Consider the following 54,609-nt stretch of genomic DNA (forward strand, 5'->3'; position numbering starts at 1 on the left):
CTGGTGGCCAGGGCTTCGGCGCCGCGCCGTACAGCGTCGGCGACGCCTTCTCCTGGGCCTGGAACAAGTTCACCAAGCATCCGGTCGAGCTGCTCGTGCCAACGCTGGCGTATGGGCTCATCTACGTTGTGCTGCAGTTCATCTTCCAGATGATCCAGGCACCGTTCACCGAGGTGGACAGCTCGGATCCCGACAGCATCAGCTTCTCGATGGGCGCTGGCGGCATCCTCGTCTCGTTGTTGGTCGCTCTCGTGGGCGTGGTGATCAGTGCGGTGATCCAGTCGGCCTACATCGGCGGCATGCTCGACATCGCCAACGGTGCCCCGGTGACCATCGGATCGTTCTTCCGCCCCCGCCTGGTCGGCAACGTCATCATCGCGTCGGTGGTGTCGTCGATCATCATCGGTATCGGGGTGCTCCTGTGCATCATCCCGGGCATCATCGCAGCGATCATGTTGATGTTCACCACGGTTGCCGTGCTCGACCGCAACCTGTCGGGCATCGACGGCGTCAAGACCAGCTTCGAACTGTCCAAGGGCAACTTCGGCCCGGTCGCGCTGACCTGGCTGGTCACCGTCGCCCTGGCGTTCGTGGGCGCCCTGTTGTGTGGCGTCGGCCTGCTGGTGGCCTACCCGCTGCTCTCGCTGATCACGGTCTACGCGTGGCGTCGGCTCAGCGGCGCCCCGGTGGCACCGCTGTCGCAGTAACAGAACCGAACTCAACGCCCGCGGCGTCAGGCAGAAATGCCTGTGCCGCGGGCGTTGTGGTCCGTGCCATCATTTGCGAATGACATTTCAGCCGCCGCCCGGCCCCGGATACATTGCCGGTCCCGGCGCTCCCGGGATGAATCCGCACCCCAGCCCTTATCCCACTGTCGGGCAGGGCAGTCCGTACGGCCCCGGGCCCAACGGTTACCCGGCGGCCGGTCCGTCGCCCTACCCGGCCGCGGGGCCGTCTCCGCAGTGGAACTACGGCCCTCCACCGCCGAACCCGCACGCCTACACCCCATGGGTGAACCGGGTGCTGGCCTCGGTGATCGATCAGATTCCGATGTTGGTGATCTTCTTCGTCGGCTACGGCATCATCGCGGGCATCATGATTGCTGCCACCTCGGGAAGTTCAACCACCGGTGAGCCGTCCGGTGCCGCAGTCGTGGTGGTGATGGTGGCGTTTTTGGCGCTCTTCGGGGTGACGCTTGCCTTCGCGGTATGGAACTGGGGATACCGCCAGGGCACGACCGGGCAGAGCATCGGCAAGCAGGTCATGAAATTCAAGGTGATCAGCGAGAAGACCGGGCGGCCAATCGGTTTCGGCCTGTCGCTGGTACGCCAGTTCGCACATGTCGTCGACGGCTTCTTCTACATCGGGTATCTGATGCCGCTGTGGGACGGAAAGCGTCAAACGATCGCCGACAAGTTGATGACCACGGTCTGTGTTCCCGTGCCCGCCGCAGCACCCGCACCGCCCGTCCACCCCGGTTATCCGGGCCCGCAGGGCGGTCCCAACCCGTACGTGGGCCCGCACCGATAGGCTCGACCCGTTATGAGTGAACAGCGCAGGTGGCACGGTCTGGCCACAAAAGCCATCCACGCCGGTTACCGGCCCGATCCGGGCACCGGAGCCGTCAATACCCCGATCTACGCCAGTTCGACCTTCGCCCAGGACGGCGTCGGCGGGCTGCGCGGCGGGTTCGAGTACGCCCGCACCGGCAACCCGACCCGGCAGGCCCTGGAAGCGGCGCTGGCCGCCGTCGAGGAAGCCACCTACGGGCGGGCTTTCGCGTCGGGCATGGCCGCGACCGACTGTGCCCTGCGCGCTGTGTTGCGGCCCGGCGATCATGTGGTGATCCCCGATGATGCCTACGGCGGCACCTTCCGGCTGATCGACAAGGTGTTCTCGCAGTGGAACATCACCCACACCCCGGTTCCGCTGAGCGACCTCGACGCGGTGCGGTCGGCGCTGACCCCGCGCACTCGGATGATCTGGGTGGAGACTCCGACCAACCCGCTGCTGAGCGTGGCGGACATCGCCGCGATCGTGCAGATCGCGTCGTCATCGGGCGTCAAGGTGTTGGTGGACAACACGTTTGCGTCCCCGGCGCTGCAGCAGCCGCTGCTGCTGGGCGCCGACATCGTGTTGCATTCGACCACCAAGTACATCGGCGGGCACTCGGATGTGGTGGGCGGTGCACTGCTGACCAACGACGAGGAACTCGACGCGGCATTCGCATTTCTGCAGAACGGCGCCGGCGCGGTGCCGGGTCCGTTCGACGCGTATCTGACGATGCGTGGTCTCAAGACCCTGGTGTTGCGGATGCGTCAGCACAGCGAGAATGCCGCGCTGATCGCCGAATTCCTCGACGGGCACCCCGCGGTGGAGACCGTGCTGTATCCCGGTCTGGCCGGCCACCCCAACCACGATGTCGCTGCCCGCCAGATGTCCGGCTTCGGCGGCATGGTGAGCCTGCGGCTGCGCGGTGGCCCCCGCGCGGCCCGTGAATTGTGCTCGCGTACCGAGCTTTTCATTCTCGCCGAGTCGCTCGGTGGGGTGGAGTCGTTGATCGAGTACCCGGGGGCCATGACACATGCGTCGACCGCGGGTTCGCAGTTGGAGGTGCCCGACAACCTGGTGCGCCTGTCGGTGGGCATCGAGCACGCTGCCGATCTGCTGGCCGACCTGGAGCAGGCCCTGGGCAAGTAACGCCGGGGACGCTAGCCCATGAGGGCCGGGCGCAGTGCCGACGTCGTCACGGCCAGATTCATATCCGGCAGTGCCGATGCGGACTCGTCCACCCAGATGCCCGTGGCGATTTCGGTGGACCGGGCATGCACCCAGCGCCAGCCGCGGTCATTGAGGCTCAGGACCGCGCCCAGGCCGTCAACCGCGTGCAGCAGGCAGATGATCGCCGCGACGGCCGGTGCGGGATTGTGGCCGTCGAACAACGTGGCCAGCAGGGCCGCCCGCGCTTGGCTGACCCGATCGCGGCTGGTCAGCGGCCAGCAGTAGACCGTCTTGCCTGGAAAGCCTTTGCCGGGCATACGGACTCGGCGGATCTCTCCGAGGCGTTCGAGGTGGGTTTCCAAGGTGGGTTGCACGTGCTTGCCCAGCTTGGCCACTGCGGTGCCGGCCCGAAGCGGGCGGCGTTGGAGTAGCTCGAATGCGGGGTCGCCGACCGGATCGGCGGGCCAATCGCCGGCCAGCGCGATCAACCGGCCGGCCTCGATCGGTTCGCCCGCCATCGCGGGGCGGATCCGGCAGGCGTAGGCCAGATCCAGCAATACCGCGGCGCTGAGTACCTTCTCCCTGCGATGACGGTCGAGCCCGGGCTGTGCCGCCGCATTGTCCAGCAACAGCAAGAACAGGTCTTCGGCGATTTGCGCCATTTCCCCGACTGTAGTGCTTAGCCCCTGGTCAGCGCGTCAGGCGTGGTACGGCTCGGCGCTGACCAGCGTGACCTTCACGGTGTTTCCGTTGGGCACGGTGTAGGTGCGGGACTCGCCGACCTTGGCGTCGATGAGGGCGCTGCCCAGCGGTGAGTTGGGGGAGTACACCTCGAGCTTGCCGTCGCTGATGCCCTCCTGGCGGGTGGCGATCAGGAACGTCTCGGTGTCCTTCTTGTCGTCGTCGTAGTACACCTTGACGACCGAGCCGGGCAGCGCGACACCGGACTGCTTGGGTGCCTCACCGACCTTGGCGTTGTTGAGCAGTTCCTGCAGCTGGCGGATGCGGGCTTCCTGCTGGCCCTGCTCCTCGCGGGCGGCGTGATAGCCACCGTTCTCGCGCAGATCGCCCTCTTCGCGGCGATCGTTGATCTCGGCGGCGATCACCGGCCGGTTGGCGATCAGCTGATCCAGCTCCGCCTTCAACCGGTCGAATGCTTCCTGAGTGAGCCAGGTGACCTGTGTGTCGGTCATGTTCTCGCGCTCCTGTCTGTCTAGCTTGCGGCGCTCTGTTGCGCCTTCCTCGCGTGCGAAGTCCGTTGGTCCGCCGGGGACGGCGCGTGTATTGCCGCGAGCGTCAGCACTTAACCGCGTGCTAATGCAGCAATACACGGCCCCAGCGCGGAACCGTGTATCGCACAATCGTACCACCGAGCGGACGACGAATCTTCATTTAATCGCTGGCCGATACCGGTTGCGGGCTTCAGAATCAGGGTGCTACCAGGTACGACGGAACATCGGTCCCACAACCGTAGACATCGCCGATCACGGGGGGTCGGCTGGATTTCACCTCGGCAGTCACCTGCACCACGTTCTGATCGGACGGCGCGACCAGGATTTCTCGCCGGCCGGTTTCGCTGCCGTCGATCGAGCGGGCCCGAACGATGCACACCACGGGCTTCGACGGATCCGGGCGAGTCACCCCGATCGTCACCGACACGGTCTGACTGTCGATCAGTTCATATGCCGACAGTTCGCCTTTCACCTCGCCGGTGCCCAACCGCTGGAAGGCCACGACCGCGAGGGCCACCCCCGCCGCCACCACCAGGCCCACCAGCGAAAACGTGATCCACCGCCGGGTGCGGCGGGACATTTGGCGGGATCCGTAGCGGGCGGAGGGGCGTTCGATCATCAGAACTGGAACTATAGGGCCAGACAGATATGTCACGGCAGCCCAGGCAGGGAGCTGTTGGGTTGGGTATAGGGATTAGGTAAGAGGACGCCGTAGTTAGATGAAAGCGAAATGAGTGAACTGCGGTTGATGGCGGTGCATGCCCACCCGGACGACGAGTCCAGCAAGGGTGCGGCCACCACTGCGCGCTATGCGGCTGAAGGTGTCCGCGTCATGGTCGTGACGCTCACCGGAGGCGAGCGCGGCGACATTCTCAATCCGGCGATGGATCTCCCCGAGGTCCACGGCCGGATCCACGAGGTGCGCCGCGACGAGATGGCCAAGGCGGCCGAAATCCTCGGCGTCGAGCATCACTGGCTGGGATTCGTCGACTCGGGTCTGCCCGAGGGCGATCCGCTGCCCCCGCTGCCCGACGGCTGTTTCGCGCTGGTGCCGCTCGCCGAGCCGGTCAGCCGGCTGGTCCGGGTCATCCGGGAATTCCAGCCGCACGTGCTGACCACTTACGACGAGAACGGCGGCTACCCGCACCCCGACCACATCCGCTGCCACGAGGTGTCGGTGGCGGCCTACGAGGCGGCCGCCGACTACCGGCTGTACCCGGAGGCGGGAACGCCGTGGGCAGTATCGAAGCTGTACTACAACCACGGTTTCCTGCGCCAGCGGATGCAGCTGCTGCAGGACGAATTCGCGAAGAACGGCCAACAGGGCCCCTTCGGCAAATGGCTGGAGCACTGGGACCCCGATCACGACTTATTCGCCAAGCGGGTGACCACCCGTGTTGAATGCTCGGAGTACTTCAGTCAGCGCGACGATGCGCTGCGCGCACATGCGACACAGATCGATCCGAAGGGCGATTTCTTCCATGCGCCGATCGAGTGGCAGCAGCGGTTGTGGCCGACTGAGGAGTTCGAGTTGGCGCGGTCGCGCGTGCCGGTGAATCTGCCGGAAGACGACCTGTTCACCGGGATAGAGAGATGATCGACACTTTGACCGCAGTGGTCACACTGCTCGCCGACGAGCCACGCAACACCGGGCCGGAGTTCGGTAAGGCGACGCCACTGGGTTTGCTCGTCACGGTGGCACTGCTGGTCGGAACCTTCGCGCTGGTCTGGTCGATGAACCGGCACCTGCGCAAGCTGCCCGAGTCCTTCGACCGGGAGCACCCCGAGCCCGATCAGGCGGCCGACGAGGGCACCGCCGACGGTGACGCCGACGCGGTGAACAGCACTCCCGATGACCACCAGGGTCAGTCTCGTGAGCCGGGTGGCGGGTAACACGCTCGGCGGGTCCACCAGCCCGTACCTCCGCCAGCACGCCGACAATCCGGTGCACTGGCGAGAATGGGCGCCCGAAGCGCTCGCAGAGGCCGCATCACGGGACGTCCCCATCCTGCTGTCCATCGGCTACGCAGCGTGTCACTGGTGCCACGTGATGGCGCACGAGTCGTTCGAGGACGCCGACGTCGCAGCCGTGCTCAACGACGGATTCGTCTGCATCAAGGTCGATCGCGAGGAACGTCCGGACCTGGACGCGGTGTACATGAACGCCACCGTGGCGTTGACCGGGCAGGGCGGCTGGCCCATGACCTGTTTCCTGACTCCCGACGGCCGGCCGTTCTTCTGCGGGACGTACTACCCGAAGCTGGGTTTCCTGCAACTGCTCGACGCGGTAGCCGAAACCTGGCGGGACCGGCGCGACGAGGTTGAGCGGGCCTCGGATCAGATCGCCACCGAACTGCGGTCGATGTCGGCCGGACTGCCCGGCGGCGGGGCGCCGGTGGGGCCCGAACTGTGCGACCACGCCGTGGCCGCCGTACTGCACGACGAGGACGAGACATACGGCGGTTTTGGCGGTGCGCCCAAGTTCCCGCCCTCGGCGTTGTTGGAAGGGCTGTTGCGTCACCACGAACGCACCGGGTCGGTGACGGCGTTGACGGCGGTACAGCGCACGTGTGCGGCGATGGCCCGGGGCGGCATTTACGACCAGCTGGCCGGCGGATTCGCCCGCTACAGTGTGGACCCGCACTGGGTGGTGCCGCATTTCGAGAAGATGCTCTACGACAACGCATTGTTGCTCAGGGCCTACGCGCACCTGGCGCGTCGTACCGGGGATCCGTTGGCCCGCAGGGTGGCCGGCGAAACGGCGGCGTTCATCGTGTCCGACCTGGGCGCCGGCGGGATGTTCACCTCGTCGCTGGACGCCGACGCCGCCGGCCACGAAGGCCTGACGTACGTGTGGACCCCGGCTCAACTGCGCTCCGTTCTGGGCGACGACGACGGGGCTTGGGCGGCTTCGCTTTTCGGGGTGACCGCCGGCGGGACGTTCGAGCACGGTGCGTCGGTGCTGCAATTGCACCGCGATCCCGACGACGGTGCCCGCTTCGAGTCGGTGCGGGCGGCGCTGATGGCGGCCCGCGCTTCGCGTCCCCAACCGGCCCGCGACGACAAGGTGGTGACCGCATGGAACGGGCTGGCCGTGACCGCGCTCGCCGAGGCTTCGGTGGCGCTCGATCGCCCCGAATTGCTTTCCGCAGCAGCCGATTGTGCGCGCCGGCTGCTCGATCTGCACATGGTGGACGGCCGCTTGCGGCGAGCCAGTCTCGGTGGCCGGGTGGGGGAAAGTGCGGCGATCCTGGAGGATCATGCGGCGCTGGCCACCGGGTTGCTGACGCTGTACCAGCTCACCGGGTTCGGGCTGGACGAGGCGGTTGGCTTGTTGGATGTCGCGCTCGAACATTTTGCCGATCCCGATCAGCCGGGCCGCTGGTTCGACACCGCTGACGATGCCGAGCAGCTCATGGTGCGTCCGGCCGATCCGATCGACGGCGCGACGCCCTCGGGTGCCTCATTGATCGCCGAGGCCCTGCAGGCCGCCGGATATCTGACGGGCTCTCAGCGGTATGTGGATGCGGCGCAGGCAACTTTGTCGTCGGCCACCCCGATCCTGGCCCGTGCGGCCCGCTCGGGCGGGCATTGGCTGGCGGTGGCCGAAGCTCAGGTGCGCGGGCCCATCCAAGTTGCGGTGGCCGGACACCCGTCGTCGCAGCTGCTGGCGGCCGCGCGCGAGCTGGCGCCCGGTGGGGCGCTGGTGATCGGCGGTGCCCCAGGGACCGCAGACTCGCCGCCGTTGCTTCGAGGACGCGATCGGGTGGACGGCTCGGACGCCGCGTATGTGTGCCGCGGCACGGTCTGCGATCTGCCTGTCACCGCGGTCGAGGACCTCGCTGTCTCGCTGGGCGGTCAACCGTCGGACGGCGGAAGTGGGGCCGTGTAGCCTCGCGGCCATGAGCCACGATGCCGCAGCCCTGGAGTCCTTCGTCAAGCGCTACCTCGACACCGTGGCGGGGGGTTCGGCCGCCGAAGTCGCAGCGCTGTACGCCGATGACGCGACGCTGGAGGATCCGGTGGGCAGCGGCGAAGTGCACATCGGACGTCAGGCGATCGAGGGCTTCTACAAAAACCTGACCGCCGCGGGCGCCGAGATCACAACCGAGCTGCTCAAGTTCCGCCCCGGTGGCCACGAGGCGGCGTTCCTGTTCGCCATCGTCGTGGGTGGGGCGATGCGCATCGAGCCGATAGAGATCATGACCTTCGACGCCGAAGGCAAGATCACCTCGATGAAGGCCTACTGGACCGCGGCCGACATCACACAGCTGTAGCAGGTGCTCGCTGGGCCCCGCATCGCTTCGGCGATGTGGGGCCTTTGGCGTCAGAACACCGCGAACCACATGGCGATGTAGTGGCAGATCGCCGCGACCGCCGTGCACGCGTGGAAGAACTCGTGATGACCGAACGTAGTCGGCCACGGGTTGGGCCATTTGAGCGCGTACAGCACACCACCGATGCTGTAGAGCGCGCCGCCGACGATCAGCAGCACCACCGCGGCCACCCCGGCCCCGTGCATGATCGGCCCGATGAACCATGCCGCCACCCAGCCCAGCAGGATGTAGAGCGGCACACCCAGCCAGCGCGGTGCCGACGGCCAGAACATCTTGAGCAGCACGCCCGCGATCGCCCCGCCCCAGACGATCCAGAACAGCACCATGCCTTTGGATTCGGGCAGGGCCAGCAGTGCGAACGGCGTGTAACTGCCGGCGATGAAGACGAAGATCATCGAGTGATCGAGGCGCTTCATCCATTTGCGGGCGCCGGCCGATTTCCAATTCACCCGATGGTAGGTGCCGCTCACGGCGAACATCGCCACGATGGTGAGGGTGTACAGCAGGGTGGCCAGCCCGGCCCGGGTGGATTCCAGCGACCATGACACCGACACCAAGGCTGCCCCGGCGATGAAGGCGACGACGGCCGAGTACACGTGGATCCAGCCTCGTGCCCGTGGCTTGCCGAGGAACTGGGCAACGCCGTCGGCGACAGCTTCTGGCAAGTCCTCCGCGGGCCGGCCGAGCGCGGCCGCTGAACGATAGGGCTTGGTGCTACCGGTCGGCGCAGTCATGTCACCTCCATTGAGAACCATGGTGTACCCCGACGCTCACAGTAGTCTGGACTCTCGTGGACATCATTCCCCCGCGGCTCAAGGAACCGGCCTATCGGCTCTACGAGATGCGGTTGCGTCACGAGCTGGCGCAGTCCAAATCCGAGCTACCCCGCCATATCGCGGTGTTGTGCGACGGCAACCGCCGCTGGGCGCGTGACGCAGGTTACGACGATGTCAGCATCGGCTATCGCATGGGCGCGGCCAAGATCGCCGAGATGCTGCGCTGGTGCCAGGCCGCCGGCATCGAGATGACGACGGTCTACCTGCTCTCTACCGAGAACTTGCAACGCGATCCCGACGAGCTGTCGGCCCTGCTCGAGATCATCACCGACGTGGTCGAGGAGATCTGCGCGCCGACCAACACCTGGACCGTGCGTACCGTCGGTGACCTGGAGTTGTTGGGGGAGGAGCCGGCCCGGCGGCTGCGCGAGGCCGTAGAGAGCACAGCATCGAATCCGCCCGGTTCGTTCCACGTCAACGTGGCCGTCGCGTACGGCGGCCGCCAGGAAATCGTCGACGCCGTGCGCTCGCTGTTGTCGAAGGAAGTGGCCAACGGTGCCACCGCCGAGCAACTCGTCGAGGCCGTCACCGTCGACGGGATCTCGGAGAACCTCTACACCTCAGGGCAACCCGACCCGGACCTCGTCATCCGCACGTCGGGTGAGCAACGCCTGTCCGGATTCCTGTTGTGGCAGAGCGCATATTCGGAGATGTGGTTCACCGAGGCGTACTGGCCCGCCTTCCGCCGCGTCGACTTCCTGCGCGCGCTGCGCGATTACACCGCCCGGCACCGCAGATTCGGCAAGTAGTGCCAAACTGAACCCATGGCTGCGCTGTCGGCAGTGGTCTTCACCCTCAGCTGGTGGCTGGGTCTCTACCTGCTGGCCCGCGACCCGCGTAAGCCCGTCCTCGTCCTCGCGGCGATCGGGCTGACCAGTTTCGCGGTCGTCGTCGCACTCGACGCGGTCCGGGTGGTCACCGGCTCAGACGTGCTCAGCCGCATCGAGATCTACCTGGTGGCGCTTCCGGGCATCGCCTGGTTCGCCGTCATGGTCGAACTTGCTCGGCCGGCCGACACCTTCCGGTCTCGCGCCGGGGAGGTCGCCGCGATCTTCGCCGTCGCGGTTCTGGCCTTGGCCGGAGCGGGGCTCGCGGGCAGTGTCGACGGCCCGCTGCGGACCGGTCACTGGGTGATGTTCGCGGTGATATCGCTGTCCTCGCTCGGCGCCATGATCAAAGCCGTTCTCGGCGGCGCCAAACCCGGGTCGGTGGTGGGCTTCATCATCGTCGCCACGCTGTTCTTCGCGCTGGGCAACGCGATCCTGGTGATCCCGCTCGGGCTGGTACCCAGCTGGTTGGCCTTGGCGTCCACCGGATTCGATGTGGCACTGCTCGGTGTGGCGGTCGCGATCTGGGACGCCTTCGACGAGGGCCAGGCGTTGCGCGCGGACATGCGCCGCTCGATCATCGGCACGCTGGTGATCGCGGTTCCCTTCGCCGCGCAGGCGCTGATCGGCATGGCCGTGCTCGACGCCGGGACCGGCCACACCGTCATGACGATCCTGCTGTTCACCAGCCTCGCGGTCGCGGTCGCGGTGGAGGTGTTGGCCGATCCGCTGGCCGGCGTCTTCGACCGGCTGGCCTTCTCCAGGTCCCCGGACCTGCGCGCCGACCGTGAGGCCCTGCGCCAGACCGAGGCCGCACTGCCGCTGCGATCGGATCATCCGTTGGGCGGCATCGACGACGACGCGTTCGCCCGGCTCACGCGCCGCGCCCTCGGCCACTACGGGGATCTGTCCAAATTGGTGGCCAGCCCGCTGACCGCGCTGCCCGCCATCGATGCCCGGCTGGCTCAGCGCGGGGCGCCCGATCAGCCGCTGGAACGCGCGAACGAACTCAAAGCTCTGCTGGCCGACCGCATCGCCGCACTCAAGCCCCGCGACAGCGGCGACTTCGGCACCACCGAACAATGGCGCCACTACAACTCGCTGTACTTCCCCTACGTCGTCGGGGTCCGCGCCTACGCACAGAACGCCACCGCCGCCGGGCTCGACCCGGTCGCCCGGCAGGCCTGGCAGTGGCTCGTCACGGAGGTGCCGCAGCGCTCACTGCACAACTGGCAGAACGCCGCGGCGCGGGTGATCGCCGCGGATCTGCGCGGCACCCTCGTCACTGCCGACGACTGACATCTGCACCGCGCTGACCTGGGCGTGGCAGTGCTTGGCAGTGTTTGGCGTCGACCTGGCAGCGCCCGATGAGCAATGTCGGAGGTGTTGCACCGATCGACACCCTCATCGCCGAGGAGCCCGACATGACCGCCACCTTGCACCAACCACTCACCGACTCCACAACCGCAGCGCCCACCCAGGATTCTCTGCTGCGATTCGCCCTGCGTGCCGATGCCACCGTATGTGCCGGAGTCGGCTTGCTGGTGGCCATGGCCGCCGATCAGCTGGCGCGCATCGCGGGGCTGTCGGCCACCGCGGGGTGGATTGCCGGCGCCGCCCTGGTCGGCTATGGCGTCCTGCTGTACGGCCTGGCCGCGGTGCCGCGGGTACGGCGCGTCGGCATCGGCGTCCTCGCCGGCAACCTGGCCTTCGCGATCGTCACCGTCGTTGCGATCGGGGCCGGCTGGTTGGCGCTGACCGGGACCGGAAACGAGTTGGTACTCGGATTCGTCAGTGCCACTGCAGTACTGGCCTGGCTGCAATACCGCGGAGTGCGCCGTCTGGCGTGACTCCTTTCTGAGCCGGTGCGGGGTGCCGCCGGAAGAGGTTGCGGCTGTATCCCCGCACCGTGCTCCATCGCTCGAAGTGAACGCACGACAGGTAATCACCATCGCCAGAGAAGGAGAATCATGACCGCCATCACCGCCACCGCAGGCACCAGGAAGAGCACCGATGCGCTGTTGCGCCTGGCCATGCGGCTCGACGCAGTCCTCGTCGGCATCAGCGGGATCGCACTGCTGGCCGCCGCCGGGTATTTCGCCGATCTCACGGGGCTGCCGAAATCCGTCGAGTACGGCGTCGGCATCTTCTCGGTCGTCTACGGCATCGCGGTGTTCGCCCTGGCCGGCATCGAGCGGGTGCGTCCCGCGGGCATCGGCACCGTGATCGCCAACGCGGCCTGCACGGTGATCGCCCTGGTCGCCGTCTTCACCATGGCGCTGACCACCGCGGGAGTGGTGGTCGTCATCGGGGCCGGCATCTACACCCTGGCGATGGCCGAACTGCAGTACGTCGGGGTCAAGCGCATCGCAGCCTGATCGTTGGCATGGTGCCCAGAACCCCAAGGGTTCTGGGCACTCGGCCGTGTGTGGCCGATAATCGTCGAGTGGAATTGCGCTGGGCACCAGAGCACACCGAGCGACTTCGGGCCGTGCGGGTCGGCTGGGACGGGACCGAAGTAGGCGCACCGTGTTTCCCGCCGGACTGGGCTACCGAAGCTCGCGACATCGATCTGCTGCGCGTCGCCGCCAGGTTCGGAGCCTGTGCCGCAGGCGAATATCCCTACCAGCGGCCGCCGGCCGACCATGAATATTCGTTCTTCGTCGAGACCGTGCCGGAGTCGGGTCCATTCGTCTTCACCGATCAGCACCGCACCCTGCTGGCCAACATGAGCTGGGAATTGTCCGATCCGTATTTCGACGATGAGGTGCCCGGCTGCGATCCGAAGCGGCCATATGGCGACTTCGCCTTCTACCAGCTGGAGATGGCGCTGCACCTGGGTCTGATCCCCCCGAAGAAACCCGAGGGGGAGGATCCGATGACTGCCGAACTGGTCACTGCGATGACCGACCTGCATCAACGCATGCAGCCGGCGCTGCAGGTGTTCCTGCACCATTTCGAGATCGCCGCTGGGCAGCAGTTCACCGGCAACGAGTGGAGTGGCTGGGAACGCGCCTGAGCGGCTACAGCTTGCGCAGACGCAGCCGGTTGATCGAATGGTCGGCGTCCTTGCGGAGCACCAGGGTGGCCCGCGGCCGGGTCGGCAGAATGTTCTCGATCAGGTTGGGCCGGTTGATCGAATGCCAGATGTCACGCGCGGCGAACACGGCCTGCTCATCGGTCAGCGTCGAGTAGTGGTGGAAGTGTGAGGCCGGATCGGCGAACGCCGTCGAGCGCATCGTCAGGAAGCGCGAGATGTACCACTGCTCGATGTCCTCGATGCGCGCGTCGACGTAGACCGAGAAGTCGAACAGGTCCGAGACCATCAGCGCCGGCCCGGTCTGCAGGACGTTGAGCCCTTCCAGGATCAGGATGTCCGGGTGCCGCACCACCTGCTGCTCACCCGGCACGATGTCGTAGAGCAAGTGTGAATACACCGGCGCGCAGACTTCGTCGGCACCGGATTTCACCGCGGTGACGAACCGCATCAACCCCCGGCGGTCGTAGCTCTCCGGGAACCCCTTGCGATGCATGAGGTTCCGGCGGTGAAGCTCCTTGTTGGGGTAGAGGAATCCGTCGGTGGTCACCAGATCGACCCGGGGGTGATGACCCCAGCGCGCCAACAGGGCCTGCAGCACACGGGCGGTGGTCGACTTCCCGACCGCGACGCTGCCCGCGACGCCGATGACGAACGGCACCGGCCGGTCCGGATTCTGCTGCGGCTCACCGAGGAACTCGGCCGTCGCGGCGAACAGCCGCTGCCGTGCGGCAACCTGCAGGTGGATCAACCGGGCCAGCGGCAGGTAGACCTCTTCGACCTCGAGGATGTCGAGCTTCTCGCCCATACCCCGCAGGCGCAGTAGTTCGTCCTCGGTGAGTTTCAGCGGTGTCGACATGCGCAGTGCACGCCATTGACTTCGGTCGAACTCCACATAGGGGCTCGGCTCGCTGGGCCGCGGCATTCGGTCAGTCTTGCACTTACGGTTGTGGGCATGACTGACGGGATGGACATACGGGCCGACTCCGGGACCGGTTCCGACGCCTTCGTCCGCGAGTACCTGCTCCTCGGGCTGCGCTTCGACCGCGTCGAGGACGGCTACGTCGACTCTTTCACCGGCGACCCGCAACTGCGCCGCGCCGTCGAGAACGAGCCCGCCCCCGATCCGGCCGAGCTGGCCCGGCAGGCCGACCGGTTGCTCGCCCAGATTCCCGACGATCTCGACCCCGACCGCGCCGAATACATCGCCGCGCATCTGCGCGCGCTCAACTGTGCGGGCCGCAAGTTCGCCGGTGAGCAGGTCGGCTTCGTCGACGAGGTGCAGGCCTATTTCGACGTGCGGATCAGCAAGGGCGACCCGGAGAAGTATCGCCAGGCGCATGCCAAGCTCGACGAGGCGCTCGGCGGCACCGGCCCGCTGGCCGACCGAATCCAGGCGCACCGCAGCGGAGACGAGATCCCGCCGGCCCGCCTGGAGGAGTGCATCCACGCGTTCTCGTCGGCTCTTCGGGACAGGGTGCGCGCGGAGTATCCGCTGCCGGAGACCGAGACCATCAGCTATGAGGTGGTCACCGACAAACCGTGGTCGGGGTTCAACTACTACCTGGGCGACTACAAGTCCACGGTCGCGGTCAACGCCGATCTCAAGCAACAGATGGCCAATCTGCCCCGGCTGGTGGCCCACGAGTCCTACCCGGGCCATCACACCGAGCACTGCCGGAAAGAAGCCGGCCTGGTGGCCCGCGACGGCGAACTGGAACAGACGATCTTCCTCGTCAACACCCCGCAATGCCTGATGGCCGAGGGCCTGGCCGACCTGGCGTTGCATGCCATCATCGGGCCCGGCTGGGGCACGTGGGCCGCCGGTATCTACGCCGATCTGGGGTTGCGGTTCGACGGGGAGCGCGCCGAAGCGATTTCCGAGGCGATGGCCGGGTTGGCCGACGTGCGCCAGGACGCGGCGCTGATGCTGCACGATGAGCATCGCGACGTCGACGAGGTCGTGGAGTTCCTCAAACGCTGGCTGCTGGTCAGCGATGATCGGGCCCGCCAGACGCTACGGTTCCTGTCTTCGCCGTTGTGGCGGGCCTACACCAGCACCTACATCGAGGGTTACCGGTTGCTGCGGGCGTGGTTGGACGACCGGCCCGAGGGCGTGACGCTGATCCAGCGGTTCGGCCGGCTGCTCGATGAGCCGCTGATCCCTTCGACGCTGCGGGCATAGCCACGCTTGCGGCTGAAGGCAAACTCTCTGGCCTGAATTCAACGGCAAGATCGAACGCATGGCCGGCGGGTGGGGTTCCACCCCGCTCAGTGGTTTGCTGACGGCTGCACTTGGCATTCGTTGCTGCTGGCTGAGTGCGTGTCCCGGGCGTCGACTTCTTCCCGGGCCTCCCTGGATATGGCAGTTGACAGCGCAACTACTGACCTTGATCGGTGCTGAGGATTCAGGGTCGGCGCTACTCGAAATGCTTGTTCAACGCCTTTGCTGGAGCGTAGAGTATTTGCTGAACGTCACGGCTGATGGAACCGGGTGGCAGCGAGGAGCCGACATGGCTACAGCGGGGACGAAATCAAACCGAGCAAAGGTGATGGCCGGTGTGGTCGTTGCGGCGGGCTCCCTGGGGCTGGCCGGACTCATCGGACTCGCGGCGATGGCCAGTGCCGATCCCGTCGTCATTTTGAATGGCGAAGAGCTCGACCCGCCAAGCCTCGTCAGCCCGTGGCCCGGTGGGGCGTGGGCGGGCCATGACTGGAGTGAAGGGTGGCCGGGTGGTGCCTGGGCCGGCCATGACTGGAGCAAGGGGTGGCCCGGGGGCGGCTATGCCAACGGCAAGGCCGGCGGCGCTTGGAACCACACCGCCGACTGATCAGCGCTGATCCCGTCGACCCAGGTCGCCTGCGACGCTGTCCAGGGCCGGGCCCGATCAGCGGCCCCAACCGGCCCGACTAGGCTAAAAGCCATGGCAGCAGACTCGTCATCCACTTTGCCCGCGGCTTCCGGCGCTGATTACGCCGAGACCTCAAGCGCCGCCTATCAGGCCGCATTGCAGGTCATCGAATCCGTGGAGCCCCGGGTCGCGGCAGCCACCCGCAAAGAGCTTGCCGATCAACGTGATTCGCTCAAGCTGATCGCCAGCGAGAACTACGCCTCCCCGGCCGTGCTGCTCACCATGGGCACCTGGTTCTCCGACAAGTACGCCGAAGGCACCGTCGGGCACCGTTTCTACGCAGGCTGCCAGAACGTCGACACTGTCGAGGCGCTGGCCGCCGAGCACGCCCGCGAACTGTTCGACGCCCCCTACGCCTACGTCCAGCCGCACTCGGGCATCGACGCCAATCTCGTTGCCTACTGGGCCATCCTGGCCACCAAGGTGGAGGCCCCCGGCCTGGCCGAGCTCGGCGCCAAGCACGTCAACGACCTGTCCGAAGCGGATTGGGAGACCCTGCGCAACAAGCTGGGCAACCAGCGTCTGCTCGGCATGTCCCTGGATGCCGGCGGGCACCTGACCCACGGCTTCCGGCCCAACATCTCGGGCAAGATGTTCCACCAGCACAGCTACGGCACCAACCCCGAGACGGGCTTTTTGGACTATGACGCGGTGGCCGCGGCTGCCCGCGAGTTCAAGCCGTTGGTGCTGGTCGCCGGCTACTCCGCCTACCCGCGCCGGGTCAACTTCGCCAAGATGCGCGAGATCGCCGACGAGGTCGGCGCCACCCTGATGGTCGACATGGCGCACTTCGCCGGCCTGGTCGCGGGCAAGGTGTTCACCGGTGACGAGAACCCGGTGCCGTTCGCACACGTCACCACGACCACCACACACAAGTCGCTGCGCGGTCCGCGTGGCGGCATGGTGCTGGCCACCGAGGAATTCGCGCCGGCCGTGGACAAGGGTTGCCCGATGGTGCTCGGCGGGCCGCTGAGCCACGTGATGGCGGCCAAGGCGGTCGCCCTGGCCGAGGCCCGTCAGCCCGCGTTCCAGTCCTACGCCCAGCAGGTCGCCGACAACGCGCAGGCGCTGGCGGACGGCTTCGTCAAGCGCGATGCGGGTCTGGTCACCGGCGGCACCGACAACCACTTGGTGCTGCTCGACGTGCGCTCCTTCGGGCTGACCGGCCGTCAGGCCGAGTCCGCACTGTTGGACGCGGGCGTCGTCACCAACCGCAACGCCATCCCGGCCGATCCCAACGGTGCCTGGTACACCAGCGGCATCCGGCTGGGCACCCCGGCGCTGACGAGCCGCGGATTCGGCGCCGACGACTTCGACCGCGTGGCCGAGCTCATCGTCGAAGTGCTGTCCAACACAACTCCGGCGGAGGGCCCGGCAGGGTCTTCCTCTAAAGCCAAGTACAAGCTGGCCGACGGCACGGCCGAGCGCGTACACGCGGCCTCGGCTGAGTTGCTCGACGCCAACCCGCTGTACCCCGGACTCACCCTCTGAAAGTCTCTGAGTCGGGCCGCCGTGACACACGGCGGCCCGACTTTTAGAAACATGTAAACCCGGGTTACAGTTACCTCATGGCACAGAAACCTGTCGCTAACGCGCTGACCTTGGAGCTCGAGCCCGTCGTCGATGCCGAGCTGCGTCGCCACCTGGATACCGAGGTTCTCTGGTATGCGCACGATTACGTGCCGTTCGACCAGGGCGAGAACTTCGCCTTCCTCGGTGGCCGGGACTGGGATCCCTCGCAGGTAACCCTGCCCAAGACCATCACCGACGCCTTGGAGATCCTGCTGATCACCAAGGACAACCTGTCCGGCTATCACCGCGAGCTCGTCGAGCACTTCATCCTCGAGGACAAGTGGGGCCGCTTCCTGGGCCGCTGGACCGCCGAGGAACACCTGCACGCCGTCGCGTTGCGCAACTACCTCGTCGTCACCCGTGAGATCGACCCGACGGCCAACGAGGACGTCCGCGTCGAGCACGTGATGAAGGGTTACCGCGCCGACAGCTACAGCCAGATCGAGACGCTGGTGTTCATGGCGTTCTTCGAGCGGGCGCACGCGGTGTACACGCGCAACCTGCGGGCACAGATCACCGAGCCGGTGCTGGGCTCGATGGTGGACCGCATCGTCACCGACGAGGAGCGCCACGAGCTGTTCTTCGCCAACCTGGTGTCGCACCTGCTGGGCACCCATCGTGACGAGACCGTGGCCGCCATCGCGGCCAGGGCTCGCGAACTTGACGTGATCGGCGCCGACATCGACGCCTACCAGGACAAGGTCGCCCTGGTGGCCGAGGCAAGCATCTTCGACAAGGCCGCATTGGCGCAGGTCATCTCCGACCGGATCACCGCCTGGGGGCTGGCTGACGAACCCCAGCTCCAGGAGTTCATCAACACGTAACGCGCCGGGCGTCATTCACGCGGCGTGCCATCCAGCAACCCTGCGACCGCGGGAGTAGCGTCGGATCCGATGGCTAGCGACATGCTCTGCTGTCCGGACGGTACCGATCGGGTTTTCGACGAAAGGACCGGCTCCGGTCCTGGTGCCGCAGTGTCCACCGAGCAACTCGTGTGGGGCCGCGCGGGTTCTAGGAGCGCCACGTGACTGATACTCCTGTCCGTACCTATGTGCTCGACACATCCGTGTTGCTGTCCGATCCATGGGCATGCTCCCGGTTCGCCGAGCATGAAGTGGTGGTCCCGCTGGTCGTGATCAGCGAGCTGGAGGCCAAACGGCATCACCACGAGCTCGGCTGGTTCGCCCGCCAGGCGCTACGGATGTTCGACGATCTGCGTCTTGAGCACGGTCGGCTGGATCAGCCGATTCCTGTTGGCGCAGAAGGCGGTACGTTGCAGGTCGAGTTGAATCACATCGACCAGTCGGTGTTGCCCACAGGGTTCCGCACCGAGACCAACGACACCCGGATCCTCGCGTGTGCGGCCAACCTCGCCGCAGAGGGTAAGCACGTCACGCTGGTGAGCAAGGACATCCCGCTGCGCGTCAAAGCCGGCGCGGTGGGCCTGGCCGCCGACGAGTATCACGCGCAGGATGTCGTGGTGTCCGGTTGGACGGGCATGACCGAGTTCGACGTGGCGGCAGAAGATATCGACAAGCTGTTCGCCGACGGCGAGGTTGATCTGGCCGAAGCTCGGGATCTGCCCTGTCACACCGGAATTCGGTTGCTGGGCGGTAGTTCGTCGGCGCTCGGGCGGGTCAATGCCGAGAAGCGGGTGCAGTTGGTGCGCGGTGATCGCGAAGTGTTCGGCCTCCGGGGAAGGTCAGCCGAACAACGCGTCGCCCTCGACCTACTGCTCGACGAATCCGTCGGCATCGTGTCGCTCGGCGGCAAGGCCGGGACCGGCAAATCCGCGCTGGCGCTGTGCGCCGGCCTGGAAGCGGTGCTGGAGCGCCGAACTCAGCGCAAGGTCGTGGTGTTCCGCCCGCTGTACGCGGTCGGTGGACAGGATCTCGGCTACCTGCCGGGCAGTGAGAGCGAGAAGATGGGTCCGTGGGCCCAGGCCGTGTTCGACACCCTCGAAGGGTTGGCCAGCCCGGCGGTACTGGAGGAGGTGCTGTCCCGCGGAATGCTGGAAGTGCTTCCGCTGACCCACATTCGGGGTCGGTCATTGCACGACTCGTTCGTGATCGTCGACGAAGCACAGTCACTGGAACGCAACGTGCTGCTGACCGTGTTGTCGCGGCTCGGTGCGGGCTCACGGGTGGTGCTGACCCACGACGTGGCCCAGCGCGACAATTTGCGGGTGGGCCGCCACGACGGCGTCGCGGCGGTGATCGAGAAGCTCAAAGGCCACCCCTTGTTCGCCCACATCACGCTGCAGCGCAGCGAGCGCTCGCCGATCGCCGCGCTGGTCACCGAGATGCTGGAGGAGATCAGCCCCGGCGCCCTGCCCTGAGTGACTTGTGGAGTCTCAGCCGTGCCAACCACGGCTGAGACTCCACAAATCGCCGGCCGGTAGGCTGCCGGGGTGGCGTGGCTCCCGAACAACCAGGCGTGGCGATGGACGTTGGTCGGCGTGACCGCCGCGGTCGTGGTCGTGGTGGTGGGGGCGCTGACCGGCCACATCTATCGCGACGGCCCCGATGACGTGGATTGCTCGAAGGAAAAGTGCATCGCCCTGACCTTCGACGACGGGCCCGGCCCGTACACCGACCGGCTCCTGCAGATCCTCAAGGACAACGACGCCAAGGCCACGTTCTTCGAGATCGGCAACAAGGTCGCCGCCAATCCCGAGGGTGCCAAACGGGTGGTCGAGGCAGGCATGGAACTGGGCAGCCACACCTGGGAACACCCCAACATGACGACCATCCCACCCGAGGAGATCCCGGCGCAGTTCAGCAAGGCCAGTGACGCCATCGAGGCCGCGACGGGCCAGCGGCCGAAGCTGGTGCGCACCGCCGGCGGGCTGATCAACGATCAGGTGCTGGCCGAGGCCCGCAAGCAGGGACTGGCCGACATCAACTGGGACGTCATCCCGTTCGACTGGGCCAACGACGCCAACACCGCCGCGACGCGCTACATGCTGATGACGCAGATCAGACCGGGTGCTGTCGTACTTTTTCATGACACCTACTCGTCGACCGTGGATCTGGTGTACCAGTTCATCCCGGTGCTCAAGGCCAACGGCTACCACCTGGTCACCGTGAGCCACATGCTCGGCGAGCGCGAGCCGGGCACCAGTTACGGCAGTCGGGAGAACGGCCCGCCGGTACCCCCGGCCGAGGCGCTCAAGGACATCCCACCGGAGCAGATCCCCTCGCTGCCTGCCACACCGTCGCCCGCGCCGATGCCGAACTTCCCGATCACCGACATCCCGGGGGCGAATTCGGGCGGGCCGAACAACGGGCCGTGAGAGCGGCATGAGACGCACATCGCGGCAGGTTGAGGACCAAAGACCCTAACCGACGGGCTCGAGCACGACGAGGCTTGAAGCATGCCCGACACGATGTTCGATACAGCGACCCTCACCCGCGCGGTGCAGCTGGCATCGCGCGCGCCCTCTCTGCACAACACCCAACCGTGGCGGCTGGTGGCTGAACGCGGCTGTGTGCACCTGCATCTGGACCCCCACCGGGTGGTGACCGCGACCGACCGGTCCTCACGTGAAGCGGTCATCAGCTGCGGTGTGCTGCTGGACCACCTGCGCGTCGCGATGGCCGCGGCCGGCTGGGCCACCGCCGTCGACCGCTTCCCCAACCCCAACGACTTGGATCATCTGGCGACGCTTCAGTTCTCACCGATGGACTTCGTCACGGACGCCCACCGCCGGCGCGCGGACGCAATTCTGGCGCGGCGTACCGATCGCCTGCCGATGACCCGGTATGCGGATTGGGATGCCTTCGAGGGCCTGCTGCGGGCGCGGTTGGACGACGGCCCGGTACATCTGGATGTGCTCACCGACGACATGCGCTCAATCGTGGCCGAGGCCGCTGCGCTGACCGAGTCACTGCGGCTCTACGACACGGCTTACCACGCCGAGCTAGCTTGGTGGACAACGCCGTTCGCGACCGAAGACGGTATCCCGCAGAGCGCCCTGGTGTCGGCCGCCGAGAATGAGCGGGTACCGGTGGCACGCACGTTCCCGGTGACCGCGCATGATTACCGCCGGCCGGCGGTTCGCGAGGATTCGGCCACGCTGGTGGTGCTGTCCACCGACGGCTACAGCCGCGCGGACGCACTCGACGCAGGTGAGGCCCTTTCGGCGCTGCTGCTGGAGTGCACACTCTCTGGCCTGAGCACCTGCCCGGTGAGCCACCTGACCGAACTGCACGCCAGCCGCGACATCATCGGCAGCCTGATCGACCGTGATGCCTGCCCGCAACTCCTGGTCCGCATCGGTATCGCCCCGACGATCACCGATGCTCCGCCGCCCACCCCGCGGCGCGCCGTCGACACCTTCTTGACCTTCGAATCCTGACCTTCGAAAAAGGAGATGACCATGACCGACACCCTGCTCGACCCTGCCGTCACAGCTACCGGCGCCGGTGCGGCCGTCGTTGTCGAAGCCGACGGCCGCACCGCCAGCAACGATGCACTGCACACCGCGATCGACGAGGCTGTCCGGCGGGGGGCGCCGCTGCGGGTGCTGACCACCTGGGGAACCCGGCACCGCGAGATGTATGACGCGACCGCCGTCGCCGAGCGTGACCGGTTGTCCGCGGCGCAGCTCGAGCGGCGCCTGGCCCGCGCGCTGAAGCGCTGCCCGAACCTCGACGTGCAGAGCATCGACGGCTACGACGGCGTGGCGGAATACCTGACGGCACATCCGGATTCGTCCCAGGTGTTGGTGTTGGGGGCAGATCATCCCGATGCGGCCGGGTTGCAGACGGTGCTGGCGGGCACGGGTTGCGCGGTGCTCACTTGCGATCGGCGCCATCGGTTGTGAGACTCGGAGGATGATCAGAGTTTTTCTGGTCGACGACCATGAGGTGGTTCGGCGCGGGCTGATCGATCTGCTCAGCGCCGACCCGGAGCTGGACGTCGTCGGCGAGGCAGACTCGGTGGCCCAGGCGCTGGCCCGGGTACCGGCCCTCGTGCCTGACGTCGCGGTGCTCGATGTCCGGTTGCCCGACGGCAACGGCATCGAGCTGTGCCGGGAACTGTTGTCGCGCATGCCCGATCTGCGTTGCCTGATGCTGACGTCGTTCACCTCTGACGAAGCCATGCTGGACGCCATCCTGGCCGGTGCCAGCGGATATGTGGTCAAGGACATCAAGGGCATGGAACTGGCCCAGGCGATCAAGGATGTCGGGGCCGGGAAGTCGCTGTTGGACAACCGTGCCGCCACCGCACTGATGGCCAAACTGCGCGGCGACGCCGAGCGGTCCGATCCGCTGGCCGGGCTGACCCAGCAGGAGCGGGTGCTGCTGGACCTGTTGGGGGAGGGGCTGACCAACCGGCAGATCGCGGCCCGGATGTTCCTCGCCGAGAAGACGGTGAAGAACTATGTGTCGCGATTGCTGGCCAAGCTGGGCATGGAACGCCGCACGCAGGCCGCGGTGTTCGCCTCCAATCTCGACCGTCGCAATCAGCCGTAATCATCAGTGATGCCAGGGTCTTTGGTCCCTGATGGGCAAGACTTTCGCCCATGGTGCGATCACCTGCGCGGCAATAGCGTCGTCATTATGGGAATCGGAATGTCAACGCGCAGTGAGCCGGTCGAGCTTCTCTCGGAGCGTGAGTGCTGGGATTTGCTGGGTGGCATGTCGCTGGGCCGCCTCGTCACCGCGGTGGATGACGAGGCGCACATCTTCCCGGTCAACTTCGTGGTGCAGAACCGCACCATCCTGTTTCGGACCGCGGCCGGGACGAAGCTCATCAGCGCAGCCATCAACAACCAGGTGTTGTTCGAAGCCGACGATCACAATGCGGCCGAGGGCTGGAGCGTGATCGTGCGAGGCATCGCACGGACCCTGCGCGACGATGAGGAACTGGAACACGCCGGCCGGGCACAGTTGCTGCCCTGGACGGCGATGTCGAAGACTCACTACGTGCGGGTGTCACCGGTCCGGGTCACCGGCCGTCGGTTCCGATTCGGACCCGAACCGGATGCGCGGTGACGACGAGCTTGGTGCGCTGCATCCGGTAGTGCCAGCATGGTGGACGTGACTGGTCACGGTGCGCGGCCCGACGACGAACAGCGGACTCCGCCGTTGCGCGACACTCTGTCGCAGCTGCGGTTGCGGGAACTGCTCACCGAGGTCCAGGACCGGGTCGAGGAGATCATCACCGGTCGCGACCGAATCGACGGACTGGTCGAGGCCATGCTCGCCGTCACTTCGGGCCTGGATCTCGAGGTCACGCTGAGCACCATCGTGCGCACCGCGATCGAACTCGTCGACGCCCGTTACGGCGCGCTGGGTGTCCGCGGCGACGACCATGAGCTGACCGAGTTCGTATACCAGGGCATCGATGACGCAACCCGGGCTGTGATCGGACATCTGCCCGAAGGCCGGGGCGTGCTCGGCGTCCTGATCGACGATCCGAAACCTATCCGTCTCGACGACATCCACCAACATCCCGCTTCGGTCGGGTTCCCGCCCAACCATCCGCCCATGCGGACCTTTCTCGGTGTGCCCGTGCGCATCCGGGGCGAGGTGTTCGGGAACCTCTACCTCACCGACAAGACCAATGGGCAGCCGTTCAGCGAGGACGACGAGGTGCTGGTGGAGGCCCTGGCCGCGGCCGCGGGGGTGGCGGTGGAGAATGCCCGGCTCTATCAGCTGTCCCGCGATCGTCAGGCTTGGATCGCGGCCACCCGCGACATCGGTACCGAATTGCTCGGCGGCACCGATCCGGCCACGGTGTTCCGGATGGTGGCTGACGAGGCGCTCAAACTGACCGGCGCCGACCGCATCGTGGTCGCCGTGCCGGGCAGCGAGGTCCCCGCCGGTGGGGCTGATGCGTTGGTTGTGGCCGCCACCGCGGGCAGCCCGACCACGATCGACTCGATTCCGGTGGGCCGGACGGCCACCGAGGATGCGGTGAGCGTCGCGTTCCGCGATGGCACACCGCACCGGCTGGACCGCCTCGAGCTGGACGGTTCGGGTGGGCCGGCGCTGGTTTTGCCGCTGCGCACCGTCGACACCGTCGCCGGCGTCCTGGTGGCGGTACGCGCGGATGGTGCCCGTGCTTTCACCGCCGAGCAGCTCGACATGGCCGCGGCCTTTACCGATCAGGCCGCGCTGGCCTGGCAGCTGGCCAGCTCACAGCGCAGTGTGCGGGAGCTGGAGATCCTGGCCGACCGCGACCGCATCGCCCGCGATCTGCACGATCACGTGATCCAGCGGCTGTTCGCGGTGGGCCTGTCGCTGCAGGGCACGATCCCGCGCACGCAGTCACCGGAGGTCCAGCAACGGCTTTCCGCCACCGTCGATGACCTGCAGGCGGTGATCCAGGAGATTCGGACGGCGATCTTCGACCTGCACGGTGCACAGGCGGGTACGACGCGGCTGCGGCAGCGGCTCGATGAGGTGATCGCTCAGTTCGCCGACGCGCCGATCCACACCAGCACGCGGTTCGTCGGCCCGTTGTCGGTGGTCGACGCGACCTTGGCCGATCATGCCGAGGCGGTGCTGCGGGAGGCGATCAGCAATGCAGTACGGCATTCGGGCGCAACTGAACTCAGCGTTCTCGTCGACGTTGCCGACGACTTGTCGGTCGAGGTGTCCGACAACGGTTGCGGGATCGCTGCCGAGGTCACCGAGAGCGGCTTGGGTAACCTACGGGCTCGCGCGTTGGACGCGGGGGGTCGGTTCACCATCACCGACCGCCCCGGCGGAGGCACCGTGCTGCATTGGGCCGCACCGCTTCCCGAGTAGCGTTATCTGGCGAGCAGACGTAAATGTCCCCGACACGCCGGGCGTGCGGGGACATTTACGTCTGCTCGCGCAGAGAAATTACTCGCCGTCCTTCACCTTCGCCATGGCGAGCACGTCGAGGCGCTTGTCGAGCTCGGCCTCACTCAGCTTGTCGCCGATCAGGCCGCGGTCGATGACCGTCTGGCGGATGGTCTTCTTCTCGGCCAATGCCTGCTTGGCGACCTTGGCGGCCTCCTCATAGCCGATGGCCGAGTTCAGCGGCGTCACGATCGACGGCGACGACTCGGCCAGGGTGCGCAGGTGCTCCTCGTTGGCCACCAGGCCGTCGATGCACTTCTCGGCGAACAACCGAGACACATTGCTCAGCAGGGTGAACGACTCGAGCAGGTTGCGCGCCATCATCGGGATGTACACGTTGAGCTCGAATGCACCCGAGAGACCGCCGACGGTGACGGCGGCATCGTTGCCGATGACCTGCGCGGCCACCTGGGTAACCGCCTCGGGCAGAACCGGATTGACCTTGCCCGGCATGATCGAGCTGCCCGGCTGCAGGTCCGGCAGCTGGAGCTCGCCCAGACCGGTCAGCGGGCCCGAACCCATCCAGCGCACGTCGTTGGCGATCTTGGTCAGCGAAGCCGCGATGGTCTTGAGCGCACCGGACGCCTCGACCAGCCCGTCGCGGGCCGCCTGGGCCTCGAAAGAGTCTGACGCGGTGCGCAATTCGGCCAGGCCGGTCTGGTTGACCAGCACCTCGACCACCTTGGCGCCGAAGCCGTCGGGTGCGTTGAGCCCGGTGCCCACCGCGGTGCCGCCGATGGCCAGCTCACCGAGCCGGGGAAGCGTCGCGCGCACCCGTTCGATACCGGCCTCGATCTGGCGGGCGTAGCCACCGAACTCCTGGCCCAGCGTCACCGGCACCGCGTCCATCAGGTGGGTACGACCGGACTTGACCACGGTCTTCCACTGCTTGGCCTTGGCGGCCAGTGACTCGTGCAGCACCTCGAGTGCCGGAATCAGGTGGCGCACAGCGGCTTCGGTGGCGGCGATGTGGGTGGCCGTCGGGAACGTGTCGTTGGAGCTCTGCGACATGTTCACGTCGTCATTCGGGTGCACGGTCACGCCGTTGCGGGCGGCGATCGAGGCGATCACCTCGTTGGCGTTCATGTTGGAGCTGGTGCCCGAGCCGGTCTGGAACACGTCGATCGGGAACTGATCGTCGTGCTGGCCGTCGGCGATCTCGCCGGCGGCGGCGATGATGGCGTCGGCCTTCTCGGGGGCCAGGCGGCCCAGGTCCTTGTTGACCTGCGCGCAGGCCGCCTTCAGCAGGCCCAGCGCCCGGATCTGGGTGCGCTCCAGGCCGCGGAACGAGATCGGGAAATTCTCCACAGCCCGCTGGGTCTGTGCCCGCCACAGGGCATTGACCGGCACCCGGACCTCACCCATGGTGTCGTGCTCGATGCGGTATTCGACAGCGTTGTCGGTGCTCATGCGTGCCTTTCTAGCGAGTTACGGGAGCGGGTAGGCGGCGGTCTTGTCGCCGGTGAAGTCGATGGCGGAGTACTCGTTGAGCTTGGCCAGGCGGTGGTAGGCCTCGATCATCCGGACGGTGCCGGACTTGGACCGCATCACGATCGACTGGGTGGTGCAGCCGCCGGGGTAGTACTGCACGCCCTTGAGAAGGTCGCCGTCGGTGACGCCCGTCGCGCAGAAGAAGACGTTCTCACCCGAGACCAGGTCCTCGGTGGACAGCACCTGGTCCAGGTCGTAGCCGGCGTCGATGGCCTTCTGGCGTTCGGCGTCGTCGGTGGGGGCCAGCTGGGCCTGGATCGCGCCGCCCATGCAGCGGATGGCCGCCGCGGCGATGATGCCCTCGGGCGTACCGCCGATACCGGCCAGGATGTCGGTGCCCGAGTTGGGGCGGCAGGCCGAGATCGCACCGGCGACGTCGCCGTCGGTGATCAGTCGGATGCGCGCGCCTGCGGCGCGGGTGTCCTCGATCAGCTGGGCGTGCCGCGGCCGGTCCAGGATGCACACCGTCAGGTCACTCACCGAGGCGCCGCGCACCTTGGCCACCCGGCGGATGTTCTCGCCGATCGGGGCGGTGATGTCGATGGCGTCGGCGCTGTCGGGGCCGACGGCGATCTTGTTCATGTAGAACACGGCCGACGGGTCGAACATCGCGCCGCGTTCGGAGACGGCCAGGACCGAGATGGCGTTGGGCATGCCCTTGCTCATCAGGGTGGTGCCGTCGATCGGGTCGACGGCGAAGTCGCATTCCGGCCCGTCGCCGTTGCCCACCTCTTCACCGTTGTAGAGCATCGGGGCTTCGTCTTTCTCGCCCTCACCGATCACCACGACGCCGCGCATCGACACCGAGTTGACCAGCTCGCGCATGGCGTCGACGGCTGCCCCGTCGCCGCCCTCTTTGTCGCCGCGGCCGACCCAGCGGCCTGCAGCCATGGCGCCGGCCTCGGTCACCCGGACGAGTTCGAGGGCAAGGTTGCGATCCGGGGCTTCTCCCCGCGTGGGACTCATGGCCCAGATTGTCCCAGAACGTGGTCAGCGTTTGGGAGCTGGGATACTGACGAGCATGTCCTCCGAGCCGACGCCTCAGCCAACCCCGGTCCCGAAGCCGGAGAAGTCGCGGTTGCTGCAGGACGGCCGGGATATGTTCTGGTCGATGGCCCCGCTGGTCCTGGCCTGCATCGTATTGGCCGGCCTGTTGGGCATGTGCTCGTTCCAGGCAGGTGGGCCCGGGGCGGGTCCGCCGCCGGAATTCGATGCACCGGCCGCCTTGCAGGCCGATGCCGACGCTCTGAAGATTCCCATCCGGCTGCCGCAGCTGCCCGAGGGCTGGCAGCCCAACTCCGGCAGCCGGCACGGTATCGACGGCGGGCTCACCCTGCCCGACGGTCAGCACGGCCGTGCGGTGTCCTCGCGCATCGGTTACCTGGCGCCCAGCGGCAAGTACCTCAGCCTGACGCAGAGCAACGCCGACGAGGCGGCCCTGGTGGGCTCGGTCAAACCGGATTCGTATCCGTCCGGCACCCAGGATGTCGACGGGGTGACTTGGGTGGTTTACGAGAGCAGTGACCCGGAGCCGGTGTGGACGACGAAGCTGAGCGGACCGGCACAGGTTGCGATCACCGGCGCCGGTGGTACTGATGAGTACCGTACGCTGGCCAGTGCGACGCAGAAGCAGTCGCCGCTGCCGATCAAGAGGCCGTGACGCACTAACGGATGGAGCCCGTGTTGACGTCGCCAGTTGCAGATCTCTCCGGGTGGACCGCCGCCCCGTTCACCGCCGCTGATCAGACCTACGACGTGTACCGCAAGGGCGAAGGGCCTGGCGTGGTCCTGATCCCCGAGATTCCCGGCCTGCATCCCGGTGTGCTCGCACTGGGTAATCACCTGGTGGACAACGGTTTCACCGTCGCCGCCCCGTCACTGTTCGGCACCCCGGGTGCGGCCGCGGTGCGTCCGGGCGCCATCGGAGTCATGGTGAAGGCCTGTGTGACGCGGGAGTTTTCGGCATTCGCCACCAACGCCGACCGGCCTGTCGCGCACTACCTGCGGGCGCTGGCCCGCGACCTAAACGCCAACACCCCCGGCAAAGGTGTCGGTGTGATCGGACAGTGCTTCACGGGCGGGTTCGCACTGGCGGCCGCGGTGGATGACAGCGTGCTGGCCCCGGTACTGAGCCAGCCCTCGGTGCCGATTGCGCTGACCGCCGCGCAGAAGCGCGATCCTGGCCTGTCGGAGGCCGAACTCAAGATCGTCGAACAGCGCGCCGCCAACGACGGCCTGTGCGCGCTGGCCCTGCGGTTCAGCCAGGACAAGCTGGCGCCGGGGGAGCGGTTCGCCACCCTCAAGGCCCGGCTCGGCGATGCTTTCGAGGTCATCGAGATCAACTCGAAGAAGGGCAACCCGGACGGTCTGTCGGCCTCAGCGCACTCGGTGCTGACCGATCAGGTGCGTGAGGTCGACGGGCATCCGGCCTACGAGGCGCGCAAGCGGGTGGTGGCGTTCCTTACGGAGCGGCTCGGCGCAAATTAGGCGGGGGCGCGTCCGTCCGACTCGGCCTCGGCTTTCGGTTCGGATTCGGCCGGGGGCACGTCGGGCTTGCCCCCGAGCCGCTTCTGGAACCACTCCCAGACGCGTCGCCACGGCCGTTGGCCCGGTTCGTCGGGTTCGGTGGTCTCCAGCTCGACGCCCTTGAAGACCGCCAGGTACACGCTGACGGTGGTGACGATGATGATCATCAGCACGGGCCCGATCACCAGGCCGAAGAATCCGAACATCGAGATGCCGGCGAACACCGCGAGCAGCATGAGCGCGGGGTCCAGGCGGGCGGCTTTGGGCACCAGCCATGGGCGCAGCACGTTGTCGATGTTGGTGACGACGAGCAGATGGAATGCCACCACGAAGATTCCGCCGATGATGTTGCCGAAGAACATCATCCCGATGCCGAACGGAATCGTGACAATGCCACCACCGAGCGGGATCACCGACAGCGCGGTCAACAGGATCGCGAACACGAAGAACCCGTCGTGGAATCCCGCGATGTAGATCGAGATGGCCCCGGCCACACCCTGGCACAACGCGATCACGAACTGGCCCTTGACGGTTCCCTTGACCATCGCGCCGGTCTTGGCCAGGTACAGGTCGGTGATCTCCTCGCCGAGCGGGTTCAGTCTGCGGATCAGCGTGGCCATCTCGGCGTTGTTGACCAGCATCGAGATGAACACGTACAGGAAGATGATCGAGGCGGTGATGGCGCCGACCATGCCACCGACCGCTCCCTGCAGAATGCCCAGCAGCCATTCTCCGAGGTGCTGCGAGAGCTTGACCACGGTGTCGCGCAACGAATCTGCGGTGAGATGAATGTCGAGGAACGGCACCCGCTCCAACAGTGAGTTGAGCAGTTGCAGGGCCCGGTCGCCGAGTGTGCTGACGTCGGTCTCGGCGATCCAGGTGCTGACCATGTTGACGAGCTGGGTCACCTGGACGATGGCCATGAACACCACCAGCGCCACCGGGATGATCACCATGAGAATGGCGACGAGGACCGTCAGCGTGGCCGAGAGCCCAGTACCCAGGCGGCGCTGAAACCGTTGGTAGAGCGGGGTGAACAGGTAGGCGCCGACCGCGGCCATCACGATCAGGACGAAGAAGCCGCGCAGGAAATAGGCCCCGAGCAACAGGGCCAGCACGGTGAAGATCGCGAGCGCGCGCTTCTGGGTGAGCGTGAACTGGTCTTTCATTTCCGCGCCTTCCCGCCGTTGCGCTGACCCTATCGCCACGCTGACGTGACGGTCGGCATTGAGCGTCACTCCAGAGTGACGTTCGAGCCCTGGGCTGAGCGGTGGGCGGCCTGGCCGGCCCGTTGTGCGGCGACGAACCGCATCGAAAGACGCTGCATCAGTCCGGGTGCCAGCCGGGCGAACAACCAGGAGGCATGGGCGCGACGGGGTTTGACCAGGATGGCCTGGTTGCGCTCGATGGCGCGCAGCGTGTCGGCGGCCAGCCGGTCGGCGTCGTAGGCGGTTTTGACCCCCTGGCCCTGCAGGAAGTAGTCGCGGCCGACGAAACCGCCGACCGCGCCCTTGTCCAGGATCGGGGTCTCGACCGCGGCCGGGCAGACCGCCAGTACGCCCACGCCGTGCGCGGCCGCCTCCGAACGCAGTGCCAGCGACATCCCGACGACGGCGTGCTTGGTCATCACATAGCTGGTGAGCTGGCCGGCGGCGGCCAGGCCGGCCATCGATGCGGTGTTGACGATGTGGCCGTGGCCCTGCCGGATCATCTGCGGATAGGCCGCCGCGACGCCGTGGACGACGCCGCGCACGTTGACGTCGATGATGGCGTTCCACTGGTCCAGCGTCAGCAGTTCGGTGTCGCCGCCCCAGACGATGCCGGCGTTGTTGAACATCAGGTCCAGCCGTCCGGCCCGGTCGACGACACCGTCGACCGCGGACTGCACGGCGGCCGCATCGGTGACGTCGAGGCGGGCCGATCGGGCACCGAGCGCCGCGGCGATACGGGCCGCCGCGGCCTCGTCGACATCGGTGCAGAGCACCTCGGCGCCTGCGCCCACCAGCGCGCGGCACAGGGCCGCGCCGATGCCGGATCCGGCGCCGGTGACGATCGCCTGCTTACCGGCGAAGCGCGTCACGCCTGGGCCAGCTTCATGACGTGGCCGAGAATGTCCGGATAGCGCTTGAGATGCGCGCCGCCGTTGAGATCGAGTACCTCGCCGGTCAGCCACGACGCCTGCGGTGAACACAGGAACACCACGGCCGCGGCGATGTCCTCGGGGGTGCCGCTGCGACCCAGCGCGGTGTTCTCGACGTACTCCTCGACCACGCCGGGGATCATCGCCGCGGGATCGGTCAACGGGGTCTTCACGAATCCCGGAGCGATCGCGTTGACCCGGATGCCACGCGGTCCCATTTCCAGTGCAGCCACCTGCGTCAGCATCGACAACCCGGCCTTGGCGGCGCAGTAGGCACTCATGCCGGCCGCCGGCTGGCGCCCGTTCAGAGAGGAGATCGACACCAGCACACCGCCTTCGGGCAGATTGCGGCCGGCGTGCTTGGCAACGATGAACCCGCCGTTGAGGCAGACGTCGACGACAGAGCGGAAGTCTTCGACCGCCAGGTCGGTGATCAGACCGACGTTGCTGAAGCCCGCGCAGTTGACCACCACATCGATCGGGCCGACCGCCGCAACATCTTCGAACAACTTCTGCACCGCACTCTCGTCGGTGACCTCGACGTAGAAGCTGGTGTGCGGCTCGCCGAGTTGCGTGGCTCGGGCGGCGGCACCGTCGGCGTCACGGTCGGCCACCACGATGCGGCAACCGTCGGCGGCCAGCGCCTGCGCACTGGCCCAGCCGATCCCAGAGGCTCCTCCGATGACGATCGCTACCCGCTGCCTGCTCATGCATCACTCCCGTCCGGGCTGTGGTCGCCCCACTTCTTGTCGATCGCCTTCCACGGATCGGCCATCTGCCCCGGATAGTCCTTGTAGGCCGACTTCGACCGCAGGAACGCGCGGATGAACGGTGCCGCCAGGGCGATCGGGAAGCGTTTCCACCCGGCATTGGCCCTGGTGTCGGCCAGAAGCTGCGGCCAGGAGTGGTGCTGGAAGCCGAGTGCCTGCTGTGCCCGGGTGGTATCCATCCAGTCGGTGGCGAACCAGGCGGCGTCATCGTCAGGGTTGCCGGGCCGGCCGATCGGCAGGCCGCCCTTGATCCCCATCGCGGCGGCCGCCTGCGAGCCCACCGCGGACTGGATGTGCCGGTGCGTTTCAGCGTCGCCGCCGATGAGCAGTACCTCGTGGTTGGCCTTTTCGGTTCCGACCGTGGTGGCGGCGACGAACGCCGCGGCGACGTCGCGCACGTCGACGGTCTGCAGCCGCCCGTCGGCGGGCAGCACGCTCTCGAACGAGATGAGGTCGACGTCCATGTCCAGGCTGAACTCGGAGCTCATCACCCCACCGAGACGCAGGATCAGCCAATTCAGCTTCGAGGCCCGGACCAGCGCCTCGGCCTCGACCTTGTGCGCGCCGTAGATGTCGGACGGGTTGACCGGGGTGTCGGGGGTAAGCACGTCGTCGATGTGGTGCGGGTTGCGGGCGCCGTAGACGGCGATGCTGGATGCCTGCACGAACCGCGGCGGCACCGGCTGGGCCTCGGCGGCACTCAGCAGGGACGCGGTGGCCTCGACGTTGACCTTCCTGGCCAGGCCGCGGCGCATGTAGCAGAACGGCGGGATGATCGCGGCGAGGTGGATGATCGCGGCCGGTGCGACGGCCGCCACCAATGCGTCTACGGCGGAGGCGTCGGTGAGATCGGCCCAGCGCACCTGTACCGCGGACGGCAGGGCGGCTGCGGCTTTGCGGTTCGCGGGCACGTCGAGATCGGTCGCGACGACCGTGCGCCCCTCTGCGGCCAGTGTCTTGACGACAGCCGAACCGACCAAACCGAACGCGCCGGTAACCAAAACAGCGTCGGACATAGACCTCCTCGCTAGAACGTGTTGCAACCCTAGCGAATGCCGGTGTGGTGTGTGTCACCACGATTCGCACCCGATCCGGCAGTTCGTGGAGGGCCCTTCGCCGGGGATCGGCCAGCAACCGCAACCTGGGCTTCTTGCTGGGGTACTCCGGGACCCGGCGAATGTTGCTGGGGTTGCCTGAAAAGCATTGTTCGATGGCGCCGTCAATAGTTGTGTGTGACTGGGCTCACGCTGCGCCCTTTGGTGTGATGCATTTGCCGGAACGGTCGTTGTTGGCGGATTTGGAAATTTGCCCGAGACCTATGCAAGGTGTGGCTGTAGGTATCGGTGAAAGTAAGCCAATCGCAGGCGGGTGTGATGTACTCGGTTGCACGCGTCAGTAATTGGGGAGGTGTGGGATGTCCGAAGATGTCGTGACGGGGGTTAACGACAGCGACTCCGGCGAAATTGCCGAAGAAGTTGCTGTGGGGTCCTCGGTAGTGGTGTATCCGGGCACTGACGAAGAATTGCACGGCACTGTCGTGGAAGATTTCGCCGACTTGGCCGGGACCGCGGTCGAGGTCGCCGGAGAGCGAATCGTCGGACCGGCACGGCGGTGGGCGGTCAATCTCGACGACGGTGGCCTGGTGTTCGTCGACGACGACAGCATCGCGCTCGCTGCCTGAGGTCGGGTAGTTCACTGCACGCTCAGCGGAAGCTGACGTAGCCGGCGCACCAACAGGCTGGGCTGCCATTCGGCGTCGCCGGCCGGGCGGATCGTGCTGCCGGTGGACAGGAGCGTCGCGATCACGATGCGGGCTTCGAGCCGGGCCAGGGCCGCGCCGAGGCAGAAATGGCCACCCTTGCCAAATGCCACGTGATTCTTGATGTTCGGCCGTCCGAGCCGAAATTCGTTCGGGTTGTCGAACACCGTCTCATCGCGGTTGGCCGCGCCCCACATCAGCAGTAGATGGCTGCCTGCGGGCATCGCGACGCCTGCCAGTTCGGAATCGGTGGCCACATGCCGGTAGTGGCCCCGGAACGGGGACTCGAATCTCAGCACCTCCTCCAGGAACTGCCCGATCAACGCGGGGTCCTGTCGCAGCCGCTCGGCGAGTTCGGGCCGGCGGCTCAGAATCAACACGGCACTGCCGATCAACGATGCGGTCGATTCCGCACCCGCGCCGACCAGCTGAATCAGCATGAACACTGCAGCGTCTCGGGAGACCCGCTCGGCCTCGCTGTACGCCGCGAGGTCGCCCAGCAGGTTCTGGCCGGGATTTGCCAATGCTGCGCCGAACTGTTCGGTCAGGTATCCGCCGAGTTCGACGGCCGCGATCCCCGACGCGGTCAGTTGTTCGGTGTCGACCAGTCCGTCGAGCAGTTGAGTGCTGGCGTAGGCCCAGGTCACCAGTCGGTCCACATCCGCGGCCGGCAGTCCCAGCAGCCGGGCGACCACCAGCATCGGCAGCCGATCGGCCAGGGTTGACATCCACTCGAATTCTCCGCTCGCCCCAGCCAGCAGGTCGGCGGTGAGGGTGACGATGAAGGGTTCCAGTTCGGCGATCCGTTTGGCCGCCATCCGGGGCAGCACCATCTTGCGGTGGGCGGCGTGGACCGGGTCGTCGGCGGTGGCCAACACATGGATTTCGGCGCCCGGTTCACCCATACCGAATGCGGAGACGGTGCCGTCGGGTTGGGACCACATGGTCGCGGTCAGATTCGACGAGAAGTCTTCGGTTCGGGCAGTGGCTTCGATGACGGCGTCGAACCCCGTCACCACGAAGAACGGAGAGTCGCCCACTTGTGCCACCGGTGTGTGCGCCCGTAGCCGGTCGTAGAGCGGATACGGATCCTGCAGGCAAGCCGGTTCGAACAGTTCGTGTGCCAGAAGCATTTGCCCAGGTTGACTGGAGGTTATGGGCGAGTCAACGAAGCTCGGACAGGTTGATAGCGGCCGCTGGGGATGGGAGTGAGAGGGCGTCTCAGTGGGGTGCGTTGACCTGCGGAGTGATTGAGAAAGATCCGGTAATCTGTCTCATCATGCGATAAATTCGTATCTATGTCTCCCAAGAGCGCGGACTGGTTGGTCGGCGGCGACCGCCGAGCCGAAGCCGCCGAGCGGATCTACGCCGCGGCCGCTGAGATGGCCGCGCGTGATGGGTTCGACGCGCTGGACATCGACGCGCTGGCCGCCCGGGTGCACTGCTCGCGGGCGACGATCTACCGGCATGCGGGCGGCAAAGCGCAGATCCGCGACGCCGTGCTTGCGCGGTTGGCGGCGTCGATCGTCGCGGAGGTGCGTCGGGCGGTTGCCGGCATGACCGGATCCGAACGTGTGTTGGCCGCGATTACCGTTGCGCTGCAGCGTATTCGCGCCGATCCGCTGTTCGCGCTACTGCTCGGCTCACTGCGCAGTGGGGGCGCGATGGCGGATCTGACGCAGTCCCCGGTGCCGGCCGCGTTCGCCACCGAACTCACCGGGCTGGCCGAGGACGATCCGGTGGCCGCGGCGTGGATCGTGCGGCTGGTGTTGTCGTTGTTGGTCTGGCCCGGTGCCGGTGACGCGGCCGAACGAGAGATGTTGGAGCGCTTCGTCGCCCCGGCCTTCGTCAGGATCGCCTGACACATCGAAAACCGATGTGGCTCATACCGGTATCGACCATTTGCGGCCGCCGCGCGGCCGGGCGGTAGCGCATGCAGTAGCTGTCGGCGCACAGGAACGAGCCGCCTTTGATCACCTTGCGACCTATCTGGAACTGCGGCTGGTTCGGGTCGTAGGTGTCGGCGGCACAGCACGGCGTGGTGGTCCGGTCCTCGCCATACCAGTCCGTGGTCCACTCCCAGACATTGCCGGCCATGTCGAAAAGGCCGTAGCCGTTGGGGGCGAAGCTTCCGACCGGTTTCGTTGTGCCATAACCGGTGTCGGGCAGGTACGGGAATTCGCCGTGCCAGTAGTTCGCCAGGCGCTGGCCGGGCTGCTCCGGCTCGTCACCCCAGGTGTACGCCGCACCGGAGATACCGCCACGGGACGCGGTCTCCCACTCGGTCTCGCTCGGCAGTTCCAGGCCCGCCCAGTGCGCATATGCGGCGGCATCGTCAAAGGCAATGTGTACCACGGGATGCTGTTCGCGTCCCTTCAGTGACGAGCGAGGCCCGCGCGGGTGGTTCCAGCACGCCCCGGGCCTCCATGCCCACCATTGGTTGATGTGGCGTAGGTCCACCGGGCCGGCCGTGCGCTGGAACACCATGGAGCCGGGCACCAGGTTTTCCGGTGGGGCGCCGGGGAAGTCCTGCGGGTCGACCGGCCGCTCGGCGACCGTGACATAGCCTGTGGCCTCGACGAATTCGGCATACTCGGCGTTGGTCACCTGATGGCGCTGGATCCAGAAGCCCGCGGTGCTCATCTCACGCGCAGGTGCCTCCTCTGGGTAGTGCGCGTCAGAGCCGAGGATCGTCGTCTGTGCCGGGATCCAGACCAGGTCGGCTCCGGTCATGCGTTGACCCTGCGGTGAGGGCGAGGGTTACTCGCAGTTGTGGGCCCTGGACGCAGAGTCGACGTCGGTGCGAACTCAGTCAAAGACCGTGGTCCAATCGTCGCGCATACTCGCCACCGTCCAGCCACGGTCCGCGGCGAGCCCCAACACGTTCTCCGCTCCTGTGGTGTAGTCGAATTCGCGTGCAGCGTCGTCGTGACGCACCAGCAGGCCCAACGACGGACCAGGCCCGCCCGCGGTGTACTCCAGCATCTGGATGTCGCCGTTGGAGTTGCCTGCCGCGAAGATCGGCCGACGGCCGATGCGGCCCCAGATACGCACTGCTTTGACCGGACCGTCATTCAGGAACTCCGGTGTGGCAGTTGTCTTGAGCTGACCGTCGACGAAATCCAGTCCGACGGAACTGCCGATCACCCGTTCCGGCGGGACGCCGTACATCGATGCGGTCACCGGCCGCATGAAATCACGACCACCGCCGGAAACGATGTAGTTGGTGAAACCGTTGGCCTCCAGATATCGCAGCAACTCGATCATCGGCAGATATCCGCAGGCCGTGTACGGTCGCCCCAGCATCGGGTGCCGCGCCTCGGCGAAGAATGCCTTGATGTGGTCCGCATGATCCTCGACGGTCAGCCCGGCGTAAGCCGAAAGTATGCCTCCAACGAGGATTTTGAGTGCCGAATCATCGCCGTTGTAGTGCTTGGTGACGGCGTCGCCGAACCAGCCGAGGTCGCCGGCGGCGGCCGCGGTGTAGGGCTGTCGGGCGGCCAGTGCAGGGTCGGCGGCGGCTTGGTCGGCCAGCCGGCGCACCAGGAAATCCAGCTGGATGTAGGCGGGCTTCTCACACCACAGCGTGCCGTCGTTGTCGAACACCGCTACGCGCTCTTCGGGCGGTAGCTCGCTGCAGGCGCGCCCCACGAAGTCGACGATCGCCGACTTCGTGGGGCCGTCGTTCCAGGACGGTAGTGCGCCCAACTCAGCCGCCGATCGATTCGAGATACTTGTTCAGTTGTTCCACGGCGTTCTTGATGGTGAACGATGCCGGCTCGCGCCGCGGCGGGAATTCCTTGAACGTATCCAGAAACTGGGTTACGAGCGCGTTGGCCATGAACACCAGGAAATCGTGGTCGAAGTACCAGTCCCAATAGGTGTTGGACGTGATGTCGGCACGTTCGTAGGGATCGGTACGTAGGTTGAACAGCTTCGGTGCCCGCAGGACGGTGAACGGCTCGAACCAGATTTGCAGTGTGCCCTGGCAGCGCTGCTCCATGAACACGATCTTCCAGTTGTCGATCCGTACGCCAAGCACGTCACAGTCGTCTGAGAAATACACCATCCCACGGCGCGGACTCTTTTCGACTTCGCCGGTGAGGTACGGCAGCAGGTTGTACCCGTCGATGTGGACCTTGTAGGTCCTGTCACCGGCCCTATGACCCGTCTTGAGCTTCTCGACGATGTCTGCGTCCCCGGCAGCGGCGAGGAAGGTCGGCAACCAGTCATGGTGCTGCACGATCTCGTTGGAGATGGCGCCGGCTTTGATCTTCCCGGGCCAACGGATCATTTCGGGGACGCGGAAGGCGCCCTCCCAGTTGGTGTTCTTCTCGCTGCGGAACGGAGTGGTGGCACCGTCGGGCCAGGTGTTGGCGTGCGGGCCGTTGTCGGTGGAGTAGATGACGATGGTGTCCTCGGCGATGCCCAGCTGGTCGAGGGCGTCCAGCAGCTGACCCACATTGCGGTCGTGGTCGACCATCGTGTCGTGGTATTCGGACTGCCACCGGCCGGCCTGCCCGCGACTTTCGGGCTTCGTATGTGTCCGGAAGTGCATGTGCGTGGTGTTCATCCAGGCGAAGAACGGTTTGCCCGCTTCATTTTGGCGCTTGATGAAGTCGATGCATGCCTCGGTGGTTTCGTCGTCGATGGTCTCCATGCGCTTCTTGGTGAGCGGCCCTGTGTCCTCGACCCGCTGTTTGCCCAGTGGTCCGAATCGCGGATCGACTTCCTCTGATTCCTCTTCAGTGGCCCACGAATGCACCACGCCGCGGGGCAGCATCTTGGCCCGAAGCTGCGGCGCCTCCTCTTCAGTTGGGTAGTCAGGGTTTTCCGGCTCTTCCTCGGCGTTGAGGTGATACAGGTTGCCGAAGAACTCGTCGAAACCGTGTGCGGTGGGCAGGTACTTGTTGAGATCGCCGAGATGGTTCTTGCCGAACTGGCCGGTGGAATAACCGACTGACTTCAGCAGTGTCGCGATCGTCGGGTCCTCGGGTGACATGCCCATGTCGACGCCTGGCATGCCGACTTTGGACAGGCCAGTGCGGTACACACTCTGGCCGGTGATGAAGGATGAACGTCCGGCGGTGCAGCTTTGTTCACCGTACGAGTCGGTGAAAATCATTCCCTCGTGGGCGATGCGGTCGATGTTGGGCGTTCGGTAGCCCATCAACCCCATGCTGTAGCAGGACAGATTGCTGATTCCGATGTCATCGCCCCAGATCACCAGGATGTTGGGTTGCTTGTTCGCCATTGTGCAGGCCTCGCTCTCGTATCGAATTTATTGACGTAGGTGGCGCGAGTCATCCCAACGCTATTCGCCCGCTCACGGATTGACGCCGGACTGTCGGCTATCTCAGGGAAAATTCAACTATCGAGTCGACGGCTTCGCTCGCCTGTCGCCGGAAATTTACGCGTCGGCCCGCTGATGCGGTGGTATGACCAGAGCCATGAGCCAGCCGACGGTCCGCGAGGCAGTGCGCACCCTGCATCCCGGCTACTTCGCACTCGTCATGGCCACCGGGATCATGTCGATAGCGATGACCTATCACCGCCTGCACGCGCTTTCGGTTGCGTTGTTGTGGGTGGCGGGCATCGCGTATCTGGTCCTGGTGGTGCTGACGGTCATACGCACCCTCACGTCGCGTCGGGAGTTCATCGCCGACCTGACCGACCCGAGCCGTGGTTTCGCCATGTTCACGTTCGTGGCCGCGACGTGTGTGGTGGGCACCCGACTGGCTACCGACGGTCACTACGGGCTGGCATTCGGCTTGCTCGGTGTGGGCTGGGTGACGTGGATGGTGCTGGGCTATGTGGTGCCGTGGACGGCGGTTCTCGGTCAGGCCGTCCGCCCGGTGCTCCAGAGTGCCAACGGCACCTGGTTCATCTGGGTGGTCGCCAGCCAGTCCGTCGCGGTGCTGGCCGCGGCGTTGCAGCCCGAAATCGCCGTGGGCCGTTCAGAATTGGCGTTGTTGGCAGTGTTCTCGTGGTCGGTCGGGATATTTCTGTACGGCGCCGCGGGGATCTTCGTGGCCATCCGGATGCTGGTGTACCCGTTACGGCCCGCCGATCTCACACCGTCGTATTGGGTGGCGATGGGCGCCACCGCCATCACGGTGGTGGCCGGAGCTCGGATCGTGGAGATGGCCGACGCGCCGATGGTCGCGGCGACTCGTGGCCTGATCGCGGGAACGTCGGTGTTCTTCTGGGCCTTCGGCACCTGGCTCATCCCGCCGTTGGTCGCGGCCGGGATCTGGCGCCACTGGGTCCATCGCATCCCGTTGCGTTATGACGCCACGCTGTGGAGCGTGGTCTTCCCACTTGGCATGTACGGCGTGGGCGGCCACTATCTCGGCCAGGCCGACCAGCTGCCGATCGTCGAACGCATCGGCTACGTGGAGAGCTGGGTCGCGCTGGCGGTGTGGGCGCTGGTATTCGTGGCCATGCTGCGTCACCTGTTGCTCACGCTGTGGCCTGGTGCCCGGGACGTATCGAGCGCACCCTTGAAGGTGGAGGGTGATTGACATGTACGACAAGGATCTGACCAACAAGTGGCTCGTCGAGATCGAGTTCTCAGAAGACGAGATCCACACCCATGCCTCGGCTCGGGCGCAGGTACGTGAAGACACGATGTCCGCGACCGGAGACGCGTACCGGAACCCCAAGGATCCAGGAGCGCCGATGATCGGTGAGGAGATCGCGGCGGCGCGCGCGCTCATCGCACTGGGCAGCGATCTGCTGCATGCCGCCTCGGCACGTATCGAGCAGTCCACGCACCACCCGGTGCACCTGTACCGCTGATCAGGCGGTGACGGGCTGCTTGGCCCCGGACTCCATTTGGCGGAACATGTCGACGTAGTAGGGCATGCACTCGGCCATGGCCTGTTCGGTGGTGAACAACGGCTCATAGCCCAGGTCGCGCTTGGCCTTGGCGATCGAGAAGTAGTTGTTCAGGTAAAGGCGTTCCACCGCAAGGGGTTCGATCAGCGGCTCGGGCAGGGCGAACTTGAAGTGCAGCCACTGCCAGGCCATCATCACCTTGTGTACCAGCTTGCCTGACACGTAGAACGTCGGTAGCTTGCGGCCGCACGCCGCGATCACCGGGCGAGCGAACTCGAACATGTTGAGCGGCTCGCCGTCGTTGATGAAGTAGGCCTGGCCTGGTGCGGTGCCGCCCGGAACCAGGTGCTCGCCGGCCAGGATGAACCCGTGGATCAGGTTGTGCACGTAGGAGTTGTCCAGCTTGATGTTCTTGTTTCCGACGAGCACCTTGACGTGGCCGGCCAACACGTTCTCGAACACCTTGCGGAACATGGTCTGATCGCCGCGGCCCCAGATGCCGCTGGGCCGGATCGAACACGTGAGCATGCCCCGCTCGCCGTTCTGGGCGAGGACGAACTTCTCGGCGACCACCTTGGTCTCGGTGTAGAGGTCGTTGAACCGCGCGGTGTACGGCATGGTCTCGTCACCGTTGACGATGTCCTGTCCGCCCATCACCACGCTGTTGGAGGCGGTGTAGACGAAGCGCTTGACGCCTGCCTCCTGGGCTGCGTGCACCAGGTTCTTGGTGCCCTCGACGTTGACGGCGAAACTGCGCTGTCGGTACTCCTCGGTGACCGAGGCGCCGCCCATCAGGTCGATGATGGCCGCGGTGTGGATGACGGTGTCGATGTCCTTGACGGCCGCGGCCACGGTCTGCTTGTCGCAGATGTCGCCCTCGACGACCTCAAGGCCGGCGTGGTCGCCCAGCGGCGACGGTGCGCGGTCGAACGAGCGCACCGTGTATCCGCGGTCGAGCAGCTCGGTCACCAGGTTGGCGCCGACGAAGCCGGAGCCGCCGGTGACCAGGACGCGGCCGAGTTCAGTGGTCAGAGATGCGTCACCCATGCCGGGCAGCTTAACTGAAACAGGTTCCAGTTTCGAATGAGAATGGCGAGATTGGTTGCTGAATCAAGTTTCGTCGGACTCTCGGGCAGCCAGCGCCTGCTCCACACGTTGCCGAGCTCCGGCTAAGTGCTCCTCGCAGCGTTGTGCCAGCTTCTCGCCACGTTCCCACAAGTTGAGCGAAGCATCGAGGTCCAGCCCTCCTTGCTCCAGCTGCTGCACCACAGCGATCAGCTCGTCACGGGCCTCTTCATAGCCCAATTCACTAATAGGCTTCATGCTCACGATCCTCACGCCCCTTCTTCGCTAGCGTCACTGACGGCTGCAGCTTCATTGCCGTCGCTGACGGCGGTGATCACTCCGTCGGACACCCGCACCCGTAATCGGGTGCCTTCTGGCGCGTCGGCCACGCAGCGGAGAACCGTCGGCGCCCCGGCCGCCGGGACCGCCTGGACCACTGCGTATCCGCGGGCCAGCGTCGCCGCCGGGCCGAGAGCGGTCAGCCGAGCCGACAGATGGCCCACGGTGTCGGCCTCCGCGGTGATCAGCCGGGTGATGTCGCGTTGGGCGGTGCTGCGGGCGCGCGTGATCTCCTCGGCCCGAGCGGTCAGCGCCGCCAGCGGCTGCGCCAGCACCGGACGGCTGCGCAACTGCTCCAGGTGGTGCTGCTCGCGGTGCACCCAATTGCGTAGCGCGCGGGCGCTGCGCCGGTGCAGATCGGTGATCAGCGCCTGTTCGGCGGCCGCGTCGGGAACGATCCGCTTGGCCGCGTCGGTCGGGGTGGCCGCGCGCACGTCGGCGACCAGATCGGACAGGGGAGTGTCGGGTTCGTGGCCGATGGCGCTGACCACCGGGGTGCGGCAGGCGACGATGGCCCGGCACAGCGTCTCATCGGAGAACGGCAGCAGATCCTCGACGCTGCCGCCGCCGCGCGCGAGGACGATGACGTCGACGTCGGGGTCGGCATCCAGGGCTGCCAAGGCTTCGATGATCTGCGGCACCGCGTTGGGCCCCTGCACGATGGTGTTGCGGATCGCGAAGCGCACCGCGGGCCAGCGGCTGCCCGCGACGGTGGTCACATCCCGCTCAGCGGCCGAGGCGCGACCGGTGATCAGACCGATGGTGTTGGGCAGGAACGGGATAGGGCGCTTGAGGCGTGGGTCGAACAGTCCTTCGGCTTCCAGCAACCGGCGCAGCCGTTCGATCCGGGCCAACAGCTCACCGACACCGACCGCGCGAATCTCGTTGACCCGCAACGAGAATGTACCGCGTCCGGTGTAGAAGTTGGGCTTGCCGCAGATGATCACCTGGGTGCCCTCGGTCAGTTTGACCGGTGCGTTGCGCACCAGATCGCGCGGGCAGGTCAGGGTCAGGGACATGTCCGCCGCCGGATCCCGCAGCACCATGAAGACGGTCTTGGAATCGGGGCGGACCTTGAGTTCGGTCAGCTGGCCCTCGACCCACACCGTGCCGAGCCGGTCTATCCATTTGGCGACGCGGGTCGCCACGGCGCGCACCGGCCAGGGGTTCTCCGGTGATTGACCCGGTTCGGTCACTTCGCGGTCGCGCGGGTGATCCTGTTGGCGAGCAGCGTGACGAACGGTGCACGGGCCCGGCCGGCCTCTTCGTAGGCCAGCAGCGCCTCGAGGTCGGCCACCCGCAGGGAGGTCAACCGCGCGCGCAGCTGCGCCAGCGTCAGCGTGTCGTACCCGAGCTCGCCGGCGATGGCCGGCGAGCCCGCGGCGGTGGCGCCGCCGGCCTTGCCGTTCGTCGAACCGGCCGATTCGGGTTCCCCGGTGCTGTAGAGGGCGAACCGGCCCTCGGTCCGTCGCTCACCGTCGTCGGAGCTCCCCGCGTCGGCGTCGTCCTCAGAGTCGGGGCCGGAATCGAGATCCTCGTCGAATGTGGCCCACTCCGGCTGCTCATCCTTGGGCGGAAAAATCTGCTCGAGTGTCTCGTCGCCCTTGACCACCAGCTCAGCGAGGTTCTGCTGGACGTGCATGACAAGGTTGGCCGCCTGACTGGCCACCGTCATGGGGTAGGTCAGGATCGTCTGAGGCAGCTTGCGGGTTTCTTCCAGAGCGGTCGCAGCCGCACCAACCAGCAGCCGGACCCCATACGGTGCAGTTCCCATGGCCACAGCCTACGGCTGGCTCCGTTGCGTTGTAGCCCCGTACCCTGGAGACATGCCGTCGACAATCAACATGGGTATCCCGGGTGCCACCAGCTCGGTGAGGTCAGGCGGCGGTTCGCAAGCCTCCGGCAAACGGGTTCTGCTGGCCGAGCCACGCGGATACTGCGCGGGTGTGGACCGTGCCGTCGAGACCGTCGAGCGCGCCCTGGAGAAGCACGGCGCCCCGGTCTACGTGCGCCACGAGATCGTGCACAACAAGCATGTGGTGGAGACGCTGGCCAAGGCCGGCGCCATCTTCGTCGACGAGACCGACGAGGTGCCCGAAGGGGCAATCGTGGTGTTCTCGGCGCACGGTGTGGCGCCGACCGTGCACGAGACCGCCGCCGAGCGCAGCCTGCAGGTGATCGACGCGACCTGCCCGCTGGTCACCAAGGTGCACAACGAGGCCAAACGATTCGCCCGCGATGACTTCGACATCCTGCTGATCGGCCACGAGGGCCACGAAGAGGTGGTCGGCACCGCCGGTGAAGCGCCCGACCACGTCCAGGTCGTCGACAATCCCGACGCGGTCGACAAGGTCACGGTGCGTGACCCGGAGAAGGTGATCTGGCTGTCGCAGACGACGCTGAGCGTCGACGAGACCATGGAGACGGTGCGCCGGCTCCGCGAGAAGTTCCCGACGCTGCAGGATCCGCCGAGCGACGACATCTGCTACGCGACGCAGAATCGCCAGGTTGCCGTCAAGGCGATGGCCCCCGAGTGCGAGCTGGTGATCGTGGTGGGTTCACGTAACTCGTCGAACTCGGTGCGGTTGGTCGAGGTGGCCCTCGGCGCCGGTTCGAAGTCCGCGCATCTGGTGGACTACGCAGAAGACATCGACCCGGCCTGGTTGGCGGGCGTCTCCACCGTGGGCGTCACCTCCGGGGCGTCGGTGCCCGAGGTCCTGGTGCGCGGTGTGCTCGAGCGGCTGGCCGACTACGGCTACGGCACCGTGCAACCCGTCACGACTGCCAACGAGACGTTGGTGTTCGCGCTGCCGCGAGAAATCCGTCCGCCGCGTTCCTGAGCGGGCGCGCTGCCGACGAGGCGCCGATCAGTCGTCGTAGTCCCACGAATGGCGGCCCCCGGTGGCCGTGCGCCTCGGTGCCCGTGGCCGCGTGCGGTGTTCCACGCGGTGGTCTTCGTCCTCAGATCCGCGATAACGCACCCGCGACACCGGGTGGTGCGTCGAGCGGCCCGACCCGGTCGGCGGGTCGAATGAGTCCTCGAACGGCTGGTAGTCGTCGAATCGACGGCGCGGCCGCTGCGGACGCTCGCGTCCGGCGTCGAACCCGCCCGTATCGCGACGCTCCGGCGGCGGCTGCTTGCGCGGTTCGCGCGGTTCGCGCGGCTGGGTCCGCACCCGCCGGCGAGGTTCGCCGGTTCCGGGCTCGGCTGCGCGCGGAGGCCTGGGCCGCCGCGGCCGCTCGGGAACGGCGCTGTCGAGTTCGCTGCCGAGATCGTCGCCGACGCGGCGGCTCGGCCGAGGGCGTGGCGCCGCAGCGGTCCGCTTGGTGGGCCTGCGTTCGCCGCGGGGACGCCCGGAGGCCGGTGCGGCCGCGCCGGCTGCACCTGCACCGGGCTCGGTGCCCGGCGGACGCCGACGTCGAGGTCGTTCGGACGGGCGCCGCTGCGGCGGGGCATCTGCCGCGGCGGCCGACTGGGCTGTGCGGTCCCGGCGTGTCGACACAGTGGCGGGTTTGCGGAGGACCAGCCCGGAAAGTTTCTCTGTGACGGATGACACAATTCCCGCCATCGGCGTTGCCATGGCCGGTTTCGCCCGGGCGGAATCGGCCGACTCGGCCTCGTTGGTCCCGCGATGCGAGGTCAGGTCGACATACCACCGACCAAGCCCGATCAGCAGCACCGCAGCCGAAAGGAACAGCATCAGCGGAAAGCGTTCTATCAGCGGGTATCCGCAGTTGATCGCGAGGTCTTTCATGCCGCCCATTTGGCCGCCGTGGAACAGGAAGTAGGCCCCGGGCACGGCGACGAAAAGTATTAGTGGGGGCTGGATCACGGCGGTGAACAGACCGGCCTGCTGCACCAGCAGGACAGCCGCAAGGCAACCGAGCGAATAACAGACCGCGAATACGGCGCTGAGCTCGCGATCACCCGAACCGGCATCGAAAGCAAAGCCGATCGCGGTAGCCGTGACCGCGATCAGCACAGCTCCCCACCACGGCACACCGGCGAAACGCGGGTGTACAGAGCGATGGTCAGCCGGCACTGCCGACTGTGCGCGCTGTCCTGACACACGTAGACCGTACCGGCTCAGTCTGGCCGCGTGCTGCCAGCTCGCGCTGGCGCGCCTGTCACACCGGCTTAGACTGTGGTCCCTGTGAGCCTGAACCTGGGAATCGTCGGTTTGCCGAACGTCGGAAAGTCGACTCTGTTCAATGCCCTGACCCGTAACGACGTGTTGGCGGCCAACTATCCGTTTGCGACCATCGAGCCCAACGAGGGCGTGGTTCCGCTGCCCGATCCCCGGCTGGACAAGCTCGCCGAGATTTTCGGCTCGGAGAAGATCGTTCCGGCACCGGTGACGTTCGTCGACATCGCAGGCATCGTCAAAGGCGCCTCGGAGGGTGCCGGCCTGGGCAACAAGTTCCTGGCCAACATCCGCGAGTGCGACGCCATCTGCCAGGTGGTGCGCGTGTTCGCCGATGACGACGTGGTGCATGTCGACGGGCGGGTGGATCCCCGGTCCGACATCGAGGTGATCGAGACCGAGCTGATCCTGGCCGATATGCAGACGCTGGAGAAGGCGGTGCCGCGCTTGGAGAAGGAGGCCCGCAACAACAAGGAGCGCAAGCCGGTCCTGGACGCGGCAGTCGCGGCGCAGGCGGTGTTCGACGACGGCAAGACTCTCTTCTCGACCGGCAAGGACTGGTCGATCCTGCGCGAGCTGAACCTGATGACCACCAAGCCGTTCCTGTACGTGTTCAACGCCGACGAATCGGTGTTGACCGACGAGGCGAAGCAGGCCGAGCTGCGTGCCCTCGTGGCCCCGGCCGACGCGGTGTTCCTGGACGCCAAGATCGAATCGGAGCTGATCGAGCTCGACGACGCGTCGGCCAACGAGCTGCTGGAGTCGATCGGACAGACCGAACGCGGCCTCGACGCGCTGGCCCGCGCCGGCTTCCACACCCTGCGACTGCAGACCTATCTGACCGCCGGGCCGAAGGAAGCGCGGGCCTGGACCATCCACCAGGGCGACACCGCTCCCAAGGCGGCCGGCGTGATCCACACCGACTTCGAGAAGGGCTTCATCAAGGCCGAGGTGGTCTCCTTCGACGATCTCGTCGAGGCCGGGTCGATGGCGGCTGCCAAGGCCGCGGGCAAGGTCCGGATGGAAGGCAAGGACTACGTGATGGCCGACGGGGACGTGGTGGAGTTCCGCTTCAACGTCTGAAGGCGGCAGCGTATGCAGTGAAGTCCGAGAGGACTGCGATCCCTGTTATATAGTTACTCATATAACACCAAAGGGGGAGCATCATGGCTGTCACCAGCGTGGACCTGGATCCGGAACTGATCGAGCGTGCCAGGGCGCTCACGGGTGAGCGATCGAATCGGGCCGTTCTGGATCTCGCATTGCGTCGGCTCATCGCCTCGAAGCAGAAGGGCGCAATGATCGACGGCATCGGGGGATTGGCCGACCTCCCTGCCGAGTTGGGTGCGCCCGTGATCTCGCCGGACACAACCGAGACCTCGTGACGGACTACCTCGTCGACAACTCGGTCTGGGCGAGGTTGGCCACTCGAGACGAGGGGATCACCGCGCGGCTGCGGCGCATCGAGCGAGCGCCAGCCGACCTGTTCGTCACATGTCCGCCGCAGGTGCTCGAGTTCTGCCACAGTGCTCGTACGTCCGAAGAGCACGCGCACTATCGCGAGCAGATCTCCCTCGGCTTCCCGCTCGAGCGTGCGCCCGACGAATCTTTGGTGCTCGAAATTCAAAGCGCCCTGTGGAATTCGGGCCTTGTGCGGGCGGCTGGGTCGCTCGACATCCTCATTGCCGGGTATGCCATCGTCAACGATGCGACTGTGCTCGCTGCAGACCACGACTTCGGCCACATCGCCAGGGTTGTCGAACTGAGCCACGAGTACATTGCGCCGTCGGCGTGACGTTGTTTCGCGCTGGAACGTGGTGGAGTTCCGCTTCAACGTGTAGTGCCGTTGACTCTGCGGCTATGGTGGCGTGCTCTCGAAGTTTTGCGCCCTGACCGCAGAGCCAACGGGTACCGACGTTGTGTCGGTAACGCGATCTAGTGGAGCCCCGCGTCAACGTCTAGGGGCGGCCCTGTCGAAATACTGCACCAGGCAGAATTCATGACCCTCGGGATCCAGCATGTTCAGCACGACCCCTTCGTCGTAGTCATGCCGGAAGCCGGAAAAGCGTCCACCCAGTTCCTCGACCCGGTGACGCCCGGTGTCGATGTCGTCGACTTCGACGTCCAGGTGGATGCGTACCTTTCCGGCTTTCGGTTCGGCTACGCGCTGGAAGGTGAGGCGGGGAAACTGTCCCGCGCGTGAGCCCACAGTCGCCCAGGCCGGATCACCTCCGTGTTCACTCGACACTGGAATGCCGAGCAGGGTCGCCCAAAAGATCGACAGCCGAACCGGATCGACGCAATCGATGGTTACTCCGGACCAACGGCTGGCCATCGTCTCTCCCGGTGTTCTAGGCATTGCGGTGCTCGAGCAGATCCTATGCGCGGCGGCCGTTATCGGTGAGCCGTGTTAGCGTGAGCGGCGTGGCCGGCTATGCCTGCCACGTTCTGCGCTTCCAGGTGAACGATCGCCTGAATCATTGCGGAGGGGCCTGAGCCGATCAGGACATGTCCGAAATGGGGTGCTGCGTCAACTGGCGCCAACTCCACTGCGCCGGTAGATCGATACCGGCTCACGAAAGGACATGACAGTGGCCAACAAAGACGACAAGAACCTCAAACAGGTCCTCGACAAGATCGCGGGGATGGATGAGCCCGCGCGGGGTGTCATGCGGCGCATGCACGACGTGATCGTCGCTGCGGCACCCGAGCTCAAGCCACGCATCTGGTACGGCATGCCGGGCTACGCCAGGTCCGCGAGCAGTCCCGTCCTCGTCTTCTTCCGCAACGACGAGCTGATGAGCCTAGGGGTGAGTGAGAAAGCCACGCTCAAGCCGGCCGGAGCCAAGGACGGGCTGTTGATTCCCGCGGCCTGGTACTTCGACGGCCTGGACGAGGCCACCGAGCAGCGTGTCGCGGAGATCGTCCGCGCCGCCATCGCCTGAGCGCGCCAGCGGCGAGCGTGGCGGATATGCGCGCATCAGGTCCAGTTCTCGTGCATGGGTCCACGCTCGCCAGGCGGTCGCTACCGTCGGTCGGCGTACATTGGCGGACGTGAGTGGGGATTGGCGCGTCGATCGGGTCGATGAGATCCGGTCGTTGATCAAACAAGCCGAACCCGACGTGGTCGAAGAGATCAAGTGGCGCAAGCCATCCAACCCTGACGGTGTGCCCGCGTTCTCGCTGGATGGCCTGATCTGCACCTTGGAGATGTACAAGGGCAAGGTCAAGGTGAACTTTGCCAAAGGTTCGTCCGTGAAAGACCCCGACCATTTGTTCAACGCGAGCCTCCAGGCTCCAGTCGGGCGTTCCATCGATCTGCGACAAGACGACGAGTTGGATGCGGACGCGTTCAAAGCGCTGATCCAAGAGGCAGTGCGCGTCAACCGCAGGTAGCGCCCTGACCGACCCCTCGGGCCTCACCTGGGATCGGTGGCGCGCGAGCATCTTGGCCGCCCGAGGGGCGGCCCGAGCCCTGGTCAGAACAGCTTGCGTGCCAGCTTCCAGGCCCGGTCGGTGTAGGGCGGGTACAGGATCTGGGACAGATCGGGCCGGGTGGGTTTGGTCAACACCGTCTTGGCATGGCTGAACTCCTGAAAGCCCCAATGTCCGTGGTAGGCACCCATTCCGGAGTTGCCCACCCCGCCGAAGGGCAGCCGGGTGGTCGATGCCTGGAATGCCACGTGATTGATCAGCATTCCGCCTGCCGGCACCTCGGACACCACACGATTGCGCACCGATCGAGATCGACTGAACAGGTAGGCGGCAAGTGGTTTGGGCCGGGAGTTCACGAAATCGATTGCATCGCTGACAGAATCGACCGTGATCACCGGAAGGATCGGCCCGAAGATCTCCTCGGTCATCAGCGGCTCGGAGGGATCGGGGTTGAGCACCACGGTCGGCTCGACGGTGAGCGACGACCGGTCGATGCCGCCACCGAAGGCGATGTCCCCGCGGGTGTCGATCAGATATTCACCCAACCGCTCGACATGGTCAATGTTGAGGATCGGCATGCCTTTTGGTTGGCCCGCCCGGTAGCGAACCCAGGAATCACACAGTCGGTCGACGAAGCGTTCGGCGACATCTCGGTGGGCGAGAACGTAGTCGGGAGCGACGCAGACCTGCCCCGAATTGATGAGCTTCGTCCACCCGATCCGGGCGGCCGCGACGTCGACATCGCAATCATCGGCGAGGATCACCGGGCTCTTTCCGCCCAGTTCCAACGTCACAGGTGTCAGATGCCGGGCCGCTGCCGCCAGGATCTTGCTGCCGGTCGCTGCTCCGCCGGTGAAGAAGATTCGGTCGAACTGCTGCTCGATCAGCAGTTCGCTGGCCGCGCGCCCGCCTTCGACGACCACTGCCGCCTCACGGTCGAGGTAGCGCGGGAGCAGTTCCGCCAACAGTCGTGACGTCCGCGGTGCGAACTCGGAAGGCTTGATCAGCACGGTGTTTCCGGCTGCGATGGCGCCGATGGCGGGGCCCAAGGTCAGGAGGAAGGGTAGGTTCCAGGTCCCGATGATCAGGACGGTGCCGTACGGCTCGAACTCGACCCAGCCCCGTCCGGGTAGTTGGGGTAGTTCGAGCATCCGTCGGTCGCGCCGCATCCAGCGCTTGACATGCTTTGCGGCGTAACGTGCTTCGGCAACTGTGCCGGCGATATCGGTCAGCCAGGATTCGAAAGGTGGGCGGCCCAGATCCGCCGATAGCGCTTCGATGATCGCGGTCTCATTGTCGGTCATCATCTGCGCGAGTCGGTTCAGCTGATCCGAGCGCCACTGGGCCGATCGTGTCCGGCCGCTGTGGAAGGTCGTCCGCAGGGTCTTGGTGATCCGGCTGGCGTCGACCTCGGTCAGCTGGTCAGCGACCGCTGCTTGAGCGGTATTGCCGTTCCTGGATGTTGTTTCCGTCATCGTTGCCCCCTTGTTTCGTGAATAGCCATTCACATAAATCCCCAACAATGATTCTGCTTGTTGATTACTCGGCTATATACCACAAGCATTGTACAAGAACGGACATTAACATAATGCCCTCGGCGGAGGTCGGGAAGACCGTCGAAATGCGAGCGCTACAGCCCGCCGCAACGTGAGGGGGCCAGGATGGGCGACCACGGTGGGCAATCGGCCGGCAGCGGCTGCGGGGGAGCGGGCGGCGGCGGCGGGCCCAGAACGGGCGGCGGCGGAGCCTCATGCGGGACGCCGTGCCAGGGATAGATCGTGTTGGATGCGATGTCCACGACGCCGTCTGAGTTCCAGTACCAGTCATGGCAGATGTTGACATCCCAGGCGATGACGTGGCTGCCCGGTATCGGAGGATCGCCGGGACACCAGTGGGTGCACGTGAGTCCGTCCGGGCAGTTCCCGCCCTGATAACTCGGGCCGAAAGCCGGGTCCGCATGGCCGACAGCCGCCCCTGAGCCGGCCACGACCAGCCCGCCGGCCACGGCGATGGCCGCCAATCGTGCAATGCGATCCATGGTGGCTCCCCTCCTTTGGGGTGCTGCTCACCAGGCCATTGTGCCGCGATTACGGTACGTGAGACAGAGTTCGGCCGGAGTTTCTCGCCGTAGCCCGCGCGTCAGTCGACGATCACGGAGATCTCGTCGCCCAATCGGTAGCCGCTGGCCAGCGGCAGCTGGTCACCGCTCCAGAACGAGCCCGGATCGAACCAGTTGTAGTGCTTCTCGGTGGACAGCAAACCCATCTCCTCGTAAGTGATGGCCACCGTCTCCGCGCAGTAGGCGGTTTCCAGCCCGACCTGCCGGGTGCGAGACTTCTTGCGTTCGGCGGACTCACGAACCTTGTTGTGCACAAATGGAATTCCCCGGGTGAAGTCACTGATGACCGGTACCCGGCCGCGCAGCCAGCGTCCGGTCAGTCGCGCCGTGGTGGGAAAGGCGGTGCCGTTCATCCGGGCGATCACTTTGAGCAGCTGGTCCTCCTGCTCGCGAGATGCGAACGGGGTGAGCTGGCGTAACCAGCAGCGCTGCCCGTAGTTGTGCGCCCAGCGCTCGACGGCTTGGCGGGCATCGTTGAGCTGCACTCCGCGATGGTTGGTGGCAGTCCAGATGTCGAGCAGCTTGTCGCCGAGCTCGGCGTGCCAGATCAGCGGCGGCAGGTCGTCGATCGCGACCGTCATCCCGACATGGTTGACCGGGCTGTTGGTCAGGGTCTGGATTGCGCGGTCCGGCCCCGAGCCACCGCGGAACAGCCAGATGTCGCCCGTCCGAGTTTCCTCCAGTGCCTTGGTCAGAGCCACCGTGTTCGCTTTCACAAGCGAAGCTTAGGCACACTGAGAGCATGCGCAGCATCTGGAAGTGGATAGGGCTGGCCGGTGTCGCGGGGGTTGTCGCCGGCGGCGTCATAGTGGCGCGGGACCAACGCCGCCGCAATGCCTACACCCCGCAGGACATCCGGGAGCGGCTCCACCGGCGGTTGGCCGAAGCCGAAGGGGCCGAGCAAGCACGATAGGCCGGCATGGTTGGTCAGCCCTCGGTCAGTACCCGGTCCGGGGTGTCGGCGTAGGAAGATGCCGTAGCAGACAGACACGGGCCGCGCCGCCTGAGCCCAGACCGGTTACCGCGGTGAGCTTGTCGTCGCGCAGATTGGGCACCGTCTGGGCCGTCGCGGGCAGCTCGGGTTCGCGCAGAAAGCTGAAGCCGACAGCGTCACGCTCGGCGTTCACCGCGCGACGAACTCCACGACGACCTCGGAGAACGCGTCGTTGTCATCGCCGGCGGCAGTGTGCCCCGCATCGGACAGCTCGACGAACTCGGCGGCGGGCACCTTCTCCAGGAAGTCCTGCACCCCTTGGGGGCTGACCACATCGGACAGCTTGCCGCGGATCAGCAGGATCGGAATGGTCAGCGCCATCGCGGCGTGTTCGAGCTTCTCCACCCGCACGAACGGGTCGTCCTCGGGTTTGGTGAGGAAGGCCGGATCCCAGTGCCAGTACCAGCGCCCGTCGCGCAGCCGCAGGTTCTTCTGCAGGCCCTCCGGGCTGCGCGGCTTCGTGCGGTAGGGCAGGTAGGCCGCAACGGCCTCGGCCGCCGCTTCAAGGGAGTCGAAGCCATCGACGTTGGTGAACATGAAATCGCGAATGCGGGCGCTACCGCTCTTCTCGAACCGCGGCACCACGTCGACCAGGATCAGCTTGGTGACCAGTTCCGGGCCGGCCTCATGGGCGGCCAGGATGCTGGTCAGCCCACCCATGCTGGCCCCGATCAGCACCGCCGGGCGTCCGAGCTGGTACAGCACCTGCTGCACGTCAGCGGAGAGCGCCTCCACCGAATAGTTCGCGCTCGGCGAGCGGTCGCTGTCGCCGTGACCTCGTGCGTCGAGCGCGATCACGTGCAAACCGCGATCGGCCAGGATCTGCCCGGTGTTCTTCCAGGAGTACCGGTTCTGTCCGCCGCCGTGCAGTAGCAGGACGGTGGGACGGTCGGCAGCGGACGCGGCGTCTCGGTTCCACTCGTCGCCGACCAGGTTCAGGTCATCGACTCCCCGGAACGTGACGGTGCGTGACTCGCTGTGCTCGGTTTTCCCGGTGCTCACGGACATTCCTCTCGGCAGGCCCCGGGAGGTCACGTTACCCAGGTGGGTTTTCGCCACATCTGCGACCCGCGCGGCGTGGCGTTCCTAGAATCGGCAATCGTGCAGAGCGAGCCAGGTGCCGAGGCGAACGACGTGATGGCAGCGGAACGCCACGCGATCATCAAAGCCGCCTTCACCTGCCTGTCCGAGCCCCACGATGGTGCGGTGCCGATAGCGGCGGTGCTGGCTCGGGCCGGGTTGTCCACCCGGGCGTTTTATCGCCATTTCGAATCCAAGGATGCCTTGTTCCTGGCCATGCAGGCGAGTTCGGGCAAGTCGCTGGGCCGTCGGCTCGACCAGATCGCCGCCGACCAGGACGGTGCTCCCGCCGAACTGCTGGCGCGCTGGATCAGGGTGTCGTTCGACGTGATGCGCGATGCGCGGCTGCGTGGGCGCGCGATTGTTCTGGATTCGGAGGAGGTCCGTGCGGCCAGGGGCTACCAGTCGGTGCAGGAACAGTGGCGCTTGGACCGCGAACGTGCGTTGGCCGGTCTCCTGCGCCGCGGCCGAGACGACGGATCGCTTCCGTTGACCAGACCGGAGCGGGATGCAGCGGCCATCCGCGCGGTGGTCAGTCACGAGTTGTCACGTCTGACTCCCGAGGGCGATTGGGAGTCAGCGTGTGCGGCG

The 54,609-nt window shown here is 66.3% G+C and carries 62 protein-coding genes and 1 pseudogene (1 of these 63 only partly in view); 37 read left to right on the top strand and 26 right to left on the bottom strand.

From position 1 onward, the window contains the following. The 3 genes and pseudogenes from E0T84_RS07610 to E0T84_RS07620 all read left to right on the top strand — a co-directional run. Positions 1 to 707: pseudogene (locus E0T84_RS07610) on the top strand (hypothetical protein); the annotation flags it as partial. Between the two features lie 79 nt (positions 708 to 786). Continuing rightward, positions 787 to 1,530 (top strand): RDD family protein, encoded by a 744-nt coding sequence (locus tag E0T84_RS07615; protein ID WP_249383597.1) that lies wholly within the window; start codon positions 787 to 789, stop codon positions 1,528 to 1,530. A gap of 12 nt (positions 1,531 to 1,542) precedes the next feature. Then, positions 1,543 to 2,700 (top strand): cystathionine gamma-synthase, encoded by a 1,158-nt coding sequence (locus E0T84_RS07620; RefSeq protein ID WP_070185459.1) that lies wholly within the window; start codon positions 1,543 to 1,545, stop codon positions 2,698 to 2,700. Positions 2,701 to 2,711: 11 nt separating this feature from the next. Here E0T84_RS07620 and E0T84_RS07625 read toward each other — a convergent pair whose 3' ends face one another. From E0T84_RS07625 to E0T84_RS07635, 3 genes are all read right to left on the bottom strand, one after another. Next, entirely contained in the window at positions 2,712 to 3,383 is a 672-nt protein-coding gene (locus E0T84_RS07625; protein ID WP_138744172.1) for a GPP34 family phosphoprotein, read from the bottom strand. A 36-nt stretch (positions 3,384 to 3,419) separates the two neighbouring features. Continuing rightward, positions 3,420 to 3,914: a transcription elongation factor GreA gene (greA, locus tag E0T84_RS07630; protein ID WP_019346394.1), complete on the bottom strand. Its 495-nt coding sequence runs from the start codon at positions 3,912 to 3,914 to the stop codon at positions 3,420 to 3,422. 235 nt (positions 3,915 to 4,149) lie between these two features. Continuing rightward, complete coding sequence (locus tag E0T84_RS07635; RefSeq protein ID WP_070185460.1) at positions 4,150 to 4,572, bottom strand: DUF4307 domain-containing protein; 423 nt, start codon at positions 4,570 to 4,572, stop codon at positions 4,150 to 4,152. Between the two features lie 111 nt (positions 4,573 to 4,683). On the opposite strand from E0T84_RS07635, the gene mca reads away from it, so the two are divergent. The 4 genes from mca to E0T84_RS07655 are packed head-to-tail and all read left to right on the top strand — an operon-like array spanning position 4,684 to position 8,230. Then, entirely contained in the window at positions 4,684 to 5,550 is an 867-nt protein-coding gene (gene mca, locus E0T84_RS07640) for a mycothiol conjugate amidase Mca (RefSeq protein WP_070185461.1), read from the top strand. Next, a complete protein-coding gene (locus E0T84_RS07645) occupies positions 5,547 to 5,846 on the top strand; it encodes a hypothetical protein (protein ID WP_070185462.1) in 300 nt (99 codons plus the stop codon). Before mca ends, E0T84_RS07645 begins: the two co-directional genes overlap by 4 nt. After that, on the top strand, positions 5,806 to 7,845 hold the full coding sequence (locus E0T84_RS07650; protein ID WP_138744173.1) for a thioredoxin domain-containing protein: 2,040 nt from the start codon (positions 5,806 to 5,808) through the stop codon (positions 7,843 to 7,845). The genes E0T84_RS07645 and E0T84_RS07650 overlap by 41 nt, the downstream gene beginning before the upstream one ends. A gap of 10 nt (positions 7,846 to 7,855) precedes the next feature. Beyond that, the gene (locus E0T84_RS07655; RefSeq protein WP_070944644.1) at positions 7,856 to 8,230 is read left to right on the top strand and encodes a nuclear transport factor 2 family protein; all 375 of its coding nucleotides are present in this window, start codon (positions 7,856 to 7,858) and stop codon (positions 8,228 to 8,230) included. Between the two features lie 50 nt (positions 8,231 to 8,280). Here E0T84_RS07655 and E0T84_RS07660 read toward each other — a convergent pair whose 3' ends face one another. Continuing rightward, complete coding sequence (locus E0T84_RS07660; protein ID WP_070185465.1) at positions 8,281 to 9,024, bottom strand: hemolysin III family protein; 744 nt, start codon at positions 9,022 to 9,024, stop codon at positions 8,281 to 8,283. Positions 9,025 to 9,080: 56 nt separating this feature from the next. Between E0T84_RS07660 and E0T84_RS07665 the strand changes: the two genes are divergently transcribed. From E0T84_RS07665 to E0T84_RS07685, 5 genes are all read left to right on the top strand, one after another. After that, positions 9,081 to 9,875: a (2Z,6E)-farnesyl diphosphate synthase gene (locus E0T84_RS07665; RefSeq protein WP_070185466.1), complete on the top strand. Its 795-nt coding sequence runs from the start codon at positions 9,081 to 9,083 to the stop codon at positions 9,873 to 9,875. Between the two features lie 15 nt (positions 9,876 to 9,890). Next, positions 9,891 to 11,252, top strand: coding sequence for a hypothetical protein (locus E0T84_RS07670; protein WP_070185467.1), 1,362 nt, complete (start codon positions 9,891 to 9,893; stop codon positions 11,250 to 11,252). A 125-nt stretch (positions 11,253 to 11,377) separates the two neighbouring features. Then, positions 11,378 to 11,803 (top strand): hypothetical protein, encoded by a 426-nt coding sequence (locus E0T84_RS07675; RefSeq protein ID WP_138744231.1) that lies wholly within the window; start codon positions 11,378 to 11,380, stop codon positions 11,801 to 11,803. Between the two features lie 120 nt (positions 11,804 to 11,923). After that, the gene (locus E0T84_RS07680; protein WP_138744174.1) at positions 11,924 to 12,331 is read left to right on the top strand and encodes a hypothetical protein; all 408 of its coding nucleotides are present in this window, start codon (positions 11,924 to 11,926) and stop codon (positions 12,329 to 12,331) included. Positions 12,332 to 12,399: 68 nt separating this feature from the next. Next, positions 12,400 to 12,972, top strand: a complete 573-nt coding sequence (locus tag E0T84_RS07685) for a hypothetical protein (RefSeq protein ID WP_138744175.1) — start codon at positions 12,400 to 12,402, stop codon at positions 12,970 to 12,972. Positions 12,973 to 12,976: 4 nt separating this feature from the next. Here E0T84_RS07685 and coaA read toward each other — a convergent pair whose 3' ends face one another. Further along, positions 12,977 to 13,915: a type I pantothenate kinase gene (gene coaA, locus E0T84_RS07690; RefSeq protein WP_070944650.1), complete on the bottom strand. Its 939-nt coding sequence runs from the start codon at positions 13,913 to 13,915 to the stop codon at positions 12,977 to 12,979. A gap of 30 nt (positions 13,916 to 13,945) precedes the next feature. Here coaA and E0T84_RS07695 point away from each other — a divergent pair, with 30 nt between their 5' ends. The 11 genes from E0T84_RS07695 (at position 13,946) to E0T84_RS07750 (ending at position 25,237) form a co-directional block, all read left to right on the top strand. Beyond that, entirely contained in the window at positions 13,946 to 15,175 is a 1,230-nt protein-coding gene (locus tag E0T84_RS07695) for a DUF885 domain-containing protein (protein WP_138744176.1), read from the top strand. Positions 15,176 to 15,503: 328 nt separating this feature from the next. Then, a complete protein-coding gene (locus E0T84_RS07700) occupies positions 15,504 to 15,821 on the top strand; it encodes a hypothetical protein (RefSeq protein WP_138744177.1) in 318 nt (105 codons plus the stop codon). A 93-nt stretch (positions 15,822 to 15,914) separates the two neighbouring features. Further along, positions 15,915 to 17,393 carry a glycine hydroxymethyltransferase gene (locus E0T84_RS07705; RefSeq protein ID WP_070944652.1) on the top strand — a complete coding sequence of 493 codons (1,479 nt, stop codon included), beginning with the start codon at positions 15,915 to 15,917 and terminating at the stop codon, positions 17,391 to 17,393. 77 nt (positions 17,394 to 17,470) lie between these two features. Next, positions 17,471 to 18,298 (top strand): acyl-ACP desaturase, encoded by an 828-nt coding sequence (locus E0T84_RS07710; protein WP_070185474.1) that lies wholly within the window; start codon positions 17,471 to 17,473, stop codon positions 18,296 to 18,298. A 200-nt stretch (positions 18,299 to 18,498) separates the two neighbouring features. After that, positions 18,499 to 19,812, top strand: coding sequence for a PhoH family protein (locus tag E0T84_RS07720; protein WP_070185475.1), 1,314 nt, complete (start codon positions 18,499 to 18,501; stop codon positions 19,810 to 19,812). A gap of 72 nt (positions 19,813 to 19,884) precedes the next feature. Then, entirely contained in the window at positions 19,885 to 20,769 is an 885-nt protein-coding gene (locus tag E0T84_RS07725) for a polysaccharide deacetylase family protein (protein WP_138744178.1), read from the top strand. A gap of 81 nt (positions 20,770 to 20,850) precedes the next feature. Continuing rightward, complete coding sequence (locus E0T84_RS07730) at positions 20,851 to 21,834, top strand: NAD(P)H nitroreductase (protein ID WP_138744179.1); 984 nt, start codon at positions 20,851 to 20,853, stop codon at positions 21,832 to 21,834. 21 nt (positions 21,835 to 21,855) lie between these two features. Beyond that, entirely contained in the window at positions 21,856 to 22,302 is a 447-nt protein-coding gene (locus E0T84_RS07735) for a universal stress protein (protein WP_159437515.1), read from the top strand. Positions 22,303 to 22,312: 10 nt separating this feature from the next. Beyond that, positions 22,313 to 22,954 (top strand): two-component system response regulator DevR, encoded by a 642-nt coding sequence (gene devR / locus E0T84_RS07740; RefSeq protein WP_070944656.1) that lies wholly within the window; start codon positions 22,313 to 22,315, stop codon positions 22,952 to 22,954. A gap of 99 nt (positions 22,955 to 23,053) precedes the next feature. Next, a complete protein-coding gene (locus E0T84_RS07745) occupies positions 23,054 to 23,476 on the top strand; it encodes a pyridoxamine 5'-phosphate oxidase family protein (RefSeq protein WP_070944657.1) in 423 nt (140 codons plus the stop codon). A gap of 36 nt (positions 23,477 to 23,512) precedes the next feature. Continuing rightward, positions 23,513 to 25,237, top strand: coding sequence for a GAF domain-containing protein (locus E0T84_RS07750; RefSeq protein WP_070185480.1), 1,725 nt, complete (start codon positions 23,513 to 23,515; stop codon positions 25,235 to 25,237). Between the two features lie 78 nt (positions 25,238 to 25,315). On the opposite strand, the gene E0T84_RS07755 is transcribed toward E0T84_RS07750, so the two are convergent. Continuing rightward, complete coding sequence (locus E0T84_RS07755; protein ID WP_138744180.1) at positions 25,316 to 26,725, bottom strand: class II fumarate hydratase; 1,410 nt, start codon at positions 26,723 to 26,725, stop codon at positions 25,316 to 25,318. Between the two features lie 18 nt (positions 26,726 to 26,743). Beyond that, entirely contained in the window at positions 26,744 to 27,772 is a 1,029-nt protein-coding gene (glpX, locus tag E0T84_RS07760; protein WP_070185482.1) for a class II fructose-bisphosphatase, read from the bottom strand. Between the two features lie 55 nt (positions 27,773 to 27,827). Between glpX and E0T84_RS07765 the strand changes: the two genes are divergently transcribed. Then, complete coding sequence (locus E0T84_RS07765; protein WP_070185483.1) at positions 27,828 to 28,466, top strand: DUF4245 domain-containing protein; 639 nt, start codon at positions 27,828 to 27,830, stop codon at positions 28,464 to 28,466. Between the two features lie 11 nt (positions 28,467 to 28,477). After that, positions 28,478 to 29,293, top strand: coding sequence for a dienelactone hydrolase family protein (locus E0T84_RS07770; protein ID WP_138744181.1), 816 nt, complete (start codon positions 28,478 to 28,480; stop codon positions 29,291 to 29,293). Here the strand turns inward: E0T84_RS07770 and E0T84_RS07775 are convergent. The 4 genes from E0T84_RS07775 to E0T84_RS07790 form a co-directional block, all read right to left on the bottom strand. Further along, complete coding sequence (locus E0T84_RS07775; RefSeq protein ID WP_070944661.1) at positions 29,290 to 30,501, bottom strand: AI-2E family transporter; 1,212 nt, start codon at positions 30,499 to 30,501, stop codon at positions 29,290 to 29,292. The genes E0T84_RS07770 and E0T84_RS07775 overlap by 4 nt on opposite strands. Positions 30,502 to 30,566: 65 nt before the next feature. Next, on the bottom strand, positions 30,567 to 31,412 hold the full coding sequence (locus tag E0T84_RS07780) for an SDR family oxidoreductase (protein WP_138744182.1): 846 nt from the start codon (positions 31,410 to 31,412) through the stop codon (positions 30,567 to 30,569). Further along, complete coding sequence (locus E0T84_RS07785; protein ID WP_070185486.1) at positions 31,409 to 32,182, bottom strand: SDR family NAD(P)-dependent oxidoreductase; 774 nt, start codon at positions 32,180 to 32,182, stop codon at positions 31,409 to 31,411. Before E0T84_RS07785 ends, E0T84_RS07780 begins: the two co-directional genes overlap by 4 nt. After that, entirely contained in the window at positions 32,179 to 33,258 is a 1,080-nt protein-coding gene (locus E0T84_RS07790) for an NAD(P)-dependent oxidoreductase (RefSeq protein ID WP_138744183.1), read from the bottom strand. Before E0T84_RS07790 ends, E0T84_RS07785 begins: the two co-directional genes overlap by 4 nt. 398 nt (positions 33,259 to 33,656) lie before the next feature. Between E0T84_RS07790 and E0T84_RS07795 the strand changes: the two genes are divergently transcribed. Further along, positions 33,657 to 33,923, top strand: a complete 267-nt coding sequence (locus E0T84_RS07795) for a hypothetical protein (protein WP_234998201.1) — start codon at positions 33,657 to 33,659, stop codon at positions 33,921 to 33,923. An 11-nt stretch (positions 33,924 to 33,934) separates the two neighbouring features. On the opposite strand, the gene E0T84_RS07800 is transcribed toward E0T84_RS07795, so the two are convergent. Next, the gene (locus E0T84_RS07800; RefSeq protein ID WP_138744184.1) at positions 33,935 to 35,134 is read right to left on the bottom strand and encodes a cytochrome P450; all 1,200 of its coding nucleotides are present in this window, start codon (positions 35,132 to 35,134) and stop codon (positions 33,935 to 33,937) included. Positions 35,135 to 35,299: 165 nt separating this feature from the next. On the opposite strand from E0T84_RS07800, the gene E0T84_RS07805 reads away from it, so the two are divergent. Beyond that, positions 35,300 to 35,863, top strand: coding sequence for a TetR/AcrR family transcriptional regulator (locus E0T84_RS07805; RefSeq protein ID WP_138744185.1), 564 nt, complete (start codon positions 35,300 to 35,302; stop codon positions 35,861 to 35,863). On the opposite strand, the gene E0T84_RS07810 is transcribed toward E0T84_RS07805, so the two are convergent. The 3 genes from E0T84_RS07810 to E0T84_RS07820 form a co-directional block, all read right to left on the bottom strand. Next, positions 35,850 to 36,734 carry a formylglycine-generating enzyme family protein gene (locus E0T84_RS07810; RefSeq protein ID WP_070185490.1) on the bottom strand — a complete coding sequence of 295 codons (885 nt, stop codon included), beginning with the start codon at positions 36,732 to 36,734 and terminating at the stop codon, positions 35,850 to 35,852. The two genes, E0T84_RS07805 and E0T84_RS07810, sit on opposite strands and share 14 nt — an antisense overlap. Before the next feature lie 75 nt (positions 36,735 to 36,809). Continuing rightward, positions 36,810 to 37,709 carry an HAD family phosphatase gene (locus E0T84_RS07815; protein ID WP_138744186.1) on the bottom strand — a complete coding sequence of 300 codons (900 nt, stop codon included), beginning with the start codon at positions 37,707 to 37,709 and terminating at the stop codon, positions 36,810 to 36,812. Between the two features lies 1 nt (position 37,710). Then, positions 37,711 to 39,255: an arylsulfatase gene (locus E0T84_RS07820; RefSeq protein WP_138744187.1), complete on the bottom strand. Its 1,545-nt coding sequence runs from the start codon at positions 39,253 to 39,255 to the stop codon at positions 37,711 to 37,713. A 196-nt stretch (positions 39,256 to 39,451) separates the two neighbouring features. Between E0T84_RS07820 and E0T84_RS07825 the strand changes: the two genes are divergently transcribed. Further along, positions 39,452 to 40,525: a tellurite resistance/C4-dicarboxylate transporter family protein gene (locus tag E0T84_RS07825; protein ID WP_138744188.1), complete on the top strand. Its 1,074-nt coding sequence runs from the start codon at positions 39,452 to 39,454 to the stop codon at positions 40,523 to 40,525. A gap of 1 nt (position 40,526) precedes the next feature. Then, a complete protein-coding gene (locus E0T84_RS07830; protein ID WP_138744232.1) occupies positions 40,527 to 40,802 on the top strand; it encodes a dsRBD fold-containing protein in 276 nt (91 codons plus the stop codon). Here E0T84_RS07830 and E0T84_RS07835 read toward each other — a convergent pair whose 3' ends face one another. From E0T84_RS07835 to E0T84_RS07850, 4 genes are all read right to left on the bottom strand, one after another. Then, positions 40,803 to 41,888 (bottom strand): NAD-dependent epimerase/dehydratase family protein, encoded by a 1,086-nt coding sequence (locus E0T84_RS07835; protein WP_138744189.1) that lies wholly within the window; start codon positions 41,886 to 41,888, stop codon positions 40,803 to 40,805. A gap of 63 nt (positions 41,889 to 41,951) precedes the next feature. Then, positions 41,952 to 42,164: an exodeoxyribonuclease VII small subunit gene (locus tag E0T84_RS07840; RefSeq protein ID WP_070944721.1), complete on the bottom strand. Its 213-nt coding sequence runs from the start codon at positions 42,162 to 42,164 to the stop codon at positions 41,952 to 41,954. A gap of 11 nt (positions 42,165 to 42,175) precedes the next feature. Continuing rightward, positions 42,176 to 43,441: an exodeoxyribonuclease VII large subunit gene (gene xseA, locus E0T84_RS07845; protein WP_138744190.1), complete on the bottom strand. Its 1,266-nt coding sequence runs from the start codon at positions 43,439 to 43,441 to the stop codon at positions 42,176 to 42,178. Beyond that, entirely contained in the window at positions 43,438 to 44,019 is a 582-nt protein-coding gene (locus tag E0T84_RS07850) for a lipid droplet-associated protein (RefSeq protein WP_138744191.1), read from the bottom strand. The genes xseA and E0T84_RS07850 overlap by 4 nt, the downstream gene beginning before the upstream one ends. Before the next feature lie 52 nt (positions 44,020 to 44,071). On the opposite strand from E0T84_RS07850, the gene E0T84_RS07855 reads away from it, so the two are divergent. After that, positions 44,072 to 45,085: a 4-hydroxy-3-methylbut-2-enyl diphosphate reductase gene (locus E0T84_RS07855; protein ID WP_070944675.1), complete on the top strand. Its 1,014-nt coding sequence runs from the start codon at positions 44,072 to 44,074 to the stop codon at positions 45,083 to 45,085. 27 nt (positions 45,086 to 45,112) lie between these two features. Here E0T84_RS07855 and E0T84_RS07860 read toward each other — a convergent pair whose 3' ends face one another. Beyond that, positions 45,113 to 46,315 (bottom strand): DUF6542 domain-containing protein, encoded by a 1,203-nt coding sequence (locus E0T84_RS07860; protein WP_171054948.1) that lies wholly within the window; start codon positions 46,313 to 46,315, stop codon positions 45,113 to 45,115. 84 nt (positions 46,316 to 46,399) lie between these two features. Between E0T84_RS07860 and ychF the strand changes: the two genes are divergently transcribed. The 3 genes from ychF to E0T84_RS07875 all read left to right on the top strand — a co-directional run bounded on the left by ychF (position 46,400) and on the right by E0T84_RS07875 (position 48,185). After that, on the top strand, positions 46,400 to 47,473 hold the full coding sequence (ychF, locus tag E0T84_RS07865) for a redox-regulated ATPase YchF (protein WP_138744192.1): 1,074 nt from the start codon (positions 46,400 to 46,402) through the stop codon (positions 47,471 to 47,473). An 83-nt stretch (positions 47,474 to 47,556) separates the two neighbouring features. Next, on the top strand, positions 47,557 to 47,775 hold the full coding sequence (locus tag E0T84_RS07870) for a type II toxin-antitoxin system VapB family antitoxin (RefSeq protein WP_070944678.1): 219 nt from the start codon (positions 47,557 to 47,559) through the stop codon (positions 47,773 to 47,775). Next, the gene (locus E0T84_RS07875; RefSeq protein ID WP_070944679.1) at positions 47,772 to 48,185 is read left to right on the top strand and encodes a PIN domain-containing protein; all 414 of its coding nucleotides are present in this window, start codon (positions 47,772 to 47,774) and stop codon (positions 48,183 to 48,185) included. Before E0T84_RS07870 ends, E0T84_RS07875 begins: the two co-directional genes overlap by 4 nt. A 156-nt stretch (positions 48,186 to 48,341) precedes the next feature. Here E0T84_RS07875 and E0T84_RS07880 read toward each other — a convergent pair whose 3' ends face one another. Next, the gene (locus E0T84_RS07880; RefSeq protein WP_371725704.1) at positions 48,342 to 48,749 is read right to left on the bottom strand and encodes a VOC family protein; all 408 of its coding nucleotides are present in this window, start codon (positions 48,747 to 48,749) and stop codon (positions 48,342 to 48,344) included. Positions 48,750 to 48,975: 226 nt separating this feature from the next. Between E0T84_RS07880 and E0T84_RS07885 the strand changes: the two genes are divergently transcribed. Then, on the top strand, positions 48,976 to 49,335 hold the full coding sequence (locus tag E0T84_RS07885) for a DUF1801 domain-containing protein (protein ID WP_138744194.1): 360 nt from the start codon (positions 48,976 to 48,978) through the stop codon (positions 49,333 to 49,335). Positions 49,336 to 49,444: 109 nt separating this feature from the next. Next, positions 49,445 to 49,786: a DUF1801 domain-containing protein gene (locus E0T84_RS07890; RefSeq protein WP_138744195.1), complete on the top strand. Its 342-nt coding sequence runs from the start codon at positions 49,445 to 49,447 to the stop codon at positions 49,784 to 49,786. Between the two features lie 83 nt (positions 49,787 to 49,869). On the opposite strand, the gene E0T84_RS07895 is transcribed toward E0T84_RS07890, so the two are convergent. The 3 genes from E0T84_RS07895 to E0T84_RS07905 all read right to left on the bottom strand — a co-directional run bounded on the left by E0T84_RS07895 (position 49,870) and on the right by E0T84_RS07905 (position 52,645). Then, positions 49,870 to 51,300, bottom strand: coding sequence for an aldehyde dehydrogenase family protein (locus E0T84_RS07895; protein ID WP_138744196.1), 1,431 nt, complete (start codon positions 51,298 to 51,300; stop codon positions 49,870 to 49,872). A 155-nt stretch (positions 51,301 to 51,455) separates the two neighbouring features. Then, complete coding sequence (locus tag E0T84_RS07900) at positions 51,456 to 51,863, bottom strand: hypothetical protein (RefSeq protein ID WP_138744197.1); 408 nt, start codon at positions 51,861 to 51,863, stop codon at positions 51,456 to 51,458. Between the two features lie 101 nt (positions 51,864 to 51,964). Next, positions 51,965 to 52,645 carry a guanylate cyclase gene (locus tag E0T84_RS07905; protein WP_120765011.1) on the bottom strand — a complete coding sequence of 227 codons (681 nt, stop codon included), beginning with the start codon at positions 52,643 to 52,645 and terminating at the stop codon, positions 51,965 to 51,967. A gap of 41 nt (positions 52,646 to 52,686) precedes the next feature. Here E0T84_RS07905 and E0T84_RS07910 point away from each other — a divergent pair, with 41 nt between their 5' ends. Next, complete coding sequence (locus E0T84_RS07910; protein ID WP_120765005.1) at positions 52,687 to 52,857, top strand: hypothetical protein; 171 nt, start codon at positions 52,687 to 52,689, stop codon at positions 52,855 to 52,857. A gap of 25 nt (positions 52,858 to 52,882) precedes the next feature. Here the strand turns inward: E0T84_RS07910 and E0T84_RS07915 are convergent, their stop codons facing one another. Together E0T84_RS07915 and E0T84_RS07920 are read right to left on the bottom strand one after the other, a co-directional pair. After that, entirely contained in the window at positions 52,883 to 53,071 is a 189-nt protein-coding gene (locus E0T84_RS07915) for a hypothetical protein (protein WP_070944684.1), read from the bottom strand. Continuing rightward, complete coding sequence (locus tag E0T84_RS07920) at positions 53,068 to 53,940, bottom strand: alpha/beta fold hydrolase (protein ID WP_070944723.1); 873 nt, start codon at positions 53,938 to 53,940, stop codon at positions 53,068 to 53,070. Before E0T84_RS07920 ends, E0T84_RS07915 begins: the two co-directional genes overlap by 4 nt. Before the next feature lie 99 nt (positions 53,941 to 54,039). On the opposite strand from E0T84_RS07920, the gene E0T84_RS07925 reads away from it, so the two are divergent. Further along, a protein-coding gene (locus E0T84_RS07925; protein WP_239253218.1) for a TetR/AcrR family transcriptional regulator crosses the window boundary here: on the top strand, positions 54,040 to 54,609 show its 5' portion. It continues 66 nt past the right edge of the window; 570 of the gene's 636 nt are visible here — the first part of the coding sequence; its start codon is at positions 54,040 to 54,042; the stop codon falls past the right edge of the window.

The organism is Mycobacterium sp. DBP42, from assembly GCF_005924235.1.
In the GTDB taxonomy this organism is placed as follows: domain Bacteria; phylum Actinomycetota; class Actinomycetes; order Mycobacteriales; family Mycobacteriaceae; genus Mycobacterium; species Mycobacterium syngnathidarum.

Excerpts from the sequence above, each read along its gene's own strand:
- E0T84_RS07745 (WP_070944657.1), top strand. The coding sequence starts at position 23,054 with ATGTCAACGCGCAGTGAGCCGGTCGAGCTTCTCTCGGAGCGTGAGTGC.
- E0T84_RS07775 (WP_070944661.1), bottom strand. The coding sequence starts at position 30,501 with ATGAAAGACCAGTTCACGCTCACCCAGAAGCGCGCGCTCGCGATCTTC.
- E0T84_RS07810 (WP_070185490.1), bottom strand. The coding sequence starts at position 36,734 with ATGACCGGAGCCGACCTGGTCTGGATCCCGGCACAGACGACGATCCTC.
- E0T84_RS07800 (WP_138744184.1), bottom strand. The coding sequence starts at position 35,134 with ATGCTTCTGGCACACGAACTGTTCGAACCGGCTTGCCTGCAGGATCCG.
- E0T84_RS07880 (WP_371725704.1), bottom strand. The coding sequence starts at position 48,749 with ATGCCTAGAACACCGGGAGAGACGATGGCCAGCCGTTGGTCCGGAGTA.
- E0T84_RS07660 (WP_070185465.1), bottom strand. The coding sequence starts at position 9,024 with ATGACTGCGCCGACCGGTAGCACCAAGCCCTATCGTTCAGCGGCCGCG.
- mca (WP_070185461.1), top strand. The coding sequence starts at position 4,684 with ATGAGTGAACTGCGGTTGATGGCGGTGCATGCCCACCCGGACGACGAG.
- E0T84_RS07850 (WP_138744191.1), bottom strand. The coding sequence starts at position 44,019 with ATGGGAACTGCACCGTATGGGGTCCGGCTGCTGGTTGGTGCGGCTGCG.
- E0T84_RS07825 (WP_138744188.1), top strand. The coding sequence starts at position 39,452 with ATGAGCCAGCCGACGGTCCGCGAGGCAGTGCGCACCCTGCATCCCGGC.
- E0T84_RS07820 (WP_138744187.1), bottom strand. The coding sequence starts at position 39,255 with ATGGCGAACAAGCAACCCAACATCCTGGTGATCTGGGGCGATGACATC.
- E0T84_RS07730 (WP_138744179.1), top strand. The coding sequence starts at position 20,851 with ATGCCCGACACGATGTTCGATACAGCGACCCTCACCCGCGCGGTGCAG.
- E0T84_RS07675 (WP_138744231.1), top strand. The coding sequence starts at position 11,378 with ATGACCGCCACCTTGCACCAACCACTCACCGACTCCACAACCGCAGCG.
- E0T84_RS07625 (WP_138744172.1), bottom strand. The coding sequence starts at position 3,383 with ATGGCGCAAATCGCCGAAGACCTGTTCTTGCTGTTGCTGGACAATGCG.
- E0T84_RS07840 (WP_070944721.1), bottom strand. The coding sequence starts at position 42,164 with ATGAAGCCTATTAGTGAATTGGGCTATGAAGAGGCCCGTGACGAGCTG.
- coaA (WP_070944650.1), bottom strand. The coding sequence starts at position 13,915 with ATGCCGCGGCCCAGCGAGCCGAGCCCCTATGTGGAGTTCGACCGAAGT.
- E0T84_RS07765 (WP_070185483.1), top strand. The coding sequence starts at position 27,828 with ATGTCCTCCGAGCCGACGCCTCAGCCAACCCCGGTCCCGAAGCCGGAG.
- E0T84_RS07615 (WP_249383597.1), top strand. The coding sequence starts at position 787 with ATGACATTTCAGCCGCCGCCCGGCCCCGGATACATTGCCGGTCCCGGC.
- E0T84_RS07910 (WP_120765005.1), top strand. The coding sequence starts at position 52,687 with ATGCGCAGCATCTGGAAGTGGATAGGGCTGGCCGGTGTCGCGGGGGTT.
- E0T84_RS07670 (WP_070185467.1), top strand. The coding sequence starts at position 9,891 with ATGGCTGCGCTGTCGGCAGTGGTCTTCACCCTCAGCTGGTGGCTGGGT.
- E0T84_RS07795 (WP_234998201.1), top strand. The coding sequence starts at position 33,657 with ATGTCCGAAGATGTCGTGACGGGGGTTAACGACAGCGACTCCGGCGAA.
- E0T84_RS07635 (WP_070185460.1), bottom strand. The coding sequence starts at position 4,572 with ATGATCGAACGCCCCTCCGCCCGCTACGGATCCCGCCAAATGTCCCGC.
- E0T84_RS07710 (WP_070185474.1), top strand. The coding sequence starts at position 17,471 with ATGGCACAGAAACCTGTCGCTAACGCGCTGACCTTGGAGCTCGAGCCC.
- E0T84_RS07835 (WP_138744189.1), bottom strand. The coding sequence starts at position 41,888 with ATGGGTGACGCATCTCTGACCACTGAACTCGGCCGCGTCCTGGTCACC.
- E0T84_RS07870 (WP_070944678.1), top strand. The coding sequence starts at position 47,557 with ATGGCTGTCACCAGCGTGGACCTGGATCCGGAACTGATCGAGCGTGCC.
- E0T84_RS07655 (WP_070944644.1), top strand. The coding sequence starts at position 7,856 with ATGAGCCACGATGCCGCAGCCCTGGAGTCCTTCGTCAAGCGCTACCTC.
- E0T84_RS07695 (WP_138744176.1), top strand. The coding sequence starts at position 13,946 with ATGACTGACGGGATGGACATACGGGCCGACTCCGGGACCGGTTCCGAC.
- E0T84_RS07735 (WP_159437515.1), top strand. The coding sequence starts at position 21,856 with ATGACCGACACCCTGCTCGACCCTGCCGTCACAGCTACCGGCGCCGGT.
- glpX (WP_070185482.1), bottom strand. The coding sequence starts at position 27,772 with ATGAGTCCCACGCGGGGAGAAGCCCCGGATCGCAACCTTGCCCTCGAA.
- E0T84_RS07750 (WP_070185480.1), top strand. The coding sequence starts at position 23,513 with ATGGTGGACGTGACTGGTCACGGTGCGCGGCCCGACGACGAACAGCGG.
- E0T84_RS07770 (WP_138744181.1), top strand. The coding sequence starts at position 28,478 with ATGGAGCCCGTGTTGACGTCGCCAGTTGCAGATCTCTCCGGGTGGACC.
- E0T84_RS07885 (WP_138744194.1), top strand. The coding sequence starts at position 48,976 with ATGACAGTGGCCAACAAAGACGACAAGAACCTCAAACAGGTCCTCGAC.
- E0T84_RS07785 (WP_070185486.1), bottom strand. The coding sequence starts at position 32,182 with ATGAGCAGGCAGCGGGTAGCGATCGTCATCGGAGGAGCCTCTGGGATC.
- E0T84_RS07805 (WP_138744185.1), top strand. The coding sequence starts at position 35,300 with ATGTCTCCCAAGAGCGCGGACTGGTTGGTCGGCGGCGACCGCCGAGCC.
- E0T84_RS07830 (WP_138744232.1), top strand. The coding sequence starts at position 40,527 with ATGTACGACAAGGATCTGACCAACAAGTGGCTCGTCGAGATCGAGTTC.
- E0T84_RS07855 (WP_070944675.1), top strand. The coding sequence starts at position 44,072 with ATGCCGTCGACAATCAACATGGGTATCCCGGGTGCCACCAGCTCGGTG.
- devR (WP_070944656.1), top strand. The coding sequence starts at position 22,313 with ATGATCAGAGTTTTTCTGGTCGACGACCATGAGGTGGTTCGGCGCGGG.
- E0T84_RS07645 (WP_070185462.1), top strand. The coding sequence starts at position 5,547 with ATGATCGACACTTTGACCGCAGTGGTCACACTGCTCGCCGACGAGCCA.
- E0T84_RS07705 (WP_070944652.1), top strand. The coding sequence starts at position 15,915 with ATGGCAGCAGACTCGTCATCCACTTTGCCCGCGGCTTCCGGCGCTGAT.
- E0T84_RS07755 (WP_138744180.1), bottom strand. The coding sequence starts at position 26,725 with ATGAGCACCGACAACGCTGTCGAATACCGCATCGAGCACGACACCATG.
- E0T84_RS07790 (WP_138744183.1), bottom strand. The coding sequence starts at position 33,258 with ATGTCCGACGCTGTTTTGGTTACCGGCGCGTTCGGTTTGGTCGGTTCG.
- E0T84_RS07620 (WP_070185459.1), top strand. The coding sequence starts at position 1,543 with ATGAGTGAACAGCGCAGGTGGCACGGTCTGGCCACAAAAGCCATCCAC.
- E0T84_RS07895 (WP_138744196.1), bottom strand. The coding sequence starts at position 51,300 with ATGACGGAAACAACATCCAGGAACGGCAATACCGCTCAAGCAGCGGTC.
- E0T84_RS07900 (WP_138744197.1), bottom strand. The coding sequence starts at position 51,863 with ATGGATCGCATTGCACGATTGGCGGCCATCGCCGTGGCCGGCGGGCTG.
- E0T84_RS07680 (WP_138744174.1), top strand. The coding sequence starts at position 11,924 with ATGACCGCCATCACCGCCACCGCAGGCACCAGGAAGAGCACCGATGCG.
- E0T84_RS07650 (WP_138744173.1), top strand. The coding sequence starts at position 5,806 with ATGACCACCAGGGTCAGTCTCGTGAGCCGGGTGGCGGGTAACACGCTC.
- E0T84_RS07700 (WP_138744177.1), top strand. The coding sequence starts at position 15,504 with ATGGCTACAGCGGGGACGAAATCAAACCGAGCAAAGGTGATGGCCGGT.
- greA (WP_019346394.1), bottom strand. The coding sequence starts at position 3,914 with ATGACCGACACACAGGTCACCTGGCTCACTCAGGAAGCATTCGACCGG.